This window comes from Occultella gossypii, assembly GCF_019947135.1.
Taxonomy (GTDB): Bacteria; Actinomycetota; Actinomycetes; order Actinomycetales; family Beutenbergiaceae; genus Occultella; species Occultella gossypii.
The window spans coordinates 1-57,671 of sequence record NZ_JAGSHT010000029.1 but is presented as its reverse complement, the minus strand read 5'-3'; the positions used below and the strand labels follow the sequence as shown (position 1 = coordinate 57,671).

General features: G+C 72.0%; 45 protein-coding genes (1 of these 45 running past the window's edge). 23 read left to right on the top strand and 22 right to left on the bottom strand.

The features are described from left to right. The 4 genes from KCQ71_RS25525 to KCQ71_RS25510 form a co-directional block, all read left to right on the top strand. A protein-coding gene (locus KCQ71_RS25525; RefSeq protein WP_223411512.1) for a hypothetical protein crosses the window boundary here: on the top strand, positions 1-711 show its 3' portion. The gene continues 939 nt to the left of window position 1, outside the view; 711 of the gene's 1,650 nt are visible here — the last part of the coding sequence; its start codon lies beyond the left edge, outside the window; its stop codon occupies positions 709-711. After that, positions 708-1,721, top strand: a complete 1,014-nt coding sequence (locus KCQ71_RS25520) for a DUF8094 domain-containing protein (protein WP_223411511.1) — start codon at positions 708-710, stop codon at positions 1,719-1,721. The genes KCQ71_RS25525 and KCQ71_RS25520 overlap by 4 nt, the downstream gene beginning before the upstream one ends. A 24-nt stretch (positions 1,722-1,745) precedes the next feature. Beyond that, positions 1,746-2,699 (top strand): tetratricopeptide repeat protein, encoded by a 954-nt coding sequence (locus KCQ71_RS25515; protein WP_223411510.1) that lies wholly within the window; start codon positions 1,746-1,748, stop codon positions 2,697-2,699. Positions 2,700-3,407: 708 nt separating this feature from the next. Beyond that, positions 3,408-3,800, top strand: a complete 393-nt coding sequence (locus KCQ71_RS25510) for a hypothetical protein (protein WP_223411509.1) — start codon at positions 3,408-3,410, stop codon at positions 3,798-3,800. An 82-nt stretch (positions 3,801-3,882) separates the two neighbouring features. Here the strand turns inward: KCQ71_RS25510 and glgB are convergent, their stop codons facing one another. Genes glgB through KCQ71_RS25495 form a run of 3 tightly spaced genes read right to left on the bottom strand, consistent with a single transcriptional unit; the run spans position 3,883 to position 11,803 of the window. Next, the gene (gene glgB, locus KCQ71_RS25505) at positions 3,883-7,737 is read right to left on the bottom strand and encodes a 1,4-alpha-glucan branching protein GlgB (RefSeq protein WP_223411508.1); all 3,855 of its coding nucleotides are present in this window, start codon (positions 7,735-7,737) and stop codon (positions 3,883-3,885) included. Then, a complete protein-coding gene (gene treS / locus KCQ71_RS25500) occupies positions 7,734-9,791 on the bottom strand; it encodes a maltose alpha-D-glucosyltransferase (protein ID WP_223411507.1) in 2,058 nt (685 codons plus the stop codon). The genes glgB and treS overlap by 4 nt, the downstream gene beginning before the upstream one ends. Then, positions 9,788-11,803 carry an alpha-1,4-glucan--maltose-1-phosphate maltosyltransferase gene (locus KCQ71_RS25495; RefSeq protein ID WP_223411506.1) on the bottom strand — a complete coding sequence of 672 codons (2,016 nt, stop codon included), beginning with the start codon at positions 11,801-11,803 and terminating at the stop codon, positions 9,788-9,790. The genes treS and KCQ71_RS25495 overlap by 4 nt, the downstream gene beginning before the upstream one ends. A gap of 118 nt (positions 11,804-11,921) precedes the next feature. Between KCQ71_RS25495 and glgP the strand changes: the two genes are divergently transcribed. After that, positions 11,922-14,513 carry an alpha-glucan family phosphorylase gene (glgP, locus tag KCQ71_RS25490; protein WP_223411505.1) on the top strand — a complete coding sequence of 864 codons (2,592 nt, stop codon included), beginning with the start codon at positions 11,922-11,924 and terminating at the stop codon, positions 14,511-14,513. A gap of 185 nt (positions 14,514-14,698) precedes the next feature. Here the strand turns inward: glgP and KCQ71_RS25485 are convergent, their stop codons facing one another. The 4 genes from KCQ71_RS25485 to glgX form a co-directional block, all read right to left on the bottom strand. Beyond that, entirely contained in the window at positions 14,699-15,676 is a 978-nt protein-coding gene (locus tag KCQ71_RS25485; protein ID WP_223411504.1) for a type IV toxin-antitoxin system AbiEi family antitoxin domain-containing protein, read from the bottom strand. 278 nt (positions 15,677-15,954) lie between these two features. Beyond that, a complete protein-coding gene (gene trpS / locus KCQ71_RS25480) occupies positions 15,955-17,079 on the bottom strand; it encodes a tryptophan--tRNA ligase (protein WP_372454125.1) in 1,125 nt (374 codons plus the stop codon). 31 nt (positions 17,080-17,110) lie between these two features. Beyond that, positions 17,111-18,766: an FAD-binding dehydrogenase gene (locus KCQ71_RS25475; RefSeq protein ID WP_223411503.1), complete on the bottom strand. Its 1,656-nt coding sequence runs from the start codon at positions 18,764-18,766 to the stop codon at positions 17,111-17,113. A gap of 241 nt (positions 18,767-19,007) precedes the next feature. After that, positions 19,008-21,230, bottom strand: coding sequence for a glycogen debranching protein GlgX (glgX, locus tag KCQ71_RS25470; protein ID WP_223411502.1), 2,223 nt, complete (start codon positions 21,228-21,230; stop codon positions 19,008-19,010). A 69-nt stretch (positions 21,231-21,299) separates the two neighbouring features. Between glgX and KCQ71_RS25465 the strand changes: the two genes are divergently transcribed. Genes KCQ71_RS25465 through KCQ71_RS25455 form a run of 3 tightly spaced genes read left to right on the top strand, consistent with a single transcriptional unit; the run spans position 21,300 to position 24,024 of the window. Further along, positions 21,300-22,085 (top strand): electron transfer flavoprotein subunit beta/FixA family protein, encoded by a 786-nt coding sequence (locus tag KCQ71_RS25465; protein ID WP_223411501.1) that lies wholly within the window; start codon positions 21,300-21,302, stop codon positions 22,083-22,085. A 14-nt stretch (positions 22,086-22,099) separates the two neighbouring features. Next, positions 22,100-23,110: an electron transfer flavoprotein subunit alpha/FixB family protein gene (locus KCQ71_RS25460; protein WP_223411500.1), complete on the top strand. Its 1,011-nt coding sequence runs from the start codon at positions 22,100-22,102 to the stop codon at positions 23,108-23,110. Beyond that, on the top strand, positions 23,107-24,024 hold the full coding sequence (locus KCQ71_RS25455) for a phosphotransferase family protein (RefSeq protein ID WP_223411499.1): 918 nt from the start codon (positions 23,107-23,109) through the stop codon (positions 24,022-24,024). The genes KCQ71_RS25460 and KCQ71_RS25455 overlap by 4 nt, the downstream gene beginning before the upstream one ends. Here KCQ71_RS25455 and KCQ71_RS25450 read toward each other — a convergent pair. Together KCQ71_RS25450 and KCQ71_RS25445 are read right to left on the bottom strand one after the other, a co-directional pair. Then, entirely contained in the window at positions 24,005-24,913 is a 909-nt protein-coding gene (locus tag KCQ71_RS25450) for an NAD(P)-dependent oxidoreductase (protein WP_223411498.1), read from the bottom strand. The genes KCQ71_RS25455 and KCQ71_RS25450 overlap by 20 nt on opposite strands. Continuing rightward, positions 24,910-25,884, bottom strand: a complete 975-nt coding sequence (locus KCQ71_RS25445) for an NAD(P)-dependent oxidoreductase (RefSeq protein ID WP_223411497.1) — start codon at positions 25,882-25,884, stop codon at positions 24,910-24,912. Before KCQ71_RS25445 ends, KCQ71_RS25450 begins: the two co-directional genes overlap by 4 nt. Before the next feature lie 67 nt (positions 25,885-25,951). Here KCQ71_RS25445 and KCQ71_RS25440 point away from each other — a divergent pair, with 67 nt between their 5' ends. Further along, positions 25,952-26,359 (top strand): winged helix-turn-helix transcriptional regulator, encoded by a 408-nt coding sequence (locus tag KCQ71_RS25440; RefSeq protein ID WP_223411496.1) that lies wholly within the window; start codon positions 25,952-25,954, stop codon positions 26,357-26,359. Positions 26,360-26,416: 57 nt separating this feature from the next. Here the strand turns inward: KCQ71_RS25440 and KCQ71_RS25435 are convergent, their stop codons facing one another. Continuing rightward, entirely contained in the window at positions 26,417-26,923 is a 507-nt protein-coding gene (locus KCQ71_RS25435) for a MarR family winged helix-turn-helix transcriptional regulator (RefSeq protein ID WP_223411495.1), read from the bottom strand. Positions 26,924-27,029: 106 nt separating this feature from the next. On the opposite strand from KCQ71_RS25435, the gene KCQ71_RS25430 reads away from it, so the two are divergent. Next, positions 27,030-28,055 (top strand): EamA family transporter, encoded by a 1,026-nt coding sequence (locus tag KCQ71_RS25430; RefSeq protein WP_223411494.1) that lies wholly within the window; start codon positions 27,030-27,032, stop codon positions 28,053-28,055. Further along, entirely contained in the window at positions 28,052-28,693 is a 642-nt protein-coding gene (locus KCQ71_RS25425; RefSeq protein WP_223411493.1) for an NAD(P)-dependent oxidoreductase, read from the top strand. The genes KCQ71_RS25430 and KCQ71_RS25425 overlap by 4 nt, the downstream gene beginning before the upstream one ends. 78 nt (positions 28,694-28,771) lie before the next feature. On the opposite strand, the gene KCQ71_RS25420 is transcribed toward KCQ71_RS25425, so the two are convergent. Together KCQ71_RS25420 and KCQ71_RS25415 are read right to left on the bottom strand one after the other, a co-directional pair. After that, the gene (locus KCQ71_RS25420) at positions 28,772-29,377 is read right to left on the bottom strand and encodes a VWA domain-containing protein (protein WP_223411492.1); all 606 of its coding nucleotides are present in this window, start codon (positions 29,375-29,377) and stop codon (positions 28,772-28,774) included. 143 nt (positions 29,378-29,520) lie between these two features. After that, the gene (locus tag KCQ71_RS25415; RefSeq protein WP_223411491.1) at positions 29,521-29,910 is read right to left on the bottom strand and encodes a hypothetical protein; all 390 of its coding nucleotides are present in this window, start codon (positions 29,908-29,910) and stop codon (positions 29,521-29,523) included. A 196-nt stretch (positions 29,911-30,106) separates the two neighbouring features. On the opposite strand from KCQ71_RS25415, the gene KCQ71_RS25410 reads away from it, so the two are divergent. Both KCQ71_RS25410 and KCQ71_RS25405 read left to right on the top strand, forming a co-directional pair. Next, positions 30,107-30,964, top strand: coding sequence for a hypothetical protein (locus tag KCQ71_RS25410; protein WP_223411490.1), 858 nt, complete (start codon positions 30,107-30,109; stop codon positions 30,962-30,964). 127 nt (positions 30,965-31,091) lie between these two features. Continuing rightward, a complete protein-coding gene (locus tag KCQ71_RS25405; RefSeq protein WP_372454126.1) occupies positions 31,092-32,210 on the top strand; it encodes an NAD(P)-binding domain-containing protein in 1,119 nt (372 codons plus the stop codon). Positions 32,211-32,216: 6 nt separating this feature from the next. Here the strand turns inward: KCQ71_RS25405 and KCQ71_RS25400 are convergent, their stop codons facing one another. Both KCQ71_RS25400 and KCQ71_RS25395 read right to left on the bottom strand, forming a co-directional pair. Further along, entirely contained in the window at positions 32,217-34,157 is a 1,941-nt protein-coding gene (locus KCQ71_RS25400; protein ID WP_223411489.1) for an outer membrane protein assembly factor BamB family protein, read from the bottom strand. After that, positions 34,154-36,097 (bottom strand): outer membrane protein assembly factor BamB family protein, encoded by a 1,944-nt coding sequence (locus KCQ71_RS25395; RefSeq protein ID WP_223411488.1) that lies wholly within the window; start codon positions 36,095-36,097, stop codon positions 34,154-34,156. The genes KCQ71_RS25400 and KCQ71_RS25395 overlap by 4 nt, the downstream gene beginning before the upstream one ends. 45 nt (positions 36,098-36,142) lie before the next feature. Between KCQ71_RS25395 and KCQ71_RS25390 the strand changes: the two genes are divergently transcribed. Both KCQ71_RS25390 and mnmA read left to right on the top strand, forming a co-directional pair. Beyond that, a complete protein-coding gene (locus KCQ71_RS25390; RefSeq protein ID WP_223411487.1) occupies positions 36,143-37,387 on the top strand; it encodes a cysteine desulfurase family protein in 1,245 nt (414 codons plus the stop codon). Continuing rightward, positions 37,387-38,508: a tRNA 2-thiouridine(34) synthase MnmA gene (gene mnmA / locus KCQ71_RS25385; protein WP_223411486.1), complete on the top strand. Its 1,122-nt coding sequence runs from the start codon at positions 37,387-37,389 to the stop codon at positions 38,506-38,508. The genes KCQ71_RS25390 and mnmA overlap by 1 nt, the downstream gene beginning before the upstream one ends. On the opposite strand, the gene KCQ71_RS25380 is transcribed toward mnmA, so the two are convergent. From KCQ71_RS25380 to KCQ71_RS25370, 3 genes are read right to left on the bottom strand one after another with little or no spacing between them, the layout of a single operon-like run. Beyond that, the gene (locus KCQ71_RS25380) at positions 38,505-38,963 is read right to left on the bottom strand and encodes a hypothetical protein (RefSeq protein ID WP_223411485.1); all 459 of its coding nucleotides are present in this window, start codon (positions 38,961-38,963) and stop codon (positions 38,505-38,507) included. The genes mnmA and KCQ71_RS25380 overlap by 4 nt on opposite strands. Then, positions 38,960-39,670 (bottom strand): hypothetical protein, encoded by a 711-nt coding sequence (locus tag KCQ71_RS25375; RefSeq protein ID WP_223411484.1) that lies wholly within the window; start codon positions 39,668-39,670, stop codon positions 38,960-38,962. The genes KCQ71_RS25380 and KCQ71_RS25375 overlap by 4 nt, the downstream gene beginning before the upstream one ends. 48 nt (positions 39,671-39,718) lie before the next feature. Further along, positions 39,719-40,036, bottom strand: a complete 318-nt coding sequence (locus KCQ71_RS25370; protein ID WP_223411483.1) for a hypothetical protein — start codon at positions 40,034-40,036, stop codon at positions 39,719-39,721. Between the two features lie 75 nt (positions 40,037-40,111). Between KCQ71_RS25370 and ligA the strand changes: the two genes are divergently transcribed. The 3 genes from ligA (at position 40,112) to KCQ71_RS25355 (ending at position 43,610) form a co-directional block, all read left to right on the top strand. Then, positions 40,112-42,376 carry an NAD-dependent DNA ligase LigA gene (ligA, locus tag KCQ71_RS25365; RefSeq protein WP_223411518.1) on the top strand — a complete coding sequence of 755 codons (2,265 nt, stop codon included), beginning with the start codon at positions 40,112-40,114 and terminating at the stop codon, positions 42,374-42,376. Positions 42,377-42,560: 184 nt separating this feature from the next. Next, positions 42,561-43,097 carry a hypothetical protein gene (locus tag KCQ71_RS25360; protein ID WP_223411482.1) on the top strand — a complete coding sequence of 179 codons (537 nt, stop codon included), beginning with the start codon at positions 42,561-42,563 and terminating at the stop codon, positions 43,095-43,097. Positions 43,098-43,199: 102 nt separating this feature from the next. Beyond that, on the top strand, positions 43,200-43,610 hold the full coding sequence (locus KCQ71_RS25355) for a pilus assembly protein CpaE (RefSeq protein WP_223411481.1): 411 nt from the start codon (positions 43,200-43,202) through the stop codon (positions 43,608-43,610). A gap of 47 nt (positions 43,611-43,657) precedes the next feature. On the opposite strand, the gene KCQ71_RS25350 is transcribed toward KCQ71_RS25355, so the two are convergent. The 4 genes from KCQ71_RS25350 to KCQ71_RS25335 all read right to left on the bottom strand — a co-directional run bounded on the left by KCQ71_RS25350 (position 43,658) and on the right by KCQ71_RS25335 (position 49,365). Further along, entirely contained in the window at positions 43,658-45,466 is a 1,809-nt protein-coding gene (locus KCQ71_RS25350; RefSeq protein WP_223411480.1) for an SLC13 family permease, read from the bottom strand. 45 nt (positions 45,467-45,511) lie between these two features. Continuing rightward, on the bottom strand, positions 45,512-45,997 hold the full coding sequence (locus KCQ71_RS25345; protein ID WP_223411479.1) for a DUF1269 domain-containing protein: 486 nt from the start codon (positions 45,995-45,997) through the stop codon (positions 45,512-45,514). A gap of 124 nt (positions 45,998-46,121) precedes the next feature. Further along, positions 46,122-47,642, bottom strand: a complete 1,521-nt coding sequence (locus KCQ71_RS25340) for a leucyl aminopeptidase family protein (protein ID WP_223411478.1) — start codon at positions 47,640-47,642, stop codon at positions 46,122-46,124. A 61-nt stretch (positions 47,643-47,703) separates the two neighbouring features. Next, a complete protein-coding gene (locus KCQ71_RS25335) occupies positions 47,704-49,365 on the bottom strand; it encodes an AbgT family transporter (protein ID WP_223411477.1) in 1,662 nt (553 codons plus the stop codon). 346 nt (positions 49,366-49,711) lie between these two features. On the opposite strand from KCQ71_RS25335, the gene KCQ71_RS25330 reads away from it, so the two are divergent. Both KCQ71_RS25330 and KCQ71_RS25325 read left to right on the top strand, forming a co-directional pair. Beyond that, positions 49,712-50,386: a response regulator transcription factor gene (locus KCQ71_RS25330; protein WP_223411476.1), complete on the top strand. Its 675-nt coding sequence runs from the start codon at positions 49,712-49,714 to the stop codon at positions 50,384-50,386. A 41-nt stretch (positions 50,387-50,427) separates the two neighbouring features. Beyond that, complete coding sequence (locus KCQ71_RS25325) at positions 50,428-52,725, top strand: DUF8320 family protein (protein ID WP_223411475.1); 2,298 nt, start codon at positions 50,428-50,430, stop codon at positions 52,723-52,725. Here KCQ71_RS25325 and KCQ71_RS25320 read toward each other — a convergent pair. Beyond that, positions 52,683-53,864 carry an ROK family protein gene (locus KCQ71_RS25320; RefSeq protein WP_223411474.1) on the bottom strand — a complete coding sequence of 394 codons (1,182 nt, stop codon included), beginning with the start codon at positions 53,862-53,864 and terminating at the stop codon, positions 52,683-52,685. The two genes, KCQ71_RS25325 and KCQ71_RS25320, sit on opposite strands and share 43 nt — an antisense overlap. Positions 53,865-53,975: 111 nt before the next feature. Between KCQ71_RS25320 and KCQ71_RS25315 the strand changes: the two genes are divergently transcribed. The 3 genes from KCQ71_RS25315 to KCQ71_RS25305 are packed head-to-tail and all read left to right on the top strand — an operon-like array spanning position 53,976 to position 57,617. Next, complete coding sequence (locus KCQ71_RS25315) at positions 53,976-55,487, top strand: sugar ABC transporter ATP-binding protein (protein ID WP_223411473.1); 1,512 nt, start codon at positions 53,976-53,978, stop codon at positions 55,485-55,487. Beyond that, the gene (locus tag KCQ71_RS25310) at positions 55,484-56,509 is read left to right on the top strand and encodes an ABC transporter permease (protein ID WP_223411472.1); all 1,026 of its coding nucleotides are present in this window, start codon (positions 55,484-55,486) and stop codon (positions 56,507-56,509) included. Before KCQ71_RS25315 ends, KCQ71_RS25310 begins: the two co-directional genes overlap by 4 nt. A 43-nt stretch (positions 56,510-56,552) precedes the next feature. Further along, positions 56,553-57,617, top strand: coding sequence for a substrate-binding domain-containing protein (locus tag KCQ71_RS25305; RefSeq protein WP_223411471.1), 1,065 nt, complete (start codon positions 56,553-56,555; stop codon positions 57,615-57,617). Positions 57,618-57,671: the final 54 nt, after the last annotated feature.

The window sequence follows — 57,671 nt, the reverse complement described above, 5'->3', positions numbered from 1 at the left end:
GCCGCCGGCACGGGTGCCGCCGCGACGACGGACTCCTCCGACACCACCGATGAGGTCGGCGCCACGAACGAGCAGGATGTCGAGGCGACCCAGAGCGTGACCGGCACGCCCGCCGACGGTCAGGAGGCCGCTGCCAGCGACCTCGCCGACTGGGTCAGCAGCGGCCGCTCCGGCGCCGAGGCCGCGCCTATCGAGACCTACGCCTCCGACGCCCCCGGCGCGGGCCTGCCCGCCGTGTCCGGGGCGGACGGAGCCGGGGACGCCGACGAGGCCGAGCAGGCGGCCAAGCGGCGTCCGTGGTGGCGCCGCAACGGTGCCGACACGACCGTCGCCGGGACCGAGGGCGAGACGACCGCGGACGGCGACGCCACGCCGTCGGGCGGTGACGGCGCCACGCGCCGCCGCAGCTGGCGCCCGGACCGGTGGGGAGCACCGACGACGGGAGCGGCCGGGGCCACCACGGCCGCGGCGGTCGAGCCGCCGCCGGAACCTGCCGGCGCGCAATCCCCGGCGGATGCCAACCCCCAGGCGTCCGGGGCCTCCTGGCGCCAGACCTGGGGCCTGGGCGCACCCATGGCCGCCGATGCCGAGACCACCGGGGTCATCGAGCCCGTCGAACCGGGCGATGACCGACCCGGTGATGACCGACCGGGCGAGGACCGACCGACCGACGACCGACCGACCGACCAGCGAACGGAGGATGACTCATGAGGCAGACGCTCCGCCGTCGCCTGCAGGCACTCGCCGCAGCGACCGCCCTCGGCGCCGTCCTGGCCTCCTGCGCCATCCCGATCCCCGAGGTGGACGCCGACCCGGCGCCGACCGACCCGGTCCCGGTCATGGACGAGTCCCGCCTCGAGCGGGTGCTGACCTCACTCGAGGAGACCATCGCCGCGGCCGACGAGGCCGGTGACGCGACCCTCCTGGAGAGCCGGGTGGCCGGTGCCGCCCTGCGGGTGCGCACCGCCGAGTACGCCCTCGCCACCGCGACCGCCTCCTCGGATGCGCCGTACGTCGTGCAGCCCCTGACCGGGCTCGCCGACGTCGAGATCATCTCCAACACCGAGTCGTGGCCGCACACGATCATGGTCGTCACCGAGATCCCCGACGGGGCGAACGTGCCCCTGCTGCTGACGCTCGAGCAGACGACTCCGCGGGACCCGTACCTGCTGACGAACTGGATCCGACTGTTCCCGGCGATCACCATGCCGGCCACGTCGATCGGCTCGATCGGCAGCCCACAGGTCCCCCTCGACGCCGAGGGCCTCGTCCTTCCGCCCGGTCAGGTCGTCGCGGCGTACGCGGACGTGCTGACCAACTCCGCGAGCCAGTACGCCCCCACGTTCGCCGAGGACAACCTGCGCACGGCGCTCGCAGCCGAACTGACCGGCCTGTCCACCGCGGTGGAGGAAGCGGGGACCGTCGCGAACACGGTGTCGGCATCCGCGGACCCGATCCTCACGCTGGCCACGGATGACGGCGGGGCGATCGTGATCGGATCGATGGCGATGGCCCAGGTGTTCACGAAGACGGTCGAGGACGCCACCCTGGAGGTCGGCGGTCGGCTCGAGATCCTCGCCGGAGGCGACGGCGAGATCGACGAGACCCTGACGGCGACCTATGAGCAGATGGTGGCGTTCTACGTGCCGCCGGCCGCCGAGGGCGCGCAGATCACCGTCCTCGGCGGCGAGCATGTCCTCACCGCCGTGGCCAAAGCCTGAGTTCGGGCCGTTAGGATTTCCACCATGAGCCAGCCTCCCCCCTCGTTGAATCTGCGCGGCGCCGTCGACCTCTCGGCACTGTCCGGGCCTCCGCCCGGGCAGCGGCCCGCCGGTGGCACCGGCCCGGCCGGGGGCGTTGGCCCGGCCGGGGATGCCGGGGGCGGGGCCGTGGTGGACGTCACCGAGGCCACGTTCAACGACGTGGTCCAGCAGTCCGCCCAGGTGCCCGTCGTGGTGGCGCTGTACCAGCCCGCCGAGGCCAACAGCGACGAACTGATGCCGGTGCTGACCGAACTCGCCGGTTCCTACGCCGGCCGGTTCCTGCTCGCCCGCGTGGACGTGACCACCAGCCCACGGATCGCCCAGGCGTTTCAGGTGCAGGCGGTGCCGTCCGTGCTGGCCGTGATGAAGGGCCAGCCGCTCCCGCTGTTCCAGGGGGCCTACCCCGCCGAGCAGATCCGCCAGGTCCTCGACGAACTGCTCCGGGTTGCCGCCGAGAACGGCGTCTCCGGTCAGCTCGACGTCTCCAGTGAGGAGCCGGAGGAGGCCCCGGAGCCGGAGCTGCCGCCGCTGATCCAGGCCGCCTACGACGCCATCGAGGCGGACGACCTCGACGGCGCCGCGGCAGCCTTCGAGCAGGCGCTCAAGGAGAACCCGGCGGACAACGAGGCGAAGGCCGGGCTCGCCCAGGTGAACCTGCTGCGCCGCCTGAACGGCGTTGACGCGATCAGCGCGCTCACCGCGGCGCGGGACGCCGCCCCCGGCGACCTGCCGGTGCAGCTGGTGGCCGCCGACGTCGAGATCGGCGCCGGCCAGCTCGCCGCCGGGTACGCGCGGGTCATCGGCGTGATCCGGGTGACCGCCGGCCCGGAGCGGGAAGAGGCGCGGCTGCGGCTGCTCGACCTGTTCCTGCTCGCTCCCGAGGACTCCCAGGAACTCATCAAGGCGCGCCGCGACCTCGCCGTCGCGCTCTTCTAGCCGCTGCCGGCCGGGGTCGTGGCCGGTGACCGCGACGTTGTTGGCTCCGTCGACGCCGGAGGAGCCAACAACCTCGCGCTCGGCCGCCGTCCACAGGGCTTCGGTGAGGTCTCGGCAGAACGAAGTCCCATAGGGGATGACCGTTCGACCGGAGCCGCGGGTCCGCTGGCTCGCCCGCGCGCAGGCCGGGCTGGTCAGTCGGCACCAGTGCCGTGAACTCGGCATCTGTGACCATCGGCTCGCGAGCCTGGTCCGGGCCGGTCACTGGACCCGGGCCACGCGCGGCGTCTACGACACCGGCCAGGCGGACCCGACCGTCCACCCTCTCGATCTCGCCAGAATGAGGTCCGGCTGGCTCGCCTGCCTGGCTGCTCCCTCCGACGCGGTTGTGGTCGGGCTGAGCGCCCTCGCGCTCCACGGCATCCACGGGCTGCCACGCCAGATCCCGCCGGAGGTGACGCTCCCCGGCGGCCGGGGAGCCCCGGGTGCCAGCGGAGTGACGGTCCGCCGCTACGAACTCCCACTGGAGGTCGTGCGGATGGGGCCAAGGATCGCCGTGGGCCGCGAAGGGCCGGAGGCGAGGAAGCCGCGGGTCGCGTCCGTACGGTGTGCGCTCGTGCAGGCGCTGCCGGAACTGCCGCGGGACACGGCCGTGGCGATGCTCGACTCGGGTCTGCATCTGGGACTGCTCCGCGCGGAGGACCTGGAGTGGATCGCCCAACTGCTGCGTGGTCGACGGGCGTCCACGGATGGCTCGAACTCGTGGACGGGCGGGCCGAGTCGCCGATGGAGTCGTTCGCGCGACTCGACTGCGTCGATCACGGACTGCCTCCGGACGATCTGCAGGTGGAGGTCCGGGACGCGCGTGGGCTGTTCGTGGCTCGGGCCGACCTGGGCTGGCGCCGGAAGGACGGGCGCTGGGTGCTGGTCGAGGTGGACGGTCGCGACGTCCACTCGAACCCGGCCGCGCTGTTCGCCGACCGCGAGCGGCAGAACGCGATCGCCACCCGATCCGATGCCCTGCTGCTGCGGTTCGCCGGCCGAGACGTCCTGCGGGGAGGGATCATCCCCAACCAGGTCCGCCGGGCCCTCGCGGCCTGATCAGCTCGAACGCGAGGTTGTTGGCTCCACCGACGCCGGAGGCGCCAACAACCTCACGTTCGACGTCGGTCCGACGCCCGGGTCAGGCGGTGACGGGCTTGAGGAAGATGGCACCCAGCGGCGGTACCTCGATGAGCACCGAGTGGCTCCGGCCGTGCCAGGGCATGTCCTCGGCGGTCAGGGTGCCGGGATTGAGGACCCCGGAGCCGCCGAACGACGGGTCGTCGGTGTTGAGGATCTCCGTCCAGTCGCCGCCGTGCGGGAGGCCGAGCCGGTAGGACTGGTGCCCGGTGCCGGCGAAGTTCACCAGCACCGCGATGTGGTCCTCGCCGTCCTTGCGCAGGTAGGCCAGCACGTTGTGGTCGCCGTCGTTCGCCTCCAGCCACTCGAACCCGTGGTACGTGTGGTCCGCGCGCCACAGGGCCGGGTTGTCCCGGTAGACCTGGTTCAGCGCCCGCAGCGCGAGCCGGACCCCGGCGTGGGCAGGGGTGTCGCCCAGCCCCCACTCGAGGCCGGCGCCCTCGTTCCACTCCCGGTTCTGCGCGAACTCCCCGCCCATGAACATCAGGTTCTTGCCTGGGTGGGACCACTGGTAGGCGAACAGCGCTCGGACGCCGGCCAGTTTCTGCCACAGGTCGCCGGGCATCTTCTGCCAGAGCGAGCCCTTGCCGTGGACCACCTCGTCGTGACTGATCGGCAGTACGAACCGCTCGGAGAACGCGTACACGAGCGAGAAGGTCAGCTCGCCGTGGTGGTAGCGGCGGTTGATCGGCTCCTCCGCCAGGTACCGCAACGTGTCGTTCATCCAGCCCATGTTCCACTTCAGGCCGAAGCCCAGGCCACCGTGATCGGTGGACGCCGTCACCCCCGGCCACGCGGTGGACTCCTCGGCGATCATGACGATCCCGGGGGCGAGCCGGTAGGCCGTCGCGTTCGTCTCCTGAAGGAACTGGATGGCCTCCAGGTTCTCCCGGCCGCCGCGCTCGTTCGGTCGCCACTGGCCGGGCTCGCGCGAGTAGTCGAGGTAGAGCATCGACGCCACCGCGTCCACCCGGAGGCCGTCGATGTGGAACTCGGTGAGCCAGTACAGGGCGTTCGCGACCAGGAAGTTGCGGACCTCGTTGCGCCCGAAGTTGAAGACCAGGGTGCCCCAGTCCTTCTGCTCGCCGCGCATCGGGTCCGGGTGCTCGTACAGGGCGGTCCCGTCGAAGGCGGCCAGGGCCCACTCGTCCTTCGGGAAGTGCGCCGGGACCCAGTCCAGGATCACCCCGATGCCGGCCCGGTGCAGTGCATCGACCAGATGCCGGAACTCGTCCGGACTGCCGAACCGCGACGTCGGGGCGTAGTAGGACGTGACCTGGTAGCCCCAGGACCCGCCGAACGGGTGCTCGGCCACCGGCATCAGTTCGACGTGCGTGAAGCCCATCCAGGTCACGTACCCCACCAGCTGATCGGCGAGCTCGACGTAAGTGAGGCCGGGCCGCCAGGAGCCGAGGTGCACCTCGTACACGCTCATCGGGCCGCTGTGCGGATCCTGCGCCGCCCGGGCCGCCATCCAGTCCTCGTCCGCCCACCTGTACTCGGAGGTGGTCACCACCGAGGCGGTCGCCGGCGGCACCTCGGCGGCCCGGGCCATCGGGTCGGCCTTCGTGTGCCAGGAACCGTCGGCGTAACAGAGCTCGAACTTGTACCTCGCGCCATCGTCGACGTCGGGCAGGAAGAGCTCCCACACCCCGCTCGAGCCGAGTGACCGCATCGACGACGACCGGCCGTCCCAGCCGTTGAAGTCGCCCACGACCCGCACCGCCCGCGCATTCGGTGCCCACACCGAGAACGACACCCCACGGACCTCGCCCAGCACGGACCCGAACGTCCGCACGTGCGCCCCGAGCACTTCCCAGAGCCTCTCGTGGCGGCCCTCCCGGATGAGGTGCTGGTCGACCTCGCCGAGGGTGGGCAGGAACCGGTACGGGTCGTCGGCCAGGACCGGGCCGGCCTCGTACGTGACCTCGACGCGGTAGTCCGGCACCTCGTCGGCGCGCAGGGCGAGCACCCAGACGCCGAAGTCCTCGTGCCGGGCCCCGTGCCGACCGTCGGGCGTGACGATCGTGACGGCCGTGGCCAGGTGGCGCACCGTCCGGATCGTGACGACGCCGCGCTCGGCGTCCAGGTGCGGACCGAGGACGTCGTGTGGGGCGAAGTGTTGACCGTGGGCGACGATTCCGAGCAGGTCGCGGTCGATGGTCGACGGCGTGGGCTCGCCGTCGTCGTCGGCGTCGCCGGGGGTGGTGGTCGACGGCGTGGGCTCGCCGTTGTCGTCGGCGTCGCCGTCGGCCGGCTCTCCTGCGGCCGTGCCCGGTACCGCGGCCGGCGGTGCGTCGAGCGCTGCCTCGACCGGGATGCTCAGTGGTGCCCCGACGGCGTCGTCCTCAGGTGGGAAGGTCATGGCGTGCTCCTCTGTGATCCGTCGGATTCCGCGGAGCGGGATCGACAGCCAGTCCGGGCGGTTCTGGTACTCGTAGACGGCCTCGTACAGGGCCTTGTCCAGTTCGAGGGCACGAACCAGGGTGCCCCCGGTGCGGAGGTCGCGCTCGTCGTCGACGGCCTCGTGCTGGGCGGCGGAGTTGTTGCCACCCTCGATGTAGCCGGCGAGGAGGGCGGCGCGGGCAGCGCTCGTCCAGTCCTCGCTGGGTGCCCCGCCGACGGCGGCCGCGTAGTCGAGCGACCGGAGCATGCCGGCCAGATCCCGCAGCGGCTGGTCCGGCCGGGTCCGCTGCGCCAACGGCCGCAATGGTTCGCCCTCGAAGTCGATCACGTACCAGGCCGGCGTGCTGCATCCGGGCCCGTGGGCGCGGTCGGGCATCGCGTCGACCGCGGCACCGCCGGTCGCCGCGTCGCCTCCGCCGGAACGCAGCGTCTGGCCCAGGTGCAGGTCGCCATGGATCCGTTGGACGCTCGGCACCGTCTCCATCGCGGCGACGCCCCTGATCAGTTCGTCGATCGCCTCCGCGAACGGGGCCAGGTCGGGCACCGTGTCCAGCGCCCAGGTGGCGCGCTGGCGCATCGCCGCGGCCAGGTCGCCGGCCCGCGCAGCGGGGCTGCGCGGATCGTGGATCGGCAGGGCGGTGCGCAGGTGCTCATGCATGTCCGCGACCGTCACGCCAAGGTCGTGGACCAGGTCCGTGACGTCCGCGCCCGTGGCGGCGCGCTCGCAGAGCAGGGCGAAACCGTCGCGGGCGTCCGGGACGAATGCGGTGAGCACGCCCAGGTAGCCCTGCTGCGGCGCGCCGGACCCGGCCGGGTCCGGCCAGCGACCCGCCGACCAGCCCAGCGGCGCCGGCACCTGCGACCAGCCGGACCGGTGCAGGGCGCGGGTCACGTCGATGTCCGGGTTCGGGCCGGCGGCAAGCACCCGGAACACCTTGAGGATCGCTCCTGCGGCGGGCAGGAGCACCGAGGTGTTCGACTGCTCGCCGGTGAGGACCCGGGCGCCCGTGGCGGCGGCGGAGACATCGGCGACGACGGCCGGCGCCACCGGATCCGGTGCGTCGGTTACCGGGCCGCCACTCGCCGACGCACTCTCGGCGAGGCCGGTCTCGGCGGCCGCCAGCCATGCGCGTACGAACGCCGGGTGGTGGGGACCGTCGATGAGTGCTCGGTCACCGGCCAGGGTCGCGATCAGTCCGGTCGGTGCCGGCCCCGGGTCCGCTCCGGGCCGCGGGGTGGTCACCACCGGCACCTGCACGAGCGTGGTGCCGGCGCTGCGGTCGACGGCGAGGATCAGCACCGTGCAGGAGGCCTGCCCGGCGGGATCGGGCAGGTCCGTGGAACTGAGCACACGGATCGCGGCGCCCGGTTCGTCCTTGGCCGGGAACCAGCGCTGCGCGCGGATCCATGGCTCCAGCAGTTCGATCAGCAGCGACGGCACCTCGCTCATGTGGTCACCCTGAGCCAGAAGAAGTCGCGCGATCCCAGGGTCAGCGTCGCTACGCCCTCGCGGCCGGACGGCATCCCGGTGGGGATCAGGGCGCGGCCCGCCGCGCCGTCCCCGGCCGTCCTGGTCCCGTCGGTGCCGTGCCCGTGGCCCAGGGAACCGTCACCGGCCGGCCCCTGCTCGGCGGTCCCGGACCTGCCGACGTCGTGCCCGCCGTCGGCGGCCTGCACCCGACCCGCGTCATCGGCGACGGCCACGTCCGACCCGCCCACCGCCGTCGGGCCGGCGGAGCCGCCCACCGCAGTGCCCGCTGAGCCGGCCACCGCCGGATTCGCGGAGGCGCCGGCCGCCGTCGGGCGTGCCTCGCTCGTCCCGGCCACCCGCGCGACGGACGGGTCCGCGACCGGGACAGCGACGCCGTCGACGGCCCGCACCGGTGGGAACTCGGCGCCACCGAACACATCGGTGAGCCGCGCGCCGGCCAGGCCCGGCAGGGTGACCGTCGTCGACCGTGGGGTCGCGGCGAGGTTCATCACGCACAGCACGGTCTCGTCGTCGTTGCGGCGCAGGAACGCGAGCACCGCGTCGTTGTCGGTGGTGAGCGGGAGGTAGTCGCCGTTGCCGAAGACCGGGTGGGCACGGCGGATCTCGAGCATTCCGCGGACCCAGTGCAGCAGCGAGGTGGGGATCGCCAGCTGGGCCTCGACGTTCGCCTGCGCGTAGTGGTTCGTGAGCGAGTGGATCACCGGCAGGTAGAGGCGGCCCGGGTCGGTGGCCGCGGAGAAGCCGGCGTTGCGGTCCGGGTCCCACTGCATGGGCGTGCGCACCGCGTCCCGGTCGTGGAGCCAGATGTTGTCGCCCATGCCGATCTCGTCGCCGTAGTACAGGCACGGACTGCCCGGCAGCGACAGCAACAGGGCGTGGGCGAGCTCGATCTCGGCGCGGGAGTTGTCCAGCAGCGGGGACAGGCGGCGCCGGATCCCCACGTTCGCGCGCATCCGGGGGTCCTGGGCGTACCAGCCGTACATGGCCGCGCGTTCCTCGGTGGAGACCATCTCGAGGGTGAGCTCGTCGTGGTTGCGCAGGAACGTGCCCCACTGGGCGCCGGCCGGGATCGCCGGGGTGTCCGCGAGGATCTCGGAGATGCTGCGGGCACTCTGCTCCCGCAGTGCGTAGTAGATCCGCGGCATCACCGGGAAGTGGAAGCACATGTGGCACTCCGGCTCGGCCGCGGAGCCGTAGTAGGCCACCACGTCCTGGGGCCACTGGTTCGCCTCGGCGAGCATGAGCCGGCCCGGGAACTCGGCGTCCACCATGGCCCGCAGGTCGTGCAGGAACTCGTGCGTGCGGGGGAGGTTCTCGCAGTTCGTGCCCTCCTCCTCGAACAGGTACGGCACCGCGTCCAGCCGGAACCCGTCCACGCCGGTGCGCAGCCAGAACCGGACCACCTCGAACATCGCCTCGCGCACCCGCGGGTTCTCGAAGTTGAGGTCCGGCTGGTGGGAGAAGAACCGGTGCCAGAAGTACTGGCGCCGGACCGGGTCGAACTCCCAGTTGGAGACCTCGGTGTCGACGAAGATGATCCGGGCGTCCTGATAGGCGGTGTTGTCGTCGCTCCACACGTAGAAGTCGCCGTACGGTCCGGTCGGGTTGGACCGGGAGGACTGGAACCACGGGTGTTGGTCGCTCGTGTGGTTCATGACCAGGTCGATGATCACCCGGATGCCGCGGGCGTGTGCCGCGTCGATCAGCTCGACGAAGTCCTCGATGGTGCCGTACTCGCCTGCGATCGCGGTGTAGTCGGCCACGTCGTAACCGCCGTCCCGCAGCGGGGACGGGTAGAACGGTGGCAGCCAGAGGCAGTCGATGCCGAGCCACTGCAGGTAGTCGAGCCGGTTGATCAGCCCGCGCAGGTCGCCGGTGCCGTTGCCGTTGGAGTCCGAGAACGCCCGCAGCAGGACCTCGTAGAACACCGCGGTGCGGTACCACTGCGGATCGTCGGACAGACCCGGCTGGTGGCGCTCGTGGAACACCGGGCCGCGGGTGGCCGGACTCATGCCGGCCTCACGTGGATGATGTGCGCCGGGCGCCCCCACGGGTCCAGGCGCACGAACGGGTTCGCGCCCCAGGAGTAGGTCTCGCCGGAGAGCTCGTCATGCGCGGCGAACGCGTCCTGGCCGTCGAGCCCGAGCGCGGCCAGGTCCAGGTGCAGCAGTGAGTCCCGGGTGGTGAACGGGTCGAGGTTCACCACGACGATGACGACGTCCTCGCGGCCGGTGGGGGAATGCTCGGCGCGGACCCGCTTGGAGTAGCAGAGGGTCGCGTCGTCGGAGGTCGGGTGGATACGAATGTTGCGCAGCTGCTGCAGCGCCGGGTGGTCGCGGCGGATCCGGTTCAGAGCGGTCAGCAGCGCGGTGAGCCCGTACTGCTCGCGGGCACGCTCCCAGTCCCGTGGTTTGTACTCGTACTTCTCGTTGTCGATCTGCTCCTCGGCGCCGGGCCGGGCGACGTGCTCGGCGAGCTCGTAGCCGGAGTAGATGCCCCACGTCGGTGAGCCGGTGGCGGCGAGCACGGCGCGGATGGCGAACGCGGCGGCGCCGCCCTGCTGCATGTACGGGGTGAGGATGTCGTGGGTGGTCGGCCAGAAGCTGGGCCGCATCACGGCGGCGGAGTCTCCGGCCACCTCGGTGAAGTACTCGGCGAGCTCGTCCTTCGTATGGCGCCAGGTGAAGTACGTGTAGGACTGGTGGAACCCGACGGTGGCCAGCGTGCGCATCATGGCCGGGCGGGTGAACGCCTCGGACAGGAAGATCACGTCCGGGTGGTCGGCCGCGACGTCGGCCAGGATGCGTTCCCAGAACGGCAGCGGCTTCGTGTGCGGGTTATCCACCCGGAACAGGGTGACGCCGTGGTCGATCCAGACGCCGAGCACGTCCCGGATGGCGGTGTAGATGCCGGCGGGGTCGTTGTCGAAGTTCAGCGGGTAGATGTCCTGGTACTTCTTCGGCGGGTTCTCGGCATAGGCGATCGTGCCGTCCGCACGGGTGGTGAACCACTCCGGGTGCTCGGTGACCCACGGGTGGTCCGGGGACGCCTGCAGCGCCAGGTCCAGGGCCACCTCGAGGCCCAGCGCGCGGGCGCGGGCCACGAACGCGTCGAAGTCGTCGAAGGTGCCGAGGTCGGCGTGGATCGCGTCATGGCCGCCGTCGGCCGCGCCGATGCCGTACGGGGAGCCGGGGTCGCCGGGCTCGGTGCCCAGGGTGTTGTTGCGGCCCTTGCGGTTCGTGGTGCCGATCGGGTGGATCGGGGTCAGGTAGACGACGTCGAAGCCCATCTCGGCGATGCCAGGCAGTCGCTCGGCCGCCGTGCGCAGCGTGCCGGAGATCCACTCGCCCGTGTTCGGGTCCTGGTGGGCGCCCTCGGAACGGGGGAAGAACTCGTACCAGGAGCCGTACAGCGCTCGCGGGCGGTGCACGGTGAGGGGATAGGCGGCGCTCGGGGAGACCGCGTCCCGCAGTGGCACCTCGGCGAGCACAGCGCGGACCTCGGGCGAGATGCCCGCGGCGAGCCGGGCCACGGGCGGACGGGCGACGTCCCGCAGACCCAGCACGGCGTCGCCGAGGACCTGCCGGTGCGCCGCCGTCATCGCCGGGGCGGCAGCGGCGCGCTCGAGGACGAGGGCGCCCTCGTCCAGCATCAGCTCGGTGTCGACGTCGGCGTGCACCTTCAGCACGGCGTCGTGGGACCAGGTGCCGTACGGATCGGACCAGCCCTCCACCCGGAACGACCAGTTCCCGACGGCGTCCGGCTGGACCCAGGCCTCGTACCGGTCGTTGCCGGGGGAGACGTCCACCATCCGCACGTGGCTGTGGTCGGTGCCGTCCGGTCCGACCAGGACCGCCGTCGCGGCGACGGCATCGTGCCCCTCGCGGAAGACGGTGGCGCGGACCGGGATCACCTCGCCGGCCACCGCCTTGGTGGGCCAGCGACCACCTTCGACGATGGGGCCGACCTCGATGACGGGGATTCGGCCGATGGGTGCGGTGGGCGCGGGTAGTGGAGTGCTCACGGGTCGAACCTACCCAGAGCGGCGCTCCTCCACACGTGGAGTCGGTCAGTCGGGCGAGGCGGCCTTGCAAGAACGTTGCAAGGTTCGCAATCCGTTGCGAGTCCCCTATGCTCGCGGTGTGAGAGCCATTCGACGATTCACCGTTCGCACCGTCCTGCCCGAGGACCTCGGCGCACTCGACGACCTCGCCCTGAACCTGCGCTGGGCCTGGCACGCACCTACCCGCGACCTATTCTCCTCGATCGACCCCGAGCGGTGGGAGGCCTTCCACGGCGACCCGATCCGGCTCCTCGGGTCGCTGTCGCCGGAGCGGCTGGCCGAGCTCGCCGCGGACGCCGGCTTCGTCGAGCGCGTGCGCGCGCTCGCCGCGGACCTCGACACCTACCGGAGCGAGGACCGCTGGTACCAGGCCGAGGGACGCCGTCGGGAGCAGGCCGGCGAGCCGGCCCTGCCCGCCGCCGTCGCGTACTTCTCCGCCGAGTTCGGGATCGCCGCCGCACTGCCGCAGTACTCCGGCGGCCTCGGCATCCTGGCCGGCGACCACCTCAAGAGCGCCTCCGACCTCGCCGCGCCGATCGTCGGCGTCGGCCTGCTCTACGGCGCCGGCTACTTCCGCCAGTCCCTGACCCGGGACGGCTGGCAGCACGAGACCTACCCCGTGCTCGACCCGGACAACCTCCCGCTGACGCTGCTGCGCGAAGCCGACGGGACGCCGTCGCGGATCAGCCTGCCGCTGCCCGGCGGGCGCACCCTGCACGCCCAGGTGTGGCGCGCCGACGTCGGCCGGGTCCCGCTGCTCCTGCTCGACTCGAACGTGCCCGACAACGACGACGCGGCCCGCAAGGTCACCGACCGCCTGTACGGCGGCACCAGCGAGCACCGGCTGCAGCAGGAGCTGCTGCTCGGCATGGGCGGGGTCAAGGCCCTGCGACTGCACTCGCGGCTGTCCGGCGCGCCGACGCCCGAGGTGTACCACTGCAACGAGGGCCACGCCGGCTTCCTCGGCATCGAGCGCATCCACGAGCTGATCGAGTCGGAAGGGCTCGCGTTCCCGGCCGCGCTCGAGGCGGTGCGGGCCGGCACGGTGTTCACCACCCACACCCCGGTGCCCGCCGGCATCGACCGTTTCGGTGCCGACCTGATCGCCGAGTACTTCGGTGGCGGCAACTCGATCCCCGGGATCGAGGTCGGCGACGTCCTCGCGCTCGGTCGCGAGGACTACGACGGCGGCGACCCGACCGTGTTCAACATGGCCGTGATGGGCCTGCGGCTGGCCAAGCGTGCCAACGGCGTGGCCAAGCTGCACGGCCAGGTGTCGCGGTCGATGTTCCACCAGTTGTGGCCGGGCTTCGACGTCGGCGAGGTGCCGATCACGTCCGTGACGAACGGCGTGCACAGCCCGACCTGGATCGACCCGCTGTTCGCCGGGGCCCAGGCCGAGTACTTCACCGCCGACGAGATCGAATCCGGGAGCGGCTGGTACAAGCAGGACGGCGGCATCGACAACGCGACCCTGTGGGAGCTGCGCCGACAGCTGCGCGAGCGGCTGGTCCACAACGCCCGCGGCCGGGTGCGCAAGTCCTGGACCCAGCGCGGCGCCTCGGCTGCCGAGCTCGGCTGGGTTGACGGTGTGCTCGACCCCGACGTGCTGACCATCGGGTTCGCCCGCCGGGTGCCCACGTACAAGCGGCTCACGCTGATGCTGCGCGACGAGGATCGGCTGCGGGCGCTGCTCACCGACCCGGACCGGCCGGTGCAGATCCTGGTCGCCGGCAAGTCCCACCCCGCCGACGAGCAGGGCGTGCGACTGATCCAGAAGCTGGTGCAGTTCGCCGACTCCGAGGACGTGCGGCACCGGATCGTGTTCCTGCCGAACTACGACATCGAGATGGCGCAGACCCTCTACCCGGGTTGCGACGTGTGGCTGAACAACCCGTTGCGCCCGCTCGAGGCGTGTGGGACGTCCGGCATGAAGGCGGCCCTGAACGGCGCGCTCAACCTGTCCGTGCTCGACGGCTGGTGGGACGAGATGTACGACGGCCAGAACGGTTGGGCGATCCCCACCGCCGACGGCGTCGACGACCCGGAGCGTCGGGACGACCTCGAGGCCTCCGCGCTGTACGACCTGCTCGAGAACACCGTCGCGCCGCGGTTCTACGACCGCACCGACGGGCTGCCCGTGCACTGGCTGGAGAACATCCGGCACACGCTGGCCACCCTCGGGCCGAAGGTCCAGGCCACCCGGATGGTGCGCGACTACATCACCGAGCTGTACACCCCGACGGCGCAGTCCTACCGGAACCTCGACGGCCCCGGGTACACCGGAGCGATCGAGCTCGCGGACTGGAAGGCCACGGTGCGCGCCGCCTGGCCGAGTGTGCGGGTCGACCACGTCGAGTCCGAGGGGCTGCACGAGGCGGTCAAGGTGGGCGACCACGTCACCATCAAGGCGTTCGTCTCGCTCGGCCAGCTCAGCCCGGACGATGTCGAGGTCCAGATGAACTACGGCCGGGTCTCCGACAACGACGAGATCGACGAGTTCGGGACGTCCAAGCTGGAGCTGACCGACACCTACGAGGGCGGGCGCTACCACTTCAGCCGCGCGTTCACCCTCGCCCAGTCCGGTCCGTTCGGCTACAACGTCCGGATCGTGCCCAAGCACCGCGACCTGGCGGGTCCGACCGAGCTGGCGTTGGTCGCCACGGCCTGAGTTCGGTTCCCCGCCGCGACCGGCATCACACCGAATGTGTCCTTGTGCGGCCACAGCTCCGTTGGGCCGCACAAGGACACGTTCGTCTCGGGGCAGTTTCGTCGGGGGTGTCATCGTGCGGCCCATCGCCCTGATGGGCCGCACAAGGACACTCTCGACCGAGCGGGTTCGAACCGACGGTGCGATCAGGCGGCGGATCGGCCTGTTCTGCCGCGGGATCGCACGTTCGACGCCAGCGCGGCACGGACCTTGGCCGCGATCGCACCCGGTCGGTAGACGTCCGGGGCAGCGAAGCGGAGCTGCGTCACGTCCGAGTCGATCGCGAAATCGTTCTGACGGTTCCGGTCGCGGTACAACGCCGGTGTCGCGGAGTGGATGTCCTCGCCGTCGACCTCGGCGACCACCCATGTTCCGTCCTCTCGTCGCCAGGCCAGGTCACCCCGGCCGAGCAGGCGGCCATGCCCGTCCCGAACCTTGAGCTGGAGCTCCTCCGGCGGCAGCCCATGGTCGAGGCAGTCCAGGCGGGCGTGCGTCTCGAGGGGCGACTCGGCACGTCCGTCGACCAGCGGCCACCAGGCCTCGAGCCTGCGTGCCCCCCGGCGTGCGCGCAGGTGCCGGCGGACCCACGCGAGTCCCTCGGTGTCGATGAGTTCTCGATTGAGAGCAGAGTCCATGACGGCGACCGCGGTGTTGCGATCCAACTCCGGCAGCGCCTGGATGAGGGCGGTGCGCACGTCGACCGCGCGGGCGCTGCCGACGCGCACGATACGCCCGGTCCGTGGACCTCGACGGATCCGGACTCCGACCGGCCCCCGGTTGGCGCGCACGCCGGGAAGCATCGCCTCCGGAGCGATCACCTGGGGAAGTCCCCAGACACCGTGGAGCACGAGGGCACACATTCCGGTCGCGACCGCGTCCGGTCCCGCCGCGAGGAGCGCGATCCACGCCGACCGCCGCCGGCGACGATCGAAGGCATTGCCGTCGTCGGTGGGAAGTTGGCAGTCGTAGACCGAGCGCACCACTCGGTACCACAGGCCGTGACGGACCAGGGCCGTGCGGCGGTCGCCGCTGATACCCAGTTCGTCGCACTGGCGGGCGCTGATCAGGCCGCCCTGACTCCGGGCGAGGGCGGTGGCCTGGTCCGGATGGCTGACTTTCCGCATCCCGCAAGGTCACCAGAACTACCCAGACGCCGTCCCAGGCCTGTGGACAGCCCGCCCGAGCCGCGTCGAGGGTGCGGTTGTGCGTCCCACTCGCCGGATGGGCGAGTCAGACCGGGAGTTGTTGTGCGGCGGATACCCCGGATGGGCCGCAGAACCGCACGGTCGGCGGGTTCCCCTGTGGGCGGTGCCGGGCGCGAACGTTCGGTAATGCGGCGGAACACCCTGATGGGCCGGACGATCGCACGCTCGCGCGGCAGGACGAGGGGTCCGGGGGCTGCTCAGACGTACGTCATGCCCATCGCCTCGCGGACCTCGGCGAGCGTGGCGTCGGCGATCTCGTTGGCGCGGGCATTGCCCTCGGCGAGTACGGAGGCGAGGTAGCCGGGGTCGGCCTCGAGCTCGCGGCGGCGGGCCCGGATCGGGCGCAGGTGCTCGTTGACGGCCTCGGTGACGAGCTTCTTCAGGCCGCCACCACCGCCGTCGCCGATCTGCGCGGCGAGCTCCTCCGGGGTGCCGGCGCCGAGCTGGGCCGCGATCGAGAGCAGGTTCGCGACCTCGGGCCGCCCGACCGGGTCATAGGTGATGTTCCGGTCGGAGTCCGTGACGGCCCGCTTGAGCTGCTTGGTGGTCTCGTCCTCGGTCATCGCCAGATCGATGGTGTTCCTGCGGGACTTGGACATCTTCTGCCCATCCACGCCGAGCACGTTCACGGCGTCGCTGAGCAGGGCGTCCGGGGACGGGAACACGGTTCGGCCGCCCGCGTAGCGCTCGTTGAACCGCCGGGCGATCACCCGGGTCAGCTCCAGGTGCGGGAGCTGGTCCTTTCCGACCGGTACCAGGTTCGCCTTGCAGAACAGGATGTCCGCGGCCTGGTGCACCGGGTAGGTGAGCAGCAGGCCGCTCATCGGCCGGCCGCCGGTGGCCTCGTTCTCGGCCTTCACGGTGGGGTTGCGGCGCAGTTCCGAATCGGTGACCAGGGACAGGAACGGCAGCATCAGCTGGTTCAGCGCCGGCACCGCGGAGTGCGCGAAGATGGTGGTCCGCGCGGGGTCGATCCCGGCGGCGAGGTAGTCCGTGACGAGCTCACGGGTGCGCTCGGCGATCGGCCCGGCGTCGTCCCGGTCGGTGATCACCTGGTAGTCGGCCACCAGCAGCATCGTCTGCACGCCGAGGTCCTGCAGACGCACCCGGTTCGCCAGCGTGCCGAGGTAGTGCCCCAGGTGCAGGCGGCCGGTCGGCCGGTCCCCGGTGAGCACCCGGAACCTGCTCGCATCCGTGGCCAGGGCCTGCTCGATCTCCCCGCTCCGGGCGACCGCGGACAGCAGCGAGCGGTCCAGCGTCTCGGTGGTGCTGAGCTCGGCGTCGTCGATGGGCGGGTCGGAGGGCAGGGCGGCGGAAGTCACCCGCATACCCTAATGCCGCCCGAGGCTCGGATCAGATCGCGCCGCCGGCCACCCGCCCGGAGAACAGGCAGCCGCCGAGGAAGGTGCCCTCCAGCGCGCGTTCGCCGTGAATACCGCCACCACCGAACCCAGCCGCCTCGCCGACCGCGTACAGCCCGGGCAGCACCTGCCCGTCCGGGCGCAGCACCCGGGTCTCGGTGTCGGTGTGCAGCCCGCCGAGCGTCTTGCGGGTGAGCACGGACAGGCGTACCGCGAGCAATGGACCGTCCTTCGGGGTGGTCAGTGGCCGCGGCGGGCTGACCCGCATCCGCTTGTCCACCACGTAGGTGCGGGCGTGGTTGATCGCCATGAGCTGCGGGTCCTTCCCGAGTCCGCTGCGCACCTGTGCGTCCCGCAGCTCGATCAGGCGGGTCAGGGCATCGGCGCCGATCCTCATCGACCCGGTGAGCGCGTTCATGCCCGCAGCCAGCTCGGCCGGGGTGGCCGCCCAGATGAACTCGGGGGAGTGCTCGGCGAAGGCCGCCACCGGCCCGACGGCGCCCGGCAGTACCCGCTGGGCGAGCAGCCGCACGTCCTTGCCGGTCAGGTCCGGGTTCTGGTCCGAGCCGGAGAGCGCGAACTCGGTCTCCATGATCGCCTTGTTCAGCACGAACCAGGAGTGCGAGTCGCCGCGGCCGGTGATGTGCCGCAGCGCGCCGAGTGCGTCGAAGCCGGGGAACAGCGGCGCCGGCAGCCGGCCGCCGTCGGCGTCCAGCCAGAGCGAGCTCGGGCCCGGCAGGATCCGGATGCCATGCCGGCCCCAGACCGGCGTGTGCATCGGCAGGCCCTCCGGGTAGTGCCACATCCGGTCGGAGTGCACCACCGCGGCGCCCGCGTCCTCCGCGGTGGCGAGCATCCACCCGTCGGTGGCGTCGGGCACGCCCGAGAGCATCTGGTCCGGAAGCCGACCGGCGGAGGCCGGCCAGGCCGCCCGGACCAGGTCGTGGTTCGCGCCGATGCCGCCGCTGGCGACCACGACGGCGTCCGCGGTCAGTTCGACCTCGCCGGTGACCGCGCGCGAACTCGGCTCGCCCCGGTCGACCGTCGACGGCTCGAGCGCCTCGGCCCGCACCCCGGTCACGGCGCCGTCGGTCGTGACGAGGGCGGTGACCCGGTGTCGGAACCGGATCTGAAGGAGCCCGGCGTCCCGGGCCGCCCGCGCCGCCCGCAGGAACGGGGCCAGCACGCCCGGGCCGGTTCCCCAGGTGACGTGGAACCGGGGCACCGTGTTGCCGTGCCCGCCGGCGGGGTAGCCGCCGCGCTCGGCCCACTGCACCAGCGGGAACCAGCGCACGCCCTCGTCGTGCAGCCACGAGCGCATCGGTCCGGACGCGAACTCCACGTAGCGCTGCGCCCATGCGTAGCCCTGTGCGTCCGGACCCTCGCCGCGGTCGGCGCCGGCGGTGAAGTTCGCGGACCCGAGCCAGTCCGAGAACGCCAGCTCGGCGCTGTCGTTCACCCCGAGGCGACGCTGCTCCGGGGAGTCGACCAGGAGCAGCCCGCCGAACGACCAGAAGGCCTGTCCGCCGAGGGAGGCCGCGGGTTCGGAGTCCAGCACGATGACGCGCCGCCCGCGGGCGGTCAGGCGGGTGGCGGTGACGAGGCCGGACAGGCCCGCGCCGATGACGATGACGTCCGTGTCGGTCATGGGCCTCAGCGTAGCCAGGTGGTCCGCCGGTGGTGGCGCTGCCAAGGCCCGACGGCGGTGCCTTGCCCCGGCGGGCCCGCGAGGCTTCTCGCGTGGCGCGGCATCGCTGATCCTTTGGGCGCCGTCCGGCGTGTTGCGTCACTGACCCGTCACGCGAATCAGTGACGCAACGCGGCTGGACCTGGCGGTGCCGTGCGACCGCCTGCGTCACTGACCCGTCACGTGGGTCAGTGGCGCAGCGCTACGCCTGCAGGTAGATCCGCATGCTCAGCTCGGGGACCTCGAGCGTGGTGCCGGCGGGCACGCTCGCCGAGGACGGACGCTCGTCGGGGTGCTCCCAGGCCGAGTCCCAGACCAGTTCGTAGAACTCCGGACCGTCGCTGGAGAGGGTCACGTGGACCGGGTTCGCGGCGCCGTTGATCACGGTCAGGGCGTCGCGCTCGTCGGCCCGTTCGCCGCCGCGCAACATCTGCAGCACCCTGCGGTTCACGTCGTGCCAGCGTTCCAGGGACATGGTCGCGCCGTGCTCGTCGAACCAGGCCAGCGCGGGTCGGGACCGGGACGCGTGCGCGTCGAACGGCCGGAACCGGGCCGGCCGCAGCACGCGGTTGCGCCGGCGCAGGGTGAGCAGGTGCTCGGTGGTGGCCTGCAGGTCCCGCTGCCAGGGCGCCAGGTCCCAGTCGACCCACACGGACTCGTCGTCGTGGCAGTAGGCGTTGTTGTTGCCCTGCTGGGTGCGCCCGAACTCGTCCCCGGCCGTGATCATCGGAGTGCCGGCCGAGACCATCATGGTGCCGAGGATGTTGCGGATGGTGCGCCGCCGGTGCGCCAGGATCTCCGGCTCGTCCGTCTCGCCCTCGACGCCGTGGTTCCACGACCGGTTGTTGTCCGTTCCGTCCCGGTTGTCCTCGCCGTTGATCTCGTTGTGCTTGTGGTCGAAGGAGACCAGGTCCCGCAGCGTGAAGCCGTCGTGGGCGGTGACGAAGTTGAGGCTCGCGATCGGGCCACGCCCGCCCGGCACCGAGGAGTGGGCGAACATGTCCGCCGAACCGGCGAGCCGGGTGGCCAGGTCCCGCAGGTCGTGACCGTACCCACCGTTCACCGCGGCCGCCGCGTCCGAGATCCAGAAGGTCCGGAGTACGTCCCGGTACCGGTCGTTCCACTCCGCGATCGGTGCCGCGAACTGCCCGGTGCGCCACCCGCCGGGGCCGAGGTCCCAGGGCTCGGCGATGAGTTTGCGCCCGCCGAGCACCGGGTCGCAGGCCAGCGCCACCAGGAACGGGTGGTCGGCCAGGAACGTGGTGCCCTTGCGGCCCATCGTGGTGGCGAGGTCGAACCGGAACCCGTCCACGCCCACCTCGGTCACCCAGTACCGCAGCGAGTCGAGGGTCATCCGGACCACGTGCTGGTTGCGGAAGTCGAGCGAGTTGCCGCACCCGGTGACGTCCAGGTACTGACTGTGCCCGGCGCCGTCGTGCAGGTAGTACCCGGCGTTGTCCAGACCGCGCCAGGACAGCAGCGGACCGTCGGTGCCGCCCTCGCAGGTGTGGTTGTAGACGACGTCGAGGATGACCTCGATCCCGGCCTGGTGCAGGAGCTTGACCATGCCCTTGACCTCGGCCAGCACCGCGGCCGGGCCGGCTGCCTGCGCGGCCTGCGTGGCGTAGGACGGTTCCGGTGCGAAGTAGCCGAGCGTGTTGTAGCCCCAGTAGTTGACGACGCCACGCATGGTCAGCGCCGGTTCGGTCACCTTCGCGTGGATCGGGAGGAGTTCGACGGCGGTGATGCCCAGGTCACGCAGGTGCGCCACGGTCGTGGGGTGCGCCAGGCCGGCGTAGGTGCCGCGCAGGTGCTCGGGCACCCCGGGCAGCCGGCGGGTCAGGCCGCGCACGTGCGCCTCGTAGATGACCGTGCGGCCCCAGGGCGTGTCCGGGTGCTGCACCGGCTCGTCGTCGAACGCGTCGTCGACGACCACGCCGTGCGGGACGTGCGCGGCGCTGTCACGGGCGTCCCGCCCGTCCTGCCCCGGGACCGGGCGGAGGTCGTCGTCAACGATGTGCCCGTACACGGCCGGAACCAGGTCGAGCGAGCCGACGACTGCCCGGGCGTAGGGGTCGGTGAGGAGCTTGTGCGGGTTGTGGAACTGGCCGTGCGCCGGGTCCCACGGGCCGTGCACGCGCAGTCCGTACCGCTGGCCCGGGCCGACCTCGGGGATGTGTCCGTGCCAGCGGCCGTGCTCGCCCACGAGCAGCCGGAACCGTCGCTCGGTGGCGTCCGCGCCCTCGCCGTCGAGCAGGCAGAACTCGACGGCGGTCGCCTGCGGAGCATGCACGACCGTGTCCACCCCGCCGGGCACGAGGTGGGTGCCGTACCGGTCCTGGTGCCGCGCGCTCCCGATGACCCGTTCCACACCGATCAGCCGGGGTGCGGCAGTGGTGGGCGGGTCGGTCTCGGTGAACAACATCAGGTGGTCGATCCGTCGGAGGGCGGTCGCGATTGCCAGGGAGGGGCCTCGCAGTGGCAGGCTGTGACTATGCGAATCGTAGTCTGTGTCAAACACGTCCCGGACCTGCAATCCACGCGTGGTTTCACCGCCGAGCGCCGGGTGATTCGTAGCGCCGACGACGGCACCATGAACGAGGTGGACGAGAACGCCGTCGAGGCGGCGCTCGGGCTCGTGGCCGCGGCCGGCGACGGCGAGCACGAGATCATCGCGCTCACCCTCGGCCCGGACGTCGCCGCGGACGCCGTGCGCCGCGCCCTGCAGATGGGCGCTGACCGCGGCATCCGGATCACCGACGACGCGCTGGCGGGTGCGGACTACTTCGGCACCGCCACCGCGCTCGCGGCGGCGATCCGGCGTATCGGCGACGTCGACGTGGTCCTCACCGGAATGGCGGCGCTGGACGGGCTCGGCGCGGTGGTGCCGTCCCTGCTCGCGGCGGCCCTGGACCTGCCGCAGTTGACGGTGGTGCAGGAACTGACCTACGCCGGTGGCGCGCTCACCGCGAGGCGTGAGCTCGACGGCGTCACCGAGACCCTACGTGCCTCACTGCCGGCCGTGGTCGCCGTGACGGACCTCGCGAACACCCCGCGGTTCCCGAAGTTCAAGGACATCATGGCTGCCCGAGCCAAGGAGATCGAGGTGCTCAGCGCCGCCGACCTCGGCCTCGCCGACGCCGCCTCGACCGCGCGCACGGAGGTGGTCCTGGCCGAGCCGCGGCCGCCCCGTCCCGAGCCGGAGATCGTGACCGACTCCGACTCCGGCGCCGGCGGCCGTGCGCTCGCCGACTACCTGATCAGCAACAACCTCATCTGAGAGTGGTGACCCCCGTGACCGAGACCGCTGTCCGGACCGTCCTCGTGCTGGTCGAGAACACGGCCGACGCCGCCCTCCGCTCACCCGCGCTGGAGGCACTCACGCTCGCCCGCACCCTGGGCGACGTGGTCGCACTGACCCTGTCCGAGCCGAGCCGGCCGGCGCTGGACCAGCTCGCCGAGGCCGGCGTCGACCGGGTGCTGCAGGCGGACCTGGGCGACGCCCCACGCGAGATCCCCGTGGTGGCGGCCGCCGCCGTGGCCGCCGCCGCCGAGCACGTGCGGGCCGGACTGGTGCTGCTGACGTCGTCGTTCGCGAACAAGGAGATCGCCGCGCACACGGCGTGGCGCACCGGCGCCGGCCTGCTCATCGACGTGACGTCGCTCGCCGACGACGGCGGCCGGCTGGTCGGCGGCAAGCGGGTGTTCGCCGGCACCTGGGACACCGAGTGCGCGGTCACCACGGACCTAGCTGTGGCGACCCTGCGCCCGAACGCGCTCGCGGCGGAACCCGCCGACGCACCGGGCGCGGCCGCCGTGGAACGGCTGCCCGTGGCCGCCGCGGCGCCGGCGGGCCTGGAACTCCTCGACCGGGTGGTGCACGAGGTGTCCGCGGACGCGAGCGGCGTGGTCCGACCGGCGCTCGCCGAGGCAGCCGTCGTCGTCGCCGGCGGCCGGGGCACCGCGGGTGACTTCGGACCCGTCGAGGACCTGGCCGACGCCCTCGGCGCCGCGATCGGGACCACCCGGGACGCCGTCGACGAGGGTTGGATCGGGCACGACGCGCAGGTGGGCCAGACCGGCGTCACCATCGCCCCGCGCGTCTACATCGGCGCCGGTATCTCCGGTGCGCCGCACCACCACGGCGGCATGCAGGCCGCCCGCACGATCATCGCGGTGAACACCGACTCCGAGGCGCCGCTCGTGGAGATCAGCGACTTCGCGGTGATCGGGGACCTGCACGAGATCCTGCCCGCCGCTGCCGCCGCGATCCGCGAGCAGCGCGCCGCTGCCGCGGACTCATGAGCCGGACTCGGCTCGCCTGGTCCGACCTGCCCGACGGCGTCCGCTCGCTGGTCATCGAGCACACCGGCGAGGTGGTCACCGCGCACAGCCACGAGGGCGGCTACAGCCCCGGCATGGCGGCCACGCTGGTCACGGCCGACGGCGGGCGGGCGTTCGTGAAGGCGGTCGCCACGAGCTTCCACGAGCGCAGCGCCGAGCTGTACCGGCAGGAGGCGGCGGTTGCCGCCATCCTGCCGCCGGACGTGCCGGCACCCCGGCTGCGCTGGACCCTCGACGACGGCGACTGGATCGCCCTCGGCTATGACGCCGCTGAGGGGCCCGGCCCGGTGACGCCGTGGCAGCCGGACGAGCTGCGCGAGGCGCTGGAGCTGATCGCCACGCTCGGTCGGGTGAGCGCCCCGCGGGTGGATCTGATCACTCCGCTGAACGAGGCGGACACGTTCGGGGAGTGGCATCTGCTGCTGGCGTCGGGCGAGGCGCTGACCGGCTGGGATCCCTGGGTGGCGGCCAACCTCGAGCTCCTTGCCACCGCCGCGGACGGCTGGCGCGAGGCGGTGGCCGGTGACGCCCTGGTGCACGGCGACCTGCGCGCGGACAACATGGTCCGGTCCGGCGGCCGGCTGCTCGCCGTCGACTGGCCCTACGCCGCCTCGGGCGCCGCGTGGGTGGACCTGGTGCTGATGCTGCCGAGCGTCGGGCTGGAGGGTGGCGGCGAACCCGAGGAGCTCTGGCGGGCACACCCGCTCAGCCGCGGGGCCGACCCGGACGCGGTGACCGCGCTGGTCGCGGCCGTGACCGGGTTCTTCGTGCACGGTTCCCTGCAGCAGCCGCCACCGGGGATCCCCCACCTGCGCGCGTTCCAGCGCGCCCAGGGGGAGATCGCCCTCGCGTGGCTCAGGGAGCGGCTGCGCTGAGTTCTGCTCCGCGGATGACCTCGATCAGTGAGGTCCAGTTGTCGGCGCCGTGGCCTGCGCGGATGGCTCGCCGGTAGAGCGAGGCCACCGCGTCGGGCAGCCCGAGGTCCAGGCCGGCGGCGGCCGAGGTGGCCGCGATGTGATCGGCGGTGGCGCCCATCATGGTGGTCGTACTGAGCTCGCCCGGATGGGAGCGCGCGTCCAACGCGGCCCCGAGCGCGTCACCGTCCTCGATCATGGCGGGGATGCCGGCGAGTGTCTCCAACGCCTGCGGTACGAACTCGGTGGCGCTGACGCCGCCGCTGCCGGCGAGCGCGGTCGCGTGCAGGAGGCCGGCCAACGCCGTCAGGAAGACGTCCAGCTGCGCCTGGTAGAGGAGTTGGGCGAGCCCTGGGTCCTCGCCGAGATACCGCGGTTCACCGATCACGGCCAGCGCGGCGGAGTGTGCCTCGAAGTCGGGGTGGGGTCCGCTGTAGTAGACGTAGGCGCCTTCGGTGCCGATGGTCGGCGGGGGCGTCATCACGCCGCCGGTCAGGAACCGGGCGCCGTGGGTGCGTGCCCAGTCCGCGGCGTCGCGGGTGCGCGCCGGGGTGTCCGAACTGAGGTTCACGAGCAGTCGTCCGCGCAGCGCGTCGGTGTGGCCGCCGAGGATGTCGTACATCGCCTGGTAGTCGGTGAGGCTGAGGATCACCAGCTCACTGCTCCCGACGGCGGAGCCCGGGTCGGGCGCGAGGTTCGCCCCTGCCGTGACGAGGGTCTGCGCGCGCGACGCGGTCCTGTTCCAGACGGTGACCGGATGACCGGCCGCGAGCAGGGCCTGGCCCATGGCCTGGCCCATCGGGCCGAGGCCGAGGATCGTCACTGGGGTCGGTGTGGTCTGCGCGGTCATCGGTGGCTCCTGGAGGTGGTGTCGGTGATGCTCTCGTAGATCCGGGCGAAGCCCTCGGTGCCGAAGCCGGCATCGCGCTGGCGGGTGATCAGGTTCTGGACCATCTGCACGGCCTCGGTGCTGACGCCCGCCTCGGCGCTTGCCCGGACGATGTGAGACAGGTCGGAGAAGTCGAGGCTCTGCTGGCCCGGCGCGGCGTAGGACCGGGCGTCCACGGTCTCGGCGAGCCCTCCGAGACCTCCGGTCATGGCGGCCAGGAACGGTGCGGCCCGGCCGGCGAACTCCACGGCGCCGACGCCGGCGGAGGCCACCATGGCGGCGCCGTGCAGGAACCCGGCGAACATCACGTACATCCCGGAGAGGATCGCGAGATCCTCCAGGGAGGCACGGCCGGCGTCGGGGCCGAGATAGGTGCTCGCCCCCCAGTGTGCCAACAGGTCCTGGCGGCGCCCGAACACCTCGGGCGATCCGCTGTACAGGATCTCGGAACCCGCGTGCCCGATCATCTCCGGGACGGACATGATGCCGCCGTCGAGATGGTGGATCCCGTGGGTCTCGGACCAGGCGGCGAGCTCGCGGGCCTGTTCCGGGGTGGTGGTCGTGAGGTTGACGAGGTCGGTGCCGGCGAGGTGCGTGGCGATCGGGTCGAGCGTCTGGTGCACGGAGGCGTGATCGAACAGGCAGACGATCACCACGTCGGCGGCGGAGACCGCCTCGGCGGGGGAGGTCGCCTCGATCGCGCCGGCGGCGCGCAGGGTGTCAGCCCGGCCGTGGGTCCGGTTCCAGACGGTGGTCGGGTGCCCGGCGGCGAGCAGCGTGCCGGCCAGCACGGCGCCCATCGCCCCGAGTCCGAGGACGCTCACCCGCGGGTGCGCCGGGGAGCCGAGGGTGGTGGAGGAGTTGGACGCCGAGGTGACCGGCGTTGCGGGCATGGTCGGGGAGTGGGGTGGCGGGGCCGTTGTGGGAGTCATCTCGTCGAGACTGCGTCGGCCGCGCACCCACGCACAAGTACCCACTTCAAAGTGGGATACTCACCGGATGGTAAGCATCGAGGTCACAGCCCCGACGAGCCCTGCCGAGGCGGTGTCGTCCGGCCCGCGGCAGGGGCCCTACATCTGCGGCATCGACGCCGCCATGGATGTGATCACCGGCAAGTGGAAGTCACTGATCCTGTGGGAGCTCGACCACGGCACCCGTAGGTTCTCCGCGCTCAGACGTGGCCTGCCCGGGGTCAGCGAGAAGATGCTCGTCCAGCACCTGCGGGAGATGGAGGTGGACGGGCTGGTGCATCGCGAGGTGTTCCGGGAGGTCCCGCCGCGCGTGGAGTACTCCCTGACCGAGGCCGGCGCAGCGCTGAACGCCGCTCTCGCACCGCTGGGTGCGTGGGGGACGGACCGGATCAAGCGGATCGGTGCGCCGATGGTCGCCCCGCACACGACTCCCTAGTCCACCGCGAGTTCCACCCGGACGAAGGGTTCCGTGCCCCCAGGCGAGTCGAGGGAGTCAGGCCGGGGGTGCCTCGTCGCCGTGGGCGAGCAGGAGGGTGCGCAGTAGGCCCGCCAGCTGCTCGCGTTCGGCCGCGTCGAGGGCGGCGAGCAGACGCTCCTCGTTCGCGACGTGATCGGCCAGCGCGGCGTCCAGCACGGTGCGCCCCTTCGGCGTGAGCGTGACCAGGATGGCGCGTCGATTGGCCTCGTCCACGTCGCGGCGCACCAGATCCTTGGCGACCAGACGGTCGAGGCGGTTGGTGATCGCCCCGGAGGTCCGCATCGCCGCACGGGCCAGCGCCACCGCGGTCAGGCCGGTGCCCTCCGGGTCCGCTCGCCGCAGGGTGGCCAGCAGATCGAACTCGCCAGGCTGCAGACCGTGCGCATCGAAGATCTCCTGCAGGCTGCCTTCGAGCAGCCGGGTCAATCGGGACAGGCGCCCGATCACGCCCATGGCGGAGACGTCGAGATCGGGCCGGACCACGCCCCACTGCTGCAGGCGGGCATCCACGGCGTCTTCCACGGCGACTCCTTGATGTTGAACTGTTTGACGTTGAATTGTTTGACGAACCGACTCCGTTCATCCTACAGTGCTTCACGTTGAATAGTTCAACGTTAAGGAGTTTGAGATGCGACGCCTCTCCGTGACGATGGCCACGGCCCTCGCCCCACTCGTCTGGGGCACGACCTACCTGGTGACGACCCAGTTCCTGCCACCGGATGCGCCACTCTTCGCCGCCCTGATGCGCGCTCTGCCCGCGGGCCTGCTGGCCGTGGCGCTCTCCCGCGCGCTGCCCCGAGGCTCCTGGTGGTGGCGGGCGGCGGTGCTCGGCGTCCTGAACATCGGGGCGTTCTTCCCGCTGCTGTTCGTGGCTGCCTATCGGTTGCCGGGCGGCCTCGCGGCCACCCTCGGCGCCGGTCAGCCGTTGATCGTGGCCGTGCTCGCGGTGGTCCTGCTGGGCCAGGCGTGGTCGGCCTGGCGGCTCGGCTGGGGAGTCGTCGGGGTGCTCGGCGTGGCGCTGGTGGTGCTGCGCGGTGACGCGGTGCCGGATCTGCTCGGGGTCGTGGCCGGGCTCGCCGGGGCCGCGTCGATGGGGCTCGGCGTCACGCTGACGAAGCGTTGGGGCAGGCCGGCCGGGGCGCTCGCGTTCGCCGGCTGGCAACTCACCGCCGGCGGGCTGTTCCTGCTCCCGCTGACGCTGATCGTGGAGGGCGTGCCCGCGGGCATCGACGCGCCGGCCGTGGCGGGCTACGCCTGGCTGGGGCTGGTGGGCGGGCTGCTCGCGTACGCGCTGTGGTTCACCGGGATCGGGCGGATCCCGGTGACGTCGGCCGCGATGCTCGCGCTGCTCTCCCCGGTCGTTGCCGCGGCGCTGGGTGCGCTGGTCCTGGGGGAGCGGTTCGAACCTGCGCAGCTCCTCGGGTTCGCACTGGCGCTCAGCGCGATCGTGGCCGGGCAGCTGCGGACCGGCGCCGCGGCGCCGCCATCGGCGTCCGAGCAGCAGAACGTCCCGACGGCGGCCCGGGCGGTCGAGCCCTTGGCTACGGCAGGTGCCTCCGTGGCCGCCCTCGCGCATCCCGGAACGGAGCTCGTCACGCTCGGAGTCGGCATCGATCGGTCCGCTGAGGCCGGCCCGGCGCGGGTGCGCCGATGAGGATCGCCGTACTCGGTGCCACCGGGGCCGTCGGGTCCCGGGTGGTGGTGGAGTCGCTGGAACGCGGCCACCGGATCAGTGCGTTCGCGCGCTCCCGAGCTCGCCGTGGCGAGCTGCCGCCGGGCCGGCCGGTGCGACTGCTCGACGTCGCCGACGAAGTGGCCCTGCGGGCCGCCCTGCGTGGTCAGGACGCGGTGGTGAGTGCGATCCGGCCGACGACGGGCCAGGAGCACACGGTCCGGCACGCGACCGAGACGCTGCTGCGAGCCGCGAGCCACGCCGGGACCCGGCTGCTGATCGTCGGGGGCGCCGGTCCGCTGCTGGTACCGGGTGGTGCCGGGCGGCTCGCGATCGATGACGAACGTTACGTCCCCCGGCAGTGGCGCACCATCGCCGCGGCCAGCGTCGCCCAGCTCGCCGCGTGCCGCGACCACTCAGGATCGTGGACCTACCTCGGACCGCCCGCGAACCTCGGACCCGGGGAGCGGACCGGCCGCTACCGCCTGGGTGAGGGCGGCCAGCTGGTGGTGGCCCCGGACGGCTCGTCGGGACTGTCCATGGAGGACCTGGCCGTGGCCGCGCTTGACGAGCTGGAGCGGCCCGAGGCGCGCGGGGGCGTCGTCACGGTCGGATCCTGACGCGACCGCTCGGCCGCGCCAAGGCGAGGTGCCCGACCGGCGGACGCGACGCCGTCGGGCGCCTCGGCACACGAGGGGTCAGCCGTCCTCGCCCACCTGCGCGCGCTCCGCCTCGGTGTAGCCGTGCGCGGCGCGCGCGGCGGGTGCCGGCATGCCCGCGGCCATGGCGGCGCGCACTCCGGCGACCTTCTTGCTCGTCATGCGCATCGCCGCGTCGACCTTGGTCGAGGAGTAGGTGACGGCCAGGCCGGGGTCCACGCCCAGCCCGGTGCCGACCTCGATCGCGTCCTGGTTGGCGCCCATGTACAGGAACTGCCAGCCGTAGCGGTCGGTCTGCTCGCCGATCATCGCCTTGATCTGGGTGCGGCTGAACTCCTTCGAGGCGTTCTCGAGGCCGTCGGTCATGATGCCGACGATCACGGTGCCCGGACGCTCCGCCTCGGGCAGGGCCGCGAGCCGGGCGCCGGTGGCGTTGATCAGGCGTCCGATGGCGTCGAGCATGGCGGTGCTTCCGCGCGGGACGAGGTCGAGCGAGGGCACGTCGGTGATCGGCCGATCCGCGTAGACCTCCTGGTACTCGTTGTCGAACTGGGACAGGGAGACCGTGCACCGGCCCGGCTCGCCGCGCTGCTCCGCGATGAACGCGTCGAAGCCGCCGACGGTGTCGGACTTGATGGACTGCATCGAGCCGGAACGGTCGAGCAGGAATGCGATGTGGGTGAAGTTCTGGGTCGGTCATGGCGGTTCCCTTCGTCGGTGGGGTGGTACCGGTGGCAGGTGTCGGGTGGTCGCGGTCGGCGCCGGTGGTGCCGCGGGCCGGGTGTGGCTCAGTCGGGGCGGCGGGGTCGGAACCGCATGGGCTCGCGTTCGGCCTCGGGGGCGGGGGAGTAGTCGCCGCGCTCCACGTCGTACCGGGCGCGCTCGACGCCGCGGGCGGAGACCCGCCCGCTGGCGTCGCGGTAGGAGGCGAGAGCGGCCGTGCGGCCGAGACGGGGCGGAACCGCGTTCTCGGACAAGCCGGCCATCGCGCCGGCCGCACGTAGTGAGGTGCCCTCCTCGAGGACGGCCATCGCCATCGCCTCGTCGACGGCGTCGGCCAGATGCCCGACGGCGGCGCGCAGGTGGGGCAGCGAGCCGGCGGCCGACGAGGGGTCGCACGCGTCGAGCTCGGCGCGTGCCTGCTCGAGTGCGGTGTGCAGGCGGTTCTCGGTGGACACGGCGGCCTCCGGTCGGTGGTGGATGGTGCTGACGCCGTCCATTGTGCCGCAGTTACTGCGGATACGCAACATGTGCGTCCACGCTACTCAAGCGGATCCGTGGTTGAGGTGGTGTGACATCGGGACCGAGGAAATGGCAACGCGACCGGGTGGAATTGCTGCTGCAATCGTCCACCGGACCACCGACAATGGGCGGATGCCGCTCGCACCCACAGTCCCTGACGCGGAGGACTTCCGCGCCCTCGCGCGGTCCTCGCCGTGGCGCTGGCGCATCGTCCGGTTCACGGCCGAGTGGACCGGTCCCTACGCCGGCGCGGCGGTCCGCGCATGGATCGAGCGCCCGAACCGGATCCGTGTCGAGACCCTGGGCGGCCGGGAGGTCCTCGACGAGAGGCAGGACGTCGGGTCGTCCACCGGCTTCGTGATCGCGTTCGACGCCGAGGCTCTCGCGCAGGAACCCGAACTCGCCGATCCCGCCTACCGGTCGAGGACCGCCGGGGACCGGTATCGCGATGTGCAGGCCAGACGCCTCGCCGAGACGCTTGTCGACGACGCCGGCCTGGTTCGCCGGCGCACCACGAACAGAGACGACCACGACGCGCCGATGTACCAGAACTACCACTGGGTCGCGATGCTCGACCCGATCGAGCTCACTGACGGGAGCGAGTACTGGCACGACCCGGAGGACCCGGACGGCCCTGGCGCCGGCGGAGTGGACGGCGTCGTTCCGGGCACCGTGATCGACGAGGTCCGGACCGTCGACCACGAGGGCCGCCCCGCCTGGGAGGCCGTGCTCCGCACCACCGCCGCCTACGACCCGCGGTGCTCCTGTTGCGCCCTGCTCCCGAACGAGGCGACCGATATCGCCGACAACTGGCGCAACCGCGAGGGTGACTACGCCGACGCCTTCCGGGTCCGTCTCGACGTCGACACCGGGATCTGCGTGTTCACCGAGGAGGTCGGCGGCGAGCGCGCCGGCGCCGGGCACAGCGTCCGGCTCGAATCGGTCGGTCGGACCTGGGGTCCGGAAGATCCGCCGTGGCGGACTGGTTGAGACGGACGTGACCACCGATCTGACCCGCGAGCTGACCGGTATCGACGTGCCGCAGACGGCGACCGGCCGACCCCCGACCGAGGCGACGTCGGCACACGCCGAGCCCTCGCCGTCGACCGTCGTCGCAGTGGCGTCGACGGCGACAGTGCCACCGGCCGCGGACGTCGTCGTGATCGGCGCCGGCCAGGCCGGCCTGTCCGCCGCGTACCACCTGCGCCGGCGGGGCCTGGGCCCCGCGACGGCCACGCCGACCACCGGCGGCGACCGGCCGCCGTCGGGCACGTTCGTGGTGCTCGACGGCGAGGCGGGGCCGGGCGGCGCCTGGCGGCACCGGTGGCGCACGCTGCGGATGGCCACGGTGAACAAGGTGCACGACCTGCCCGGGCGAGAGCTGCCCGAGGTGGACCCGTGCGCGCCCTCGCGCGAGGTGGTGCCCTCCTACTATGGGGACTACGAGCGTGACTTCGAGCTGCCGATCCTGCGGCCGGTGCACGTGCACCGGGTCACCCGCGCCGACGACGACGCGCGCGGCCGGCTGCTCGTGGCGACCGACCGTGGCGAGGTGTCCGCCCGGGCCGTGATCAACGCGACCGGGACCTGGACGAAGCCGTTCTGGCCGATCTACCCCGGCCAGGAGACGTTCCGGGGCCGCCAGCTCCACACCGCCGACTACGTGAGCGCCGACGAGTTCGCCGGCCGACACGTGATCGTCGTCGGGGGCGGCATCTCGGCGGTGCAACTGCTCGAAGAGATCTCCCATGTCGCCGACACCACCTGGGTGACCCGCCGGGAGCCGGTCTGGCGCGACGACGAGTTCGATCCCGACGCGGGCCGCCGGGCCGTCGCCCTCGTCGAGGAGCGGGTCCGAGCGGGCCTGCCGCCGCGCAGCGTAGTCAGCGTGACCGGCCTGATCCGGACCCCGATCCTGGCCGCCGCCGCGGAGCGCGGCGTGATGGACCGCAGGCCCATGTTCGCCGAGATCACCCCGACCGGGGTGCGCTGGGCGGACGGCACCGAGCAGCGTGCCGACGCCATCCTCTGGGCCACCGGGTTCCGCTCCCAGCTGGACCACCTGGTGCCGCTGCGCCTGCGCGGCCACGGCGGCGGCATCGAGATGTCCGGTACCCAGGTGGCCGCCGAACCGCGCCTGCATCTGGTCGGCTACGGCCCGTCGGCGTCCACGATCGGGGCGAACCGGGCCGGGCGCGAGGCGGTCAGCGGCGCAATGGCGTTCCTCGGCGGCTGAGGCCGCTCAGCCCTCGGGGAGCTCGAGCAGCGCGAACCCGTTGTAGCTGAACGAGACGGGCCGCCCGTCGACGAGGCGGATGTCGCCGTTGGTGTTCCGGGACCAGACCACCTCCCCGGTGTCGAGGTCCAGGCCGATCGAGATGAAGCCGGTTACGATCGCGACGTCGTCGACGACAACGACGTCGGTGATGGAGTTCATGTTCCGGATCTCCGCGATCCAGCGCGTCGACCCGCCGTCCTCGCTCAGTGACACGAGCTCGGTCTCGGTGTTGAAGAAGGGGAACTGCGCGGTGCCGGAGAGGTTCGTGGACTGCGGCAGCGGATACTCGAGCAGGGGATCGCCCACGCCGCCGCGGTCCCAGTCGGTGGCCCGCAGCATGCCCGGGGTGCCGGTGTTCACCAGCGCCGGGGCCGGCAGGAACGCCGTCCCCTCCAGGCCGACCTCCTCGGAGTGCCACAGCTGCGTGCCGTCGGCCGCGAAGCGGGTGGTCCCGAGGCCCGAGTCGCACGCGAAGGTGTCCGCGACCACGGCGAGCTCGTGGCACCGATGGGGGGTCAGGGCACCGGTCACCGGGTCGATGTGGAGCGTCACCGAGGAAGCCCACAGCAGCGTGTTCGCACCCACGTCCCGCCAGATCGGCAGGTTCGGGACCACCCGGGTCCGGGCGGCGGAGTCGTCCTCGCGGAACAGGTCCTCGGTGTCCGGCAGGTGGGCCAGGTCGCGGGACCAGGTGAGCGTCCCGTCGGTGACGGAGAGCAGACTGAGCGTGGTGAACCGGTCGATGTGGGCCTCCGTGAACACGAGCAGCCCTGCCGCGCTCAGGTGCACGTTCCACGGCCGGTCGATGTCCACCGGGTGGGTCGCGACGATCGCGCCGTCGGCCATCGAGAAGATGGTCATCGCCCACCCGTCGCCGTCGGCGCGGCCCAGGCAGACGAGTTCCTGGGCGTCCGTGAGCCGTTCGGAGCACAGACCACCGGGCAGCGGCGCGTCCCAGAGCAGGTCACCGGTCTCCGGATCGAACGCGACCACGTCCGCGGCCGTGACGTCGGCGCCGTCGGGGAGGCTGACGGTGGCGTCGTCGACGAGTGCGGCCCAGGCGCCGTCGCCGGGGATCAGGTACGGGGCGCGGTACTCGAACCAGTCGCCGGTGTTCATCGGCAGGAACTCCCCGGCCCCGGGCAGGAGCGCGTCAGCGGTCACCTGCCAGCGGGTGTCGAACGGCTCCGCGTCGCCCTCGATGTTCGGTCGGCTGTCGAAGATCCCGGTCGGGCCCCCGACGAGCCGGAACACGATGAGCAGGGCGATCCCGATCACGCCGACGGCCGACGCCACCGCGATGTAGCGGCGGGTGCGGCGCTGGTTCCGCCTGTGAACGGATGGGTGGATGCGCTCGGTGCGGGGCGGCATCCGGACCACGACCGGTTCGGTGGCTGCTGGCGTGGCCGGCCGGGCGGGCGTGCCGCCGGCGGGTGGTGCGACCCGGGTGACCTCGATCCGCTTCGGCTCGATCCGGCCCAGCACCACCCGGGTGTCCTCTGCGGGGCCACTGGTCACCGTCGAGGGGTCGACGCCGGTGGAGCCTGCCGCGACCCAGGGCGCGCTGGTCGACGGCGGATCGACCGTGACGGCGTCGGACGCGGTTGAGGAGGGGTCGGTGAGACCGACGTAGGGGTTCGCGGGCGTGTTGTAGTTCGGCGGCTGGTAGCCGGACGTGCCGTACGCGGGTGGCGTGTAGTCCGTGGTCCGGTACGACGGCGTGTAGCCGGTGGTGCCGGAGGACGGTGTGTAGCCGGTGCTGCCGGAGGGGTCCCCGGTCGCCGAGGGAGTGGCCGCGTCGTCTGCGTCAGCGTCGGAACCCGCCGGGCTCTCCCCGAAGCGGGCACCGCCCTGGAACCGGGCGCTGCCGCGGAACTCGTCGTCGCCGTCGTCGGTCTGGCTCATGGCAGCTCCAACAGTGCGATGCCCTCGAACCCGATCGTCGCGACCCGGTCGCCGACCACCTGCCGGTAGATCCCGGTGTCCACCCGCTGCGTCCAGAGTTCGTCGCCGGTGACCGGATCGAACCCGACCTGTTCGAAGCCGTCGAGGACGAGCAGGTCCCCGACAACGTACACGTCACCGATGTAGCCGCCGTCCTCGGGCTCCCAGGTCCAGGCGAGCGTGTCCGAGTCCGGGGTCAGCGCGATCATGGACGCGCCGCCGGCCACGACCAGGTACTCGGGGCTGCCGGAGCTGCTGAGCGGGCTGACGCCGGGCGCGAAACCACCCGACGACGGCGCCAGGGTCGCCACGGTGTGAGTCACGGTGCCTGTGTCCCAGTCGACGCCGACGATGGCGTAGTTCGACTCGTCATAGGCGACCGGCCGGCCCGGTGAGATGTCCGACGCGTGCGTCAGGGTCAGGCCGGGAAGTGTCCACACAACCTTGCCGTCGAGGTCGTGTCGGGTGATGCCGGCGTCGGTGGCGCAGTAGTAGGCCGACCCGGCCACGGTGGCGCGGCGGCACTCGTGGGCGAACACGGTCCCGGTGGCGGGGTCGATGATCGCGGCGCCCGGCGTCGACCACAGCATGATCAGACCGCCGTCGAGCTGACGCCAGCGCGGCCGCTCCAGCGTCGACTCGGCGTCGTCGGAGTCCGAGTTGCCCAGGTCACTGGCCAGGAAGTCGCTGAACAGCGCCTCGCCGCCGGGGATGTCGGCGAGGTCCACGCTCCAGGCGGTGGCGCCCTCCCGAGTGAGCAGGCTGATCCGGGCGTGCGGGGCCTGGGGCTCGTTGTCCCCGACCACGATCAGGCCGGCGGCGGTGTGGTGCACGGTCGCGGCGCTGGTCAGGTCGGTGGCCCAGGAGAGCCGGACCTGCCCGGTGGCCGCGTCGATCACGTGGCCCTGCCAGGCGCCGCCGTCACGGCTGACGCACATGATGACGCCGTCGAGTTCGGCGTCGCCGCAGAGGACCCCGGGCAGATCGTGCTGCCAGAGTGGCGCCCCGGTGGCCGGGTCGAGGCCGACGACCGCGAACGGTGCGCTACCGGCGTCCTCGAGCGTCACGATCCACGCGTTCTCGCCGCCGATGAAGGACGGACCGGTGAACGCGCCGTCCACGCCGATGCCGAGTTGGGTGTCGGCGCTGACGCCGGGGGAGAGGTCCTGCGGCGTAGCCAGCCAGGTCTCGGTCAGGTGGTCCGTGGTCGCCGGCGGTCCGGGCGTGGGTACCGAACCGCTCGTCCGGCCGACCGCCACGACGAAGACGACGATCAGGCCGACGATGAGCACTGTGACGGCGCCGACGATCACGGCGGCGACGAGGCAGCCCGTGCGTCCGGCGCCGCGTGCGCTCGGTGGGGCATAGCCGCCCGCCTGCAGGTACGGCGAGCCGTACGCGGCGGCGGGGTCGATGCCGTAGGGGGACGGGTTCGCGCCGCCGGGCCTGCCGGCCGTGGGTTGGTCCCACGGCGCCGGCCCGCCACCGAACGGATCGGAGGAGGCATCACCGGACGGCGCCGCCCCCGAGCCACCGGACCGGTCGGACGCGGCGCCCGCGAACGGGTCCGGGGCCGAGGCGCCGTACGGCGAGGGTGCGCCGCCGTAGTTCTCGCCGACGCCGTAGTCCGGCTGGGCAGCCGAGTCCGATCCGGCGCCCGAGGAGGTCTCCCTGCCTGGCTCGTTCGTCTCGCTCACGCTGCCCCCCCGCTTGTCGATCCCGCCGCCCTCGGTGCTCGGGCACGTGCCCCAGAGCGTAGGTGCTTGCGCGGACAGCGCCGCACCGGAGTCGCGTGCAGAACTGCCCATCGCACCCGGCCCGGCGCCGTCGAGCGCGGTGGCCGACCGGGCCGGGACCGGCTGGGAGTTCTGCTCCCGGGCGCGGTCCGCGACCGTGTGCACGCACCCCGCGGAAGCGTCCGGTCGCGGAACGTAGACTGGTGGACCGTGACCACACCCGCCGTCTACCTCGACCACGCGGCCACCACCCCGGTGCGCCCGGAGGTGGCGGCCGCCTTCGCCGAGGCTGCCCTCGAACTGGGCAACCCGTCCTCGCTGCACGCCCGCGGCCGCGCCGCCCGGCGCGTGGTGGAGGAGTCCCGTGAGTCGATCGCAGCCGACCTCGGCGCCCACCCGACCGAGGTGATCTTCACCGCGGGCGGCTCCGAGGCGGACAACCTCGCCGTCAAGGGCGCGTGGTTCGCGGCGACCGATACGCAGCCGGACCGGACCGGGGTGGCGATCTCCGCCGTCGAGCATCATGCGGTGCTCGACACGGCGCACTGGCTCGCCGAACGCGAAGGCGCGCACCTGACCGAGATCGCGGTGGGGCCCGACGGCGTCATCCGCCTCGACGAGGTCGCCCACCTTCTCGAGGTGGCCGGCCCGCGCACCGCGGTGATCTCGGTGATGTGGGCGAACAACGAGGTCGGGTCGATCCAGCCGGTCGCCGACGTGGTCGCGCTCGCGGCCGCGCACGGGGTGCCGGTGCACTCCGACGCCGTCCAGGCCGTCGGGCACGTCCCGGTCGACTTCGCGGCGAGCGGGCTCGCCGCGCTCGCACTGTCCGGGCACAAGCTCGGCGCCCCGATCGGCATCGGTGCCCTGCTGGCCCGCCGGGACCTACCCATGACCCCGGTGCTGCACGGCGGCGGGCAGGAGCGCGGCGTCCGCTCGGGCACCGTCAACACCCCCGGGATCCGCGCGCTCGCGGTCGCGGTGCGGGCCGCCGTCGCCGACCTGACCGACGAGGCGGCACGGCTGGCCGTACTCCGGGACCGGCTCGTGGCCGGTGTGCTCGAGGCGGTGCCGGGCGCCACGTTGCGCGGCACCCCGTCGGGCGCGGACCGGCTGCCCGGCAACGCGCACTTCACGATCGAGGGCACCGACGCGGATGCGCTGCTGTTCGGACTGGACATGGTCGGGGTCTGTGCCTCGTCCGGGTCCGCGTGCCAGGCCGGCGTGCAGCAGCCCTCGCACGTACTGGCCGCGATGGGTGACGACGACGAGCGGGCCCGTTCCGCCGTGCGCCTGACCCTCGGGCACACCTCCACCGGCGCGGACGTGGACGCGCTGCTCGCGGTCCTGCCCGGCGTGGTCGAACGAGCCCGGGCGGCGCACGCCCCGCGGAGGACCCCGACGGCGGCGCGCACCGCCGCGGGCACGGGCGCCACGGTCGGGGGTGGGCGCTGATGCGCGTCCTGGCCGCACTGTCCGGTGGAGTGGACTCCGCCGTCGCCGCCGCCCGTGCCGTGGACGCCGGTCACGACGTCGTCGGCGTGCACATGGCGCTGTCCCGGTCCCGCGCCCAGCACCGCAACGGTTCCCGCGGCTGCTGCTCCATCGAGGATGCCTCCGACGCCCGCCGCGCCGCCGACGTGCTCGGCATCCCGTACTACGTGTGGGACCTGTCCGAGGAGTTCGAGGACACCGTGGTCGCGGACTTCCTGTCCGAGTACTCGGCCGGCCGCACCCCGAACCCGTGCGTGCGCTGCAACGAGCACATCAAGTTCTCCGCGCTGCTGGACCGCGGGCTCGCGCTCGGCTTCGACGCCGTCGCCACCGGGCACTACGCCCGGATCGCCGAGGGACCGGGCGGGGTGCGCGAGCTGCACCGGGCCGCCGACCCGCTCAAGGACCAGTCCTACGTGCTTGCGGTGATGGGGTCCGAACGGCTGGCCCGGTCGATCTTCCCGCTCGGGGACGCCCCGTCCAAGGATGACGTGCGCGCCGAGGCTGCCCGCCGCGGGCTGAGCGTGTCCGCGAAGCCGGACTCCTACGACATCTGCTTCGTGGCCGACGGCGACACCCGGGGCTTCCTGCGGTCTCGCCTCGGCGCTCAGCCGGGTGAGGTCGTCGACACCGCCGGAAGGGTGGTCGGCAGCCACGACGGGTCCTACGGCTTCACCGTCGGACAGCGCAAGGGTCTGGGCATCGGCGCTCCGGCGCCGGACGGCAAGCCCCGCTACGTGCTGGAGGTCGACTCGACGGCGAACCGGGTCATCGTCGGCCCGAGCGAGCTGCTGTCCGTCACCGAGATCGCCGCCGCGGACGTGGTGTGGCTCGCCGACGACGTCGACGCGGCGGACTGGACGGATGTCACCGTGCAGGTGCGCGCACACGGCGACCCGGTGCCGGCCCGGGTCCGACGCGACGACGCCGGCCTGGCCACACGGCTGGGCACGCCGCTACGGGGCATCGCGCCCGGGCAGTCGATCGTCGTCTACGACGGCACCCGGGTGCTCGGCCAGGCGAGCATCTCGGCGGCCGGGCGGGGCACCCTCGACCGGGCGGAGCACGCGGCCCGGTCCTAGGGGAACGGGATCCCCGTCGTGTCGCCGATCCACACGGTCGCCACGGCCAGCACCCCGAAGGCCAGTGCCAGCCACACGGCGCCGGCCCCGTTTCGGGTGGCCTTGATCTGCCGCCGCCCGATCCCGGCGAGGATGGTGGCGAGGACGGCGGTGACGATCGGCACGATGGTCCCGGCCATGACCACCACGCCCGCGTCGACCGGCTCCGGCGTCTGCCAGCCCTCGTCCACGGCGAACGGCGTCAGGTACACAAGGGAGGCGAGGATGAGCGGAAGCAGGATCGCCGCCCAGCCGAGCACGAACCCGACGGCGTACAGCGCACCCGAGGCCTGGGGGCGGCCCTGGTCGATGCGTCCGAGGTCCGTGCCGGCCAGCGTGGGCGAGACCGTGGCGCGACCCAGCCGCACCGCCGTCGGGTCGTTGGCAGCCACCTTGTAGGGGTCGAAGATGCTCATGAGTAACTCATCGAGATGCTGAGCGCGAGCAGGGCGAAGCCGGCCAGACCGATGAGGTAGCCGCGCTGGCGGCCCTGCCGGGTCTCGATCCGGGTACCCGCGCTGGCCCCGAACGCGCCGATCGCCGCGACCAGCGGGAGGAACAGCCAGGTGCGCATCGCGTCACCGGTGAAGCAGTCGAGGGTGCCGCCCGCGTCCCCGCAGGCCGCGACGGCGTCCACGAGCGTGCCGGTCCAGGTCACCACATGCCAGATGATGAAGGCGAGCGTGGCCAGCACGAGCAGCACGTTGGTCAGGACGAGGCCCGGCATCGCGGGACGGGCCGTGTTCGTCGGGCCTGCCGAGTTCGCCGTGGCCGGCGCGTTCTGGCCGGGCCGGGCCGCCTGGCTCGACGCCGCCTGGTTCTGGCCGGCGGGAGACCCCTGCTGCCCGGCGAAGGGCTGCGGGGGCTGGGTCGGGTTCTGACCCTGCTGCGGCGGTCGCTGCCAGGGCTGCGTCACTGCCTCGGTGCGCTGGGTGAGGTTCTGGCCGAGGGTCTGGCGCTGCGCGGCCACGTTCTGATCGAGCAGCCTCTTGTGCTGGGCCAGCTGGTCGGCGAGCTGGCGGCGGGCCCGCTCGAGCGGGTCGACCGGGGTCCCTCCGGTCGCGCCGGAGACCGGCGCCGGGGGCTGCGGCACCGGCGCGGACTGCTCCGGGAACCAACTCACCTCCCCATCCCATCACATCGGGGGCGCGCGCGGGGCCGGTAGTCGCGATCAGCGCGCTGCGGGCGTGTTCACATGCAGCACGGCCTCCGAGGCAACCATCCAGACGCTGAAGACGGCGGCGCCGAGTTCGAACGCGATCAGCCGCCGATCCCAGGCACCCCCACCGGGGCGGCTGCCCGCACGCAGGAGCGTCAGCCCTCCAATGGCGTTCGCCGCTCCCCAGGCCAGATTCACCGCCGGTGAGGACTCGGACCCGGCGATCGGGGTCAGGTGGGTGCGACCGGTCACGGCGGTGCCGAGGTGGGGCACGCTGTTCGCGAGGAGCACCCCCGCGAGGAACGGCGGGATCTTCTCTGTCCACGTCATTCGACCAGCCTGCTTCGGTCGCACTGCGGAGGTCAAGGGATCTGGGCGTTGGCGGTGTCGGTGCGGCGCGCCACAATGGGCGTCGTGAACGCACGCGCGAACGAGAAGCTGCCCGAGTCGGTGGAGACGGATGACCCGGCCGCCCGAGCGCGGTGGGAGGAGTTGGCGCAGCAGGTCCGGGACGCCCAGTTCGCGTATTACGTGCGCGATGCCCCCACCATCTCCGATGCCGAGTTCGACGCCCTGCTGCGCGAGTTGGAGGCGCTCGAGGAGGCGAGCCCGGAGCTGCGCACGCCGGACTCGCCCACCCAACAGGTCGGCGGGACGTTCTCGACGGCGTTCACCGCCGTCGATCACGTGGAGCGGATGCTCTCGCTCGACAACGCGTTCAGCCTCGACGAGATTTCCGCCTGGGCGGACCGGGTGCACCGGGAGATCGGCTCCGAGAAGGTGCACTACCTCTGCGAGATCAAGATCGATGGGCTCGCCATCGCCCTGGTCTACGAACGTGGCCGGCTGGTCCGGGGCGTCACCCGGGGGGACGGCCGCACCGGTGAGGACGTCACCCTGAACGTGCGGACGATCGCCTCCATCCCGCACACCCTCGCGGGCGACCCGGCCACCTGGCCCGAGCTGATCGAGATCCGCGGCGAGGTTTTCTTCCCGGTCGAACAGTTCGAGGCGCTCAATGCCGCGCAGGTCGAGGCGGGCAAGTCGCCGTTCGCGAACCCGCGCAACGCCGCGGCCGGCTCGTTGCGGCAGAAGGACCCGCGGGTCACGGCCACCCGTGCCCTCGGCATGTACGCCCACGGGATCGGAGCGTTGCGCTGGGGTCCGGGCGGGGCGCCCGTGGAGCTGACCCGTCAGTCGCAGATCTACGACCTGCTCGCAGGTTGGGGCGTGCCGGTCTCCGGGCACAACCGGGTGGTGACCGGGCTGGACGGGGTCCGGGAGATGATCGCCCACTACGGCGAGCACCGGCACGACATCGAGCACGAGCTGGACGGGCTCGTCACGAAGGTGGACGAGTTCGCCCTGCAGCGGCGCTTGGGCAACACCTCGCGTGCGCCGCGCTGGGCGATCGCGTACAAGTACCCGCCCGAGGAGGTCAACACCAAGCTGCTCGACATCCGGGTGAACGTCGGCCGCACCGGCCGGGTCACGCCCTACGGCGTGATGGAACCGGTGCTGGTGGCCGGTTCCACAGTCGAGCAGGCCACCCTGCACAACGCGAGCGAGGTCAAGCGCAAGGGCGTGCTGATCGGCGACACGGTGGTCCTGCGCAAGGCGGGCGATGTGATCCCGGAGATCCTCGGCCCGGTGGTGGACCTGCGTGACGGTACCGAGCGCGAGTTCGTGATGCCGACCGAGTGCCCCTCCTGTGGCACGCCGCTCGCGCCGGCCAAGGAGGGGGACGTGGACATCCGCTGCCCCAACGCCCGGTCCTGCCCCTCGCAGCTCAAGGAACGGGTGTTCGCGCTGGCCTCCCGCGGGGGACTGGACATCGAGGCCCTCGGCTGGGAGGCGGCCGTGGCCCTGGTGGATCCGGAGGCGAACCGGCCAGCCGACGCCGAAGGGCCGCAGGCCGAGCCGGTGCTGTCCGGGGAGGCCGGCCTGTTCGACCTCACGCCCGAGGACCTGCGTGACGTCAGCGTCTGGCGTCAGCGGAAGGTGAAGGGCGAGCCCACCGGTCAGTGGGACAGGGTGCCGTACTTCTGGACCAAGGCCGGCGCCGACGCCGAGAAGAAGCCGTCGAAGCCGACCGCCACCACCGAGGTGCTCTTCGCCGAGCTGGAGAAGGCGAAGACCCAACCGCTCTGGCGGGTGCTGGTGGCCCTCTCGATCCGGCACGTGGGTCCGACGGCGGCCCGCGCCCTGGCCACCCACTTCGGTTCCCTGGACGCGATCCGGGCCGCGACTACCGAGGAGTTGAGCGCCGTCGAGGGCGTCGGGCCGACCATCGCGGTGGCCGTCACGGAGTGGTTCACCGTGGACTGGCACGTCGAGATCGTGGACCGCTGGGCCGCCGCCGGGGTACGGATGGCCGACGAGCGCGACGAGTCGGTGGAGCGCACGCTCGAAGGGCTGACCATCGTGGTCACCGGGTCGCTCGAGAACTTCTCCCGGGACGGCGCCAAGGAGGCGATCATCGCCCGCGGCGGCAAGTCATCCGGCTCCGTCTCGAAGAAGACGGACTTCGTGGTGGTCGGGCCCGGAGCGGGCACCAAGGAGGACAAGGCCCGCGAACTCGGCCGGCCGATCCTGGACGAGCCTGGCTTCGAGGCACTGCTCGCCGGCGGGCCGGACGCGGTGGCCGACCTCACCGGAGCGACGGAGTAGGCGGCAGGCAGTCGGATCCGCATGCTGACGGGCGCCTGGGCAGTTCTGTCCTGATCCCGGCAGATCCGGCGCAAAACACCGGTGCCTGGGTAGTTCTGCCCCGCGCCCCGGGCGGAACCGGCGGCCGGGTCGGCTTAGGTTCACTGTGCACGATCCGATACCGACCTGAGGGACATACATACCCATGCGACCTGTTCGACGCTACGCCGCCCCCGTCACCGCCCTGGTGCTCGCCACCGCCCTCGGACTTGGGGCATGCTCCGCCGGGGACGATGACCGGGACTCCGACACCGGCACCTCGAGCGAGGAGGGCGCCGGAGCCGACAGCGGCGACTCCGATGAGGGCGCCGACGACGCGACCGAGAACGACGACGCGACCGACACCACCGATGACGACGCCGCCGATGACGCCGAAGGGGCGGGCGACACGGCCGAGGCCGAGGTGGTCCCCCTCGAGGGCACCTTCGTGACCGAGGTCAGCGTCCCCGCGGGCGTCGAGTACGAGGTCACCACCACCACCGCGAACTCGCTGCAGCTCGACTTCCCGGCCCCGGCCGACCCGACGGCGCTGAGCGCGTTCTACCAGGCCTGGTTCACCGAGCAGGGCATGACCGACGTCGCCGAGATCTCCGGCATCGTGACCGGGACGCTTGGCGACGCCACCTGGACCCTGCTCCCGCAGGACGCCGGATCCTGGATCCTCTCGGCCGCCACGCTCTGATCGCCGCGCAGGCGCCGGGCAGCGGACCTCGAGAAGTCCTGCTGCCCGGCGACCTCCCGCGCGGGAGCGGCTCATTCCCGCGGGTGGAGGGATACTGGGTTGATGATCAGCGATGAACTTGCCCAGCAACTGGCCCTGGCGGGGCTGCGGTGGGAACCCAGGCCCGGGGACCAGTTCCGGATCTCCGCCGAGGCGCTCAGCGAGGAGGTGTTCACGCTCTCGCACATGGTCATCGAGCCGCGCACCTATGACACCGGCACCGTCCTGCATTTCAACGGCACCACCGAGTGGGCGCTGGACAGCATCGCGCAGGACGACACACTCTGGCTGCCCCGCGAGGACCAGCTTCGCGCACTCCTCGGTGGCACGTTCCGCTCCCTCGAGCGCGACGGCGACCTCTACGCGGTGACCACCCGGGGACCGGACGGGCCCGCGACCTATCGGGCCGCCGTCGTCGAGGACGCCTACGCGGGCGCGCTGCTCGCGTTGGTGCACCACGCGATCGACGCCTGAGCCGGGGGTGCAACGCCGGCACGCCGAGCCCGGGCTGCACTGAGCCGCTACAGCGGCCAGACCAGCGGGATCACCAACAGGGCCACCGCCAGCCACAACGCCATCACCGGTAGGCCGAGCCGCCAGTAGCTGCCGAACCGGTAGCCACCAGGACCCATCACCATCATGTTCGAGGGTGTCGCGATCGGGGTCAGGAACGAGGCCGCGCCCGCGACCGCCACGAGCATCAGGACGGGCTGCACCGAGAGCCCGGTCTCGGCGGCGGCAGCGAGGGCGATCGGTACCACGATCAGGACCGTCGCGGTATTGGAGACCACCTGGCCGAGGGCACACGTGAACACGAACAGCGTCACCAGGAGCACGTACGGGTTCGCATCCCCGACCACGGCCACGATGACGTCGGCGATCACGTCCGCAGCGCCGGAGTCGGTGATCGCCACCGAGAGCGGGATGAGCCCACCGATCAGGATGATGATCTCCCAGGGCAGGGCCCGGTAGGCCTGGGGCACGGTGACCACCCGGGTCAGCACCATCCCGAGCGCGCCGATCATTCCGGCGACGGCCGCCGGCACCACACCGAGCACCAGCAGCACGACCATGACCGCGACCACGATGAGCGCCCGCGGGGCCTTGCTTCCGAACGGCACTGCCTGGCGTCGGAGCAGGTCGGGGGAGTCGACCAGGAGCACGTCCCGGTCGTCGACGAGAGCGTCGACGGCGGGCCAGGACCCGTGCAGCAGCAGGACATCGCCCTCGGCGACGTCGGTGGCTCCGGTGACGTCCTTGCCGCGGCGGCGCACGGCGAGGATGACCACGTCCGAGCCGCGCAGCATGCCCGGGAACACCCGCTCACCGACGAACGGCGACCTGGGCGGGACGACCACCTCGACCACCCCGGCCTCCCGGGTGATGAGGTCGCCGCCGGACTCGCTGCCGAGCGGGAGCATCCGCACGGCGAGGTCGGAGTCGACCATGACGAGGCTGACCTGGTCCGAGGGCCCGGCGACGACCAGGACGTCATCGACGCCGATCACGTGCCCGGGCGGCGCCGGGTGGCGGTCCGGGCGCTGCGCACCCACGAGCCGCAGGCCAGGGTGGTCGGCGCCGAGATCCAGATCCTCGAGGGCGAGGCCCACCAGCGGCGACTGCTCCCGGACGCGGAGCCGGTAGAGCCCGCCGGTGAGGTCGTACTGTCCGGCGAGCGTGTGCGCGTGCCGGCTCAGGTCCGGCCCGATGTACTTGGGGGTCTCCTTGGGTAGGACGACCGGCCCCAGGATCACGCAGGCGGCGATGGTGGCGGCCAGCAACGGCAGGCCGACCAGCGCGAACTCGAAGAAGCCGAACCTCCCGGCGCCGGCTTCCAGCGAGGCATCGGAGACGATCACGTTGACCACGGTGCCGGTGAGGGCGAGCATCGAGCCCGCGTGGGCGGCGAACGCGAGCGGCATGAGGAACTGCGAGGGTGAGGACTTCGCCCGGATCGCGAGCACCACGACCATGGGGAGCAGGGCCGCCACCGAGCCGTTCGGGGTGAGCAGGGTCGTCAGCAGCGCGCAGAGCACCATGATGGCGATCAGGACCCGCCGCGGTGAGGTGCCGGCGCGGCGGCCGAGCGCCTGGCCTGCCCACGCGGTCACCCCCGAGGAGTCGAGACCCTCGCTCACCACGAACAGGCTCGCGAGGAAGATCACCACCGGGTCGCCGAAGCCACCGAGCGCGCCGCTCAGGTCCAGCACACCCGTGGCCCAGAGGGCGAGGGCCACCAGCAGGGCGACGACCGCGACCGGCAGCTTGTTCGAGATGAACGCGACGACGGCCAGCCCGAGGATGATCAGTGTGATCGTCGCGGGATCCACGATGCTCGCACTCCTCTCCTCGGGCCGGCCGTCATGTCGCGTCGGTCAGGAGCCGGACAGCTCGGTGGCGAGCTCCGCCTCGTCCTCGTCGGAGAGCGAGGTCTGCAGCACGGTGCCACCGAACGGCTTGATCGCGTCGGCGAACTTGTCCTCGGTGATCTTCGAGGCCAGCACCACGACGGCCGCCTTGCCCGGGGTGAGCATGCCCTGGACGCGTTCCTTGAAGGAGTTGTTGATGCCGGTCTTGCTGAGCTTGCCGGTGAGGGCGCCGAGTGCGCCACCGAACAGCAGGCCGAGGCCGGGTACCAGGAACAGCAGTCCGATGATGGTGCCCCACAGGGCGCCGGAGGCGGCCGAGACGCCCACGATCTTGGCGGGAGTCTCCACGTGCTGCTTGCCGTCGGCGTCCACGCTGACCAGGGCGAGGCCGTTGAGGGTCACGATGAAGTCCCGCTGTGCCACCAGGACCTGCTCGTAGGCGCCCTGGGCCTTCTCGTGGTCGTCGTAGCCGATGATGATCAATTCCGACATGCCGTCTCCTTCGGATGGATCGGACCCGACCCACCTGGGCCGAGCGTGCTGCCGTCACGCATGTCGCGTGACGAGTCTCGAATTACGACTCTCCTCGATCGATGGGTCGTCGTGCCAGGGCTGGTCAGGCGGACGCGTCCGGGGCGAAGGTGCGGGCCGCCTCGAGCAGGATGCGGGCGCCGAAACCGGTGGCCCCGCTGGTGCGCCAGGAGTCGTCCTTGTCGGACTGCATCGTCCCCGCGATGTCGAGGTGCGCCCACGGCGTCTTCCCGACGAAGTGCTGGAGGAACAGCGCCGCGGTGGTCGCGCCCGCGAACGGACCGCCCAGGTTGGCGATGTCGGCGATCTCGGAGTCGAGCTGCTTGCGGTACTTCTGCTCGAGGGGAAGCTGCCAGACCGGCTCGTCGACGACGGCCGACGCTGCGCGGACCAGGTCGATCATGGTCTGGTCGTTGCCCAGCACCGGTGCCGTGGACGGCCCCAGTGAGACGAGCGCCGCGCCCGTGAGGGTGGCGATGTCGATGATCGCATCGACGCCGGCCTCGTTCGCGAGGTCGAGCGCATCGCTCATCACGAGGCGTCCCTCCGCGTCGGTGTTCTTCACCTCGATCGTGGTGCCTCGGCGAGTGGTGAGCACGTCGCCGAGCTTCAGGGCGGTACCGGACGGCATGTTGTCCGTGCACATCAGCCAGCCTGTGACCGTGGCGCCCACGCCGGAGTCGCGCAGGGCGGTGAAGGCGCCGAGGACGGCCGCCGCACCGCCCATGTCCATCTTCATCAGCAGGTGCATCGGGTCGCTGGGCTTGAGGCTGATGCCGCCCGAGTCGAACATGATGCCCTTGCCGACCAGACCCAGGTGACCCGTCGACGGCCCGTCGGGCGCGTAGGCGAGTTTGAGCATGCGCGGCTCCTCGGTGGAGCCCTGGTTGACACCGAGGAGCCCGCCGCAGCCGAGGTCGATCAGCGCCTGCTTGTCGAACACCTCGACCTCGAACCCGAAGCGGGCACCGAGGTCGACGGCGATATCGCCCATGTTCGTCGCGGTGAGGTGCCCGGGGGGCGTGTTGGCGAGATCGCGGGCGACGACGGCGGCGCGGGCTCCGAGGAAGGCCTCGGCCAAGGCCCCCTCGGCGTCCGCGCCGCCGGGCACGTCCAGGACGAGGGAGGCGAGCGCGACGTGCTTCGACTCGCGCACAAGGACCGTGTACCGGTAGCGCCCCAGCAGCGCACCCTCGGCGAGGCCGCGCACGGCATCGGCGACCTCAACGCCGGCGAGATCGTCGAGGTGCAGCGCCAGCCGGGAGCGGCGAGAGACGGCGCGGGTGAGGGCGGCAGCCGCATCCCGCAGGGTGGCGACGTTCGTCTCCGGCCGGGCGCCGAGGCCGACGGCCACGAGATCGGGCCCGTCGGCCTGCGGCAGCACCAACGTCGAGCCCGCGGCGGCCTCGAATCCGGCATCCGCCAGAGCGTCGCGGTTGAAGCCGAGCGCCGCCGGTACGTCGCCGTCGGAATACACACCGATGCCGACGGCTTCGGCGTCACCGACGTCCGTGCCGAGCCCGACTCGGGCCGTGTCGAGAGCATCGAGGCCCGGGAGGGTGGCGAAGTCCGCCGGGATCACCTTGTTCGGGCTGCGTGTGGTCATGGCCTCTGCTCCCTTGCGTTCAGCTGGTTTCGTGGTCGGGTCCGGGCATGTCGTTCGGGGCTCAGCCCATGTCCACCGGCGCGCCGGGGCCCCACGGGATCCCCAGCAGGAACCAGACCGCGAACAGCACGGTCCAGGTCACCAGTACCGCCACCGCGTACGGGATCATCAGGGCGATGATCGTGCCGATGCCGGCGTCCTTCTTGTAGCGCTGCGCCACGGTGACCATGAACGGCAGGTACACCATGAGCGGCGTGAGCACGTTCACGGGGGAGTCGCCGACGCGGTAGGCGGCCAGCAGGGTCTGCGGGGCGACGTCGAGCGAGGCGAAGATCGGGATGAACACCGGCGCGAAGATCACCCACTTGGGCACGAGGCCCGGGAGGATGAAGTCGAGGATGACGATCACCAGGATGAACGCCAGCAGCAGCACCAGTGCTGGGACGTCCGCCGTCTCCAGCAGTTCGGCCGCAGAGACGGCGGCCACCGTGGGCAGGTTCGACCAGTTGAACAGTGCGATGAACTGGGCGATCATCAGGAACATCAGCAGCAGACCACCCAGGCTCGCGAAGGTCTTGGTGATCGCGCCGACGGCTGCGTTCCCGCCCACCAGTGTCTTCGCCCCGGCGCCGTAGGCCATGCCGCAGACGAGGAATGCGAGCGAGATGATGAAGACGAGGCTCGCCATGAACGGCGTGGTTCCGATGATCGCCCCGCTCTCGGGATCGCGCAGCGGGGCTCCCGGCGGAGCCGTCAGCAGCGCGATGAACGCCACGAAACCGATCAGCGCCCAGAACGAGAATCTCAGGCCCCGTGCCTCCGCGGCGTGGTCGACGTCCTCGTCGCCCTCGATGCCGACCACCAGGTCGTTGCGGTTGTAGTTCCCCAGTCGCTTCTCAGTCACGAAGAGCGTGACCAGCAGCACGACCACCGCCATCAGGATCGACGAGACCACCGCGAAGTAGAAGTTCTGGGTGACCTCGAGCGTCTCCATGCCGGCGGTCGCGAGCACCTCGTTGGTGACCTCGGTGAGCATGCTGTCCGACGGGGTGATCAGCAGGTTCACCCCGAACACCGCCCCCACGCCCGCGAACGCAGCGGCGAGGCCGGCGAGCGGATGTCGTCCGACGGTGAGGAACGCCGCCGCGGCGAGCGGGACCAGGATGAGGTAGCCGGCGTCCGTCGCCACGGAGGACAGCACGCCGACGAAGATCAGGATGAAGGCGAGCCACCTCTTGGGCGCGACCTTGACCGTGCGGCGGATCAGGGCGCCCATCAGGCCGGCGTGCTCGGCCACGCCGACGCCGGCCATCGCGATGAGCACGACGGCGACGACGCCGAAGCCGGCGAAGTTGTCGACGAAGGACGAGAAGAAGAAGCGGATGCCGTCGACGGAGATGAGGCTGCGGACCTCGAAGGTCTGCTCCTCGACGATGTAGTCCGGGACCTCGGCCGGCTGGCCCGTGACGGAGTCGTAGAGCGACCAGGTGCCGCCGAGGTGCTCGTTGATCTGCGAGAACTCGTCGCGGGGAACCGGGGTGACCACCTCGTCGGTGACGGACACCCCGACCCAGGACAGGATCGCGGAGAGCACCGCGATGATGGCGATGAGGTAGACGAACATGATCGTCGGGTTCGGCACCTTGTTGCCGACCCGCTCGATCCAGTTCAGGAAGCCCTTGTTGTCGGCCGGCGGCGACAGCTCCACCGACTCAGCAGCCACGGCCTGCCCCCATCGCAGCCGCGGTGACGCGCACCGACCTGGACGGCATCGTTGGCGTCTCGACGATCGTGGTCCGAGTATTCATCCGAATTCCTCTCCCGAGTGTGCGCCGTCGGCCGACCGGCGTGCGGCGCACGGAGTCGGTCATTGACGACCCTAGTGAGCGGCTGCACGCGGGCAACAGACTTCCCCTAGTCCTGGGGGATCCCCAGAACTAGGGGTTGGCGTCGATCGACCCTCGGGCGGCCGGCGCCCACCGTTGGCTAGGGTGGGACGCACAGGAGCGGGTGCGGGCGGGGCGCTCAGCCTGTGGCAGGAAGCGCGATACGACATAAGGGGCCACTCGATGACGGTTGACTCACGGCGGGTCGATGCCCCGGCACACACGAACACGGTCTCCCGGATCGGCCTCGTGGACGATCATGACGTGGTCGGTCTCGGCGTGCGTGCGCTGCTGACCGACCATCCTGACCTGGAGTTCGTGGCCGCGGAGCCCACGGTGGCCGACCTGCTCGCCGGCACCGCGGATCTGGACGTGGTGCTGCTGGACCTGCGCCTGGCGGACGGCTCGTCGATCTGGCAGAACATCAGCAGGTTGCGACAGGCGGGTGCCGAGGTCCTCGCCTTCACCTCCGGCGACGATGTGGATCTGGTGCGCGCTGCGGCACGCGCCGGGATCGCCGGCATGGTCCGCAAGTCCGAGGACTCCGAGCACCTGCTCGAGGCCCTGCGGCACGTCGCTCGCGGCGAGGTGGTCGCCTCCACCGAGTGGGCCGCGGCCGTGGACAGTGACCCGCACGCCCCTGGGCTGTCGCCCCGCGAGCGGCAGGTGCTGGAGTTGTACGCGTCCGGGGAGAAGGCCGACCGGGTGGCCCGGCTGCTGGGCGTGTCCCGGGAGACGGTGCTGGACCACATCCGCCGCATCCGGGTGAAGTACGCCGCCGTGGAGCGGCCGGCGCACACGAAGGTGGAGTTGTACATGCGCGCCGTCGAGGACGGCGTGTTGCCAGGACCGGGGTGAACGGCTCTCCCGACGACCGACGGCAGGGATCGAGCACGATCGTGGCGACCGCGCGAGCCATGAGTGTGCGTCGCCGGATGGGCGCCATGGTGTCCATCGGCGCACTGACCCTGGTCGCGGTCCACTTCGGGGACGGTCTCACCCGGTGGTCGCACGCACATGTCGGCTGGCGCCTCGGCGTCCTCGCCCTGATCGGTATCGGCGTGGTCCTCGCCGTGGGTGCGTTCCACCTGCCGCAGCGGCTGTTGCGCCGGGGCTGGGCGTGCTTTCCGATCCTCTACCTGGTGCTCGTCTCGACGTGGGTCCTGGCCCGGTCGAGCGGCGACGACGAACCGTCCGTGTGGGTGCTCGAGCCCGCGGCCGTCGGGTTCGCGGCCGTGTCATGGGCGTGGCGGACGGCGGTCGGGTACGCGCTGATCGCGGCCGCGCTCCTGCCGTTGAGTCTGTTCCTGGTCGACGGGAGCGTCGACCGGCAGATCCTGCTCCGGGCGATCATCCATCTGGGCAATGTGGCGTTCGTGGTCATCCTGTTCGCCATCGACACCCAACTGCGTGCCCTGCGCGGCTCCGAACGGGAGGTCGAGCGCAATGCGGCGCTCGCCGCCGCGGCGCGCTCTCGTGCCGGGGCACACGCCCGGCTGACCGCGCTCATCCACGACGACGTGCTGACCGCGTTGACCCTCGCGATGCGGACCAAGGTCGTGCCCGAGTCCGTCGCCACCCAGGCCGGGCGGGCGCTTGCGGTCCTGCGCGGCGCGGTGGCGCCCACCCACGGCCGGCCGGGGCATCTGCATGCCGACCTGGGGGCACTCGCGCGCGACCACGGGCTCCAGTTCGTCGCGCCACTGGAGACCACGCGGATGGTGCTACCTGACCAAGCCGCGGATGCGCTCGTCGCGGCCTGCGCGCAGGCGATCGACAACAGTCTGCGTCACGCGCGCCCGGTCGCCGGCGCGACCACGGTCCGTCGCCGCCTCCGGCTGACCGTCGAGCCGGGACGGGTGGCCGTGACCGTCGAGGACGACGGCTCCGGCTTCGATCCCGACGACGTGGCCCCGGACCGGCTGGGCCTTCGGGACAGCGTGCTCGCCCGGATGCGCGCCGTGCCGGGAGGAGACGCGCGGGTGCGCTCCGAGCCCGGCCACGGCGCGGTGGTCGAGCTCAGCTGGGTCGGGCCGGTCGCAGGCCACCCAGGTCCCGGGACCGGTGGTGCCGCCGGCGGCGCGAACCCGGGCCCCCACGCGGGTAGCCGCATCTCGGGACTTGCGACCCCGGCCGCACGGGTGGTGCTGGTCCTGGTCTGGACGACCGGAGCGGTCCAGTCCGCGCTGCTCTGGCACACCTACCCGCAGCCCGCCGCGATCGGCGTCGCGCTGCTCGTCAGCCTCGCCGGGGCGCTCGCCCTCAGCACGCCCACGGACGATCCGCTGCCCTGGCGGGCCACCGTGGTCGCGGCCGCAGTGGCCCCCGTGAACGCGCTCCTGTTCCTGCCCCAGCTGGGTGGGGCGCCAGGGGAGCGGGCCTGGCTGCTGCAGACCGGTGCCTACCTCGCGGCGCTGCTCATGGTGCGGGGCCGCACCTGGGCGGGACTGGCGTCGGTCGGCGCGACGGCGGCCGCGGTGGCGGTCTGGGGTGGCTGGGTGGGTGCGCCGGCCGCGACGGTGTCGGCCGTCCTCGCGCTGCCGGTGGCCGCAACCGCGGTGGGGCTCGCCTGGTCGGCGCTGTTGCGACGGATGCTGGCCCGGCTCACCGCGCATCGCCGCGCTGATGCGGCCTCCGCGCGGGCGCTCGCCGCCGAGGAAACTGCGCTGGCCAGGACCGCGGCGGAACTGCTCACGATCGCCCAGGTGGCCGGGCCGCCGCTGCGGCGCGTCGTGGATCTGGCGGCCACCGATCCGCCCAGGGCGCTGACCGCCGCCGACCGGATGGAGTGCCGCATCGCCGAGGCGCACGTCCGGGACCGGCTGCGGGCGCCGGCACTGGCGCGGACGCGCGTGGCCGCGGCTGTGGACGCCGCCCGCCGCCGGGGCGTGGACGTCCTGCTGCTCGATGACCGGGCCGGCGGTTCCGAGCCTGCCGACCGGGCCGGGCCGGCCGACCCGGACCATCGTGCCGATCGGGCTGGGCTTCTGGAGGATGGCTTCACCCTGGCTCTGGCCGAACTCGTCGACGCGCAGGAGGCGGGCTCTGTGACGGTGCGGCTGCTGCCAGTGGGGCGGGCGGTGTTCGCGACGGTGCTTCGGAGCGGACCGGGCGGCGACGAGCGGGCCGAGCTGGACCGACTCGGCCGGGAGGCTCACGCCAGGAGGGACTCGATGGCCTCGTCCGAGAGCACGTGATCGGCCACCATCCGGCTCGCGCCGAGCACCGCCGCCTGGCTGCCCGTGCCGGTGCCCACGATCCGGAGGTCACGGGTGGCCAACGCCAGCGAGCGGGTCAGGATGACGTCGCTGATCGCCTCGATGAGGACCGGGTTGTCCATCGCCATGGACCCACCGATGACCACCACTGAGGGGTTGAGCAGGCTCACGGTGCCGGCCAGCACGGACCCGATGTCCCGGCCCGCGCGCCACGTGAGGTCGAGCGCCAGGGTGTCCCCAGTGGCGATCAGGGCGGAGACGCCACCGGCCTCCTCGGCGCTGCGGCCCGCGGCGAGCCACGCACGGCGAACCGCACCGCGGCTGGCGAGTGCCTCGAGGCAGCCGGTGTTACCGCAGGTGCACGCCACGGGCTCGCCGCCAGGCACGGCGATGTGGCCGAGATCCCCGGCGGCGCCCTGGGCGCCGCGATAGACCCGGCCCGCCGTGATGATGCCCGCGCCGATGCCCGTCGCGACCTTGACGAAGACCAGGTCGTCGACGTCGGCGTACAGCCGCCAGTGTTCACCGGCGGCCATCAGGTTCACATCGTTGTCGACCAGCACCGGGGTCCGGAACGACGCGGCCAGCACGCCGGGGATGTCGGCGCCGTCCCAGCCCGGCATGATCGGGGGGTTGCGGGGGCGGCCGGTCTCATGCTCGACCGGGCCCGGCACCCCCACTCCGACCCCCACGAGGTCGCGGCGCGGCCGACTGACCTCGTCGAGTAGTTCGATGCCGAGGGCGCACACGCGCGCGAGGACGGCTTCGGGCCCATCGGAGATCGCGGCGACCTCTCGTCGCTGCGCGAGGATCGTGCCGCCGAGGTCGGTGACGGCCATCTGTAGGTGTGCGGCGCCGAGGTCCGCCGCGAGGACGATCCGTGACGCCGGGGCGAAGGCGAAGGTCTCCGGCGGGCGTCCCCCGGTGGAACTGGCCGCGCCGCCGTGGGTCAACAGTCCGCTCTTGAGGAGCAGGTCGACGCGCTGGGCGATGGTCGAGCGGGCGTGACCGGTCAGCTCCACGAGCTCTGCGCGCGAGCGCGGGACGCCGTCGCGCAGCAGCGCCAGTACCGAGCTCAACCCGGCGGGCGCGGCAGTCGATCGGCGGGTCTCACCCACGGGTCCTCCTAGCGGCGAACGACCACTATAGGGATCACGGATCGGTCACAGAAGACCGACCCGCCGACTTTTGCTTGACGGCAGGCAGAAGCGCCGCCTAGGTTCGGCCGCATGGTCAGCGACGGCGCGTTCCTGACGATGCGTGGCATCGTCAAACACTTCCCGGGTGCCAGGGCCCTGGATGGCGTCGACCTCGACGTGCGCGCCGGCGAGGTGCACTGCGTCCTCGGCCAGAACGGTGCAGGGAAGTCGACGCTCATCAAGGTGCTCGCGGGGGCACACCAGCCCAACGCCGGCGACATCCACATCGACGGGCATCCGGTCGCGATCACGAGCCCGGTGGCGGCCCTGCGGCTGGGGATCGCCACGATGTACCAGGAACTGGATGTCGTCGACGGTCTCACCGTCGCCGAGAACGTCTTCCTCGGCCACGAGCTCTCCACTGCGGGCGTGAGCAGCTCCGGGGCCATGATCCGGCGAACGCGGGACCTGCTCGCGCAGCTCGGGCACAGGGAGATCTCGCCCCGGACCGAGGTCGGCAATCTGTCCGCAGCCGGCAAGCAGATCGTCTCGATGGCCCGTGCGCTGTCGCGCCAGGCCCGCCTGATCGTGATGGACGAACCCTCGGCCGTCCTCGACTCCGAGGAGGTCGCCACCCTGTTCCGGGTGGTACGCGAGGTCACCGCCGCAGGTGTGGCGATCATCTACATCTCGCACCGCCTCGAGGAGATCCGCCAGATCGGGGACCGCATCACGGTGCTGAAGAACGGGCAGACGGTCGCCATCGGGATCCCGGTGGAGCAGACGTCCACCAGGGAGCTGATCACCCTGATGACCGGGCGCAGCGAGGAGTACGTGTTCCCGCCGCGACCGGCGGTGGCCCCGGACGCCCCGGACGTGCTGGTCGCTGAGGGCCTCTCGGTACCGGGGATCTTCGAGGACGTGTCCCTGCGGATCCGAGCCGGTGAGATCGTCGGGCTCGCCGGTCTGGTGGGTTCGGGTCGTTCCGAGATCCTGGAGACCATCTGCGGGGCGCGTCGAGCCGGCACCGGACGGGTCTGGGTGGACGGGGCGCCGCTGCGGCCGGGTTCGGTCACGTCCGCCGTGGCCGCCGGAGTGGGACTGTGCCCGGAGGAACGCAAGAGTCAGGGCCTGCTCCTGGACGAGCCGGTCTACCGGAACATCACCCTGTCCTCGTTCGCGAGGTTCGCCCGAGGTGGATTCCTGGACGAACTGCGCGAGCGCCGGGCCGCCGACCGGCAGATCGCCGGGCTCCAACTGCATCCCGCCGACCCGAGCCGGGTGACCAGGACACTCTCCGGGGGCAACCAGCAGAAGATCCTGCTCGGCCGCTGGCTCGAGCACGGGTGCCGGGTGCTGGTCCTGGACGAGCCGACCCGCGGTGTGGACGTCGGTGCCCGGGCCGAGATCTACCAGCTGATCGTCGCGCTGGCCGCGACCGGCACCGCCGTCCTCGTCGTCTCCAGCGAGCTCCCCGAGGTCCTCGGCATGAGCGACACCATCCACGTCGTCGCCGACGGGCGTGTGGTCCACACCGGGCCGGCCCACGAGATCGACGAACACCGGGTCCTCGACCTCGTCATGGAAGGAGAGGCCGCATGAGCGCCTTCACAGATCCGGTGCCGCCGGACGAGACGGTCCGTGAGGGCACCCGCCGATACACGCTCCCGGGCTCACTGGCCCGAAACCTCGGGCTGGTCATAGCGTTGCTCGTGCTGTGCGCGGTGGGGTGGTTCACCGCCGACGTGCGATTCCTCGACGGCGACAACTTCGTCACGATCCTGAGGTTCGCCTCGGTCATCGGCGTGGTCAGTGTCGGCATGACGTTCGTGATCACCGGCGGTGGCATCGACCTGTCCGTCGGTTCCGTACTCGGCCTCTCCTCGGTCTGGGCGTCGACGCTCGCCACCCAGACGATCGCCGGTGACGTGCACTGGCTCGTGGTCGTCTTCACCGCCTGCGCCGTCGGCGCGGCTTGCGGGCTCGTCAGCGGCATCCTCATCGCGTACGGGAAGGTCGTCGCGTTCATCGCGACGCTGGCCATGATGGTGGCCGCGCGCGGACTGGCGGAGATCATCTCGAACAAGCGCTCGCAGATCCTCGACGTGCCGCCGTTCATGGACTTCTTCCAATCCCGGCCGCTCGGCCTGCCCACGCTGGTCTGGGTCTTCCTGATCGTGGCCGCCATGGCTTGGGTGCTGCTGAACCGGACCACGTTCGGACGCCGCACCATCGCCGTCGGCGGGAACGCCGAGGCCTCGCGACTGGCCGGGATCCGGGTACGGGCGCACACCGTCGCCCTCTACGTGATCTGCGGGTTCTGCTCCGGCCTGGCCGGCGCCATGATGATCGCCCGCACCACGGTCGGCAGCTCCACGCACGGCTCGCTGTACGAGCTCGATGCGATCGCCGCGGTCGTGGTCGGTGGCACGCTGCTCATCGGCGGCCGGGGCACGATCGTGGGCACCGTGCTGGGCGTGCTGATCTTCTCGACGCTGAACAACATCTTCACGCTGAACAATCTCTCGATCTCGGCTCAGTCCATCGTCAAGGGAGCCATCATCGTCATCGCCGTGCTGCTCCAGCAGCGCTTCGCGAACCGGCCCGGCTCGTCATCCCCGTAGCCGGACCCACCCCCGCCTCAACCCCACCCACAAGGAGGAACACATGTCTGCACCGATGACGTTGCGCCGGCGCCTGCTCGTCGGAATCGCGGGTCTGGCCGCCGTGGCCACGTTCACGGCCGGCTGCACCAGTAACGAGCCACCACCCGAGGAGGGCGAAACCACCGAAGACACCGGCGGCGGCGGTGGCGGCAACCCGAACGCCGAGGCCGGGGACACGGTGGTGATCGGGTTCTCCGCACCCGCCGCCGACCACGGCTGGATGGGGGCCATCACGAGCGCCGCCGAGGATCATGCGGCCGAGTATCCGGACGTCGAGCTCCGCGTCGCCGAGGGCACCAACGATGTGAACCTGCAGATCAGCCAGGTCGAGACCTTCATCAACGACGGCGTCGACGCGATCGTGCTGCTTCCGTTCGATGGTGCCGCGCTCACCGAGGTGGCGCTCCGCGCCATGGAGGCCGGCATCGTGGTGGTGAACGTGGACCGGGAGTTCTCCGACCCGAACGCCGCCCGGGTGACCGTGCTGGGCGACAACTACGGAATGGGTGTCAGCGCCGGGCAGTACATCTGCGAGCAGGTCGGTGACAACGCCGACGCCGTCGTCGCCGAGATCGCCGGGATCGACTCGCTGCCGCTCACCCAGGACCGCAGCCAGGGCTTCTCCGACGCGCTGGCCGAGTGCGGACAGACCGTCGACAACCGGGTCGCCGCGGACTTCACGGTCCAGGGCGGCGAGGCGGCTGCGTCGAACCTGCTCCAAGCAGCCCCGCAGATCGACGCCATCTGGAACCACGACGACGACCAGGGCATCGGTGTGCTGGCGGCCATCGAGGCCGCCGGCAGGGACGAGTTCGTCATGGTCGGCGGCGCCGGCTCGGCGAACATGATGGAACTGATCGCCTCGGGCGACTCCGTGATCCAGGCCACCGTCATCTACCCGGCCACCCAGGCGGCGGACGGCATCGCGCTGGCCCGCCTCGTCGTCCAGCAGCGTGCCCTTGCCGACCTCGTCGAGGTCGAGGTACCTCGGCTGGTCCAGCTGTACGCCCCGGTCGTGACCGCGGAGAACGTGGAGCAGTATCTACCCACGGCCTTCCAGTCCTGACTCGTTCGTCCGGCGGCCGTGATCGGACGTCCGGTTCGGGGGCGGGGGGGGGGG

Bases quoted from the DNA above. Each gene is read 5' to 3' on its own strand.
- KCQ71_RS25520 (WP_223411511.1), top strand. From the start codon at position 708: ATGAGGCAGACGCTCCGCCGTCGCCTGCAGGCACTCGCCGCAGCGACC.
- KCQ71_RS25515 (WP_223411510.1), top strand. From the start codon at position 1,746: ATGAGCCAGCCTCCCCCCTCGTTGAATCTGCGCGGCGCCGTCGACCTC.
- glgB (WP_223411508.1), bottom strand. From the start codon at position 7,737: ATGAGCGAGGTGCCGTCGCTGCTGATCGAACTGCTGGAGCCATGGATC.
- treS (WP_223411507.1), bottom strand. From the start codon at position 9,791: ATGAGTCCGGCCACCCGCGGCCCGGTGTTCCACGAGCGCCACCAGCCG.
- KCQ71_RS25485 (WP_223411504.1), bottom strand. From the start codon at position 15,676: ATGCGGAAAGTCAGCCATCCGGACCAGGCCACCGCCCTCGCCCGGAGT.
- KCQ71_RS25475 (WP_223411503.1), bottom strand. From the start codon at position 18,766: ATGACCGACACGGACGTCATCGTCATCGGCGCGGGCCTGTCCGGCCTC.
- glgX (WP_223411502.1), bottom strand. From the start codon at position 21,230: ATGTTGTTCACCGAGACCGACCCGCCCACCACTGCCGCACCCCGGCTG.
- KCQ71_RS25465 (WP_223411501.1), top strand. From the start codon at position 21,300: ATGCGAATCGTAGTCTGTGTCAAACACGTCCCGGACCTGCAATCCACG.
- KCQ71_RS25455 (WP_223411499.1), top strand. From the start codon at position 23,107: ATGAGCCGGACTCGGCTCGCCTGGTCCGACCTGCCCGACGGCGTCCGC.
- KCQ71_RS25450 (WP_223411498.1), bottom strand. From the start codon at position 24,913: ATGACCGCGCAGACCACACCGACCCCAGTGACGATCCTCGGCCTCGGC.
- KCQ71_RS25445 (WP_223411497.1), bottom strand. From the start codon at position 25,884: ATGACTCCCACAACGGCCCCGCCACCCCACTCCCCGACCATGCCCGCA.
- KCQ71_RS25440 (WP_223411496.1), top strand. From the start codon at position 25,952: ATGGTAAGCATCGAGGTCACAGCCCCGACGAGCCCTGCCGAGGCGGTG.
- KCQ71_RS25430 (WP_223411494.1), top strand. From the start codon at position 27,030: ATGCGACGCCTCTCCGTGACGATGGCCACGGCCCTCGCCCCACTCGTC.
- KCQ71_RS25425 (WP_223411493.1), top strand. From the start codon at position 28,052: ATGAGGATCGCCGTACTCGGTGCCACCGGGGCCGTCGGGTCCCGGGTG.
- KCQ71_RS25420 (WP_223411492.1), bottom strand. From the start codon at position 29,377: ATGCAGTCCATCAAGTCCGACACCGTCGGCGGCTTCGACGCGTTCATC.
- KCQ71_RS25410 (WP_223411490.1), top strand. From the start codon at position 30,107: ATGCCGCTCGCACCCACAGTCCCTGACGCGGAGGACTTCCGCGCCCTC.
- KCQ71_RS25400 (WP_223411489.1), bottom strand. From the start codon at position 34,157: ATGAGCCAGACCGACGACGGCGACGACGAGTTCCGCGGCAGCGCCCGG.
- mnmA (WP_223411486.1), top strand. From the start codon at position 37,387: ATGCGCGTCCTGGCCGCACTGTCCGGTGGAGTGGACTCCGCCGTCGCC.
- KCQ71_RS25380 (WP_223411485.1), bottom strand. From the start codon at position 38,963: ATGAGCATCTTCGACCCCTACAAGGTGGCTGCCAACGACCCGACGGCG.
- KCQ71_RS25370 (WP_223411483.1), bottom strand. From the start codon at position 40,036: ATGACGTGGACAGAGAAGATCCCGCCGTTCCTCGCGGGGGTGCTCCTC.
- ligA (WP_223411518.1), top strand. From the start codon at position 40,112: ATGGGCGTCGTGAACGCACGCGCGAACGAGAAGCTGCCCGAGTCGGTG.
- KCQ71_RS25360 (WP_223411482.1), top strand. From the start codon at position 42,561: ATGCGACCTGTTCGACGCTACGCCGCCCCCGTCACCGCCCTGGTGCTC.
- KCQ71_RS25355 (WP_223411481.1), top strand. From the start codon at position 43,200: ATGATCAGCGATGAACTTGCCCAGCAACTGGCCCTGGCGGGGCTGCGG.
- KCQ71_RS25345 (WP_223411479.1), bottom strand. From the start codon at position 45,997: ATGTCGGAATTGATCATCATCGGCTACGACGACCACGAGAAGGCCCAG.
- KCQ71_RS25340 (WP_223411478.1), bottom strand. From the start codon at position 47,642: ATGACCACACGCAGCCCGAACAAGGTGATCCCGGCGGACTTCGCCACC.
- KCQ71_RS25330 (WP_223411476.1), top strand. From the start codon at position 49,712: ATGACGGTTGACTCACGGCGGGTCGATGCCCCGGCACACACGAACACG.
- KCQ71_RS25315 (WP_223411473.1), top strand. From the start codon at position 53,976: ATGGTCAGCGACGGCGCGTTCCTGACGATGCGTGGCATCGTCAAACAC.
- KCQ71_RS25310 (WP_223411472.1), top strand. From the start codon at position 55,484: ATGAGCGCCTTCACAGATCCGGTGCCGCCGGACGAGACGGTCCGTGAG.
- KCQ71_RS25305 (WP_223411471.1), top strand. From the start codon at position 56,553: ATGTCTGCACCGATGACGTTGCGCCGGCGCCTGCTCGTCGGAATCGCG.